At 61.2% G+C, this 57,671-nt stretch carries 43 protein-coding genes and 1 riboswitch (1 of these 44 running past the window's edge); of the genes, 13 read left to right on the top strand and 30 right to left on the bottom strand.

The genetic code is table 11. The features are described 5' to 3' along the window. The 12 genes from JFX23_RS05450 to JFX23_RS05395 form a co-directional block, all read right to left on the bottom strand. Nucleotides 1-323, bottom strand: the 5' portion of a protein-coding gene (locus JFX23_RS05450; RefSeq protein WP_198776066.1) for a L,D-transpeptidase family protein. Its footprint begins 1,129 nt before the window's first position; the window shows 323 of its 1,452 coding nt (coding positions 1-323); it begins with the start codon at nucleotides 321-323; the stop codon falls past the left edge of the window. Nucleotides 324-447: 124 nt separating this feature from the next. Continuing rightward, a complete protein-coding gene (locus JFX23_RS05445; RefSeq protein WP_198776065.1) occupies nucleotides 448-2,340 on the bottom strand; it encodes an ABC-F family ATP-binding cassette domain-containing protein in 1,893 nt (630 codons plus the stop codon). Nucleotides 2,341-2,512: 172 nt separating this feature from the next. Next, nucleotides 2,513-3,475: a 4-(cytidine 5'-diphospho)-2-C-methyl-D-erythritol kinase gene (locus JFX23_RS05440; RefSeq protein WP_198776064.1), complete on the bottom strand. Its 963-nt coding sequence runs from the start codon at nucleotides 3,473-3,475 to the stop codon at nucleotides 2,513-2,515. Beyond that, on the bottom strand, nucleotides 3,468-4,550 hold the full coding sequence (gene rsmA, locus JFX23_RS05435; protein WP_198776063.1) for a 16S rRNA (adenine(1518)-N(6)/adenine(1519)-N(6))-dimethyltransferase RsmA: 1,083 nt from the start codon (nucleotides 4,548-4,550) through the stop codon (nucleotides 3,468-3,470). Before rsmA ends, JFX23_RS05440 begins: the two co-directional genes overlap by 8 nt. A gap of 31 nt (nucleotides 4,551-4,581) precedes the next feature. Beyond that, entirely contained in the window at nucleotides 4,582-5,991 is a 1,410-nt protein-coding gene (locus JFX23_RS05430) for an aggregation-promoting factor C-terminal-like domain-containing protein (RefSeq protein WP_332874686.1), read from the bottom strand. Between the two features lie 54 nt (nucleotides 5,992-6,045). Further along, a complete protein-coding gene (locus tag JFX23_RS05425; RefSeq protein WP_332874685.1) occupies nucleotides 6,046-7,173 on the bottom strand; it encodes a transglycosylase family protein in 1,128 nt (375 codons plus the stop codon). A 199-nt stretch (nucleotides 7,174-7,372) separates the two neighbouring features. Then, entirely contained in the window at nucleotides 7,373-8,284 is a 912-nt protein-coding gene (locus JFX23_RS05420; protein WP_198776062.1) for a TatD family hydrolase, read from the bottom strand. A 12-nt stretch (nucleotides 8,285-8,296) separates the two neighbouring features. After that, nucleotides 8,297-9,751, bottom strand: coding sequence for an alpha-amylase (locus JFX23_RS05415; protein WP_198776061.1), 1,455 nt, complete (start codon nucleotides 9,749-9,751; stop codon nucleotides 8,297-8,299). Between the two features lie 54 nt (nucleotides 9,752-9,805). After that, nucleotides 9,806-10,384 (bottom strand): DJ-1 family glyoxalase III, encoded by a 579-nt coding sequence (locus JFX23_RS05410; RefSeq protein WP_198776060.1) that lies wholly within the window; start codon nucleotides 10,382-10,384, stop codon nucleotides 9,806-9,808. Nucleotides 10,385-10,438: 54 nt separating this feature from the next. Beyond that, nucleotides 10,439-13,852, bottom strand: a complete 3,414-nt coding sequence (locus tag JFX23_RS05405; RefSeq protein WP_198776059.1) for an ABC transporter ATP-binding protein/permease — start codon at nucleotides 13,850-13,852, stop codon at nucleotides 10,439-10,441. Nucleotides 13,853-14,033: 181 nt separating this feature from the next. Next, nucleotides 14,034-15,782, bottom strand: coding sequence for a cation:proton antiporter (locus tag JFX23_RS05400; protein WP_198776058.1), 1,749 nt, complete (start codon nucleotides 15,780-15,782; stop codon nucleotides 14,034-14,036). Between the two features lie 26 nt (nucleotides 15,783-15,808). Next, nucleotides 15,809-19,633, bottom strand: a complete 3,825-nt coding sequence (locus JFX23_RS05395; RefSeq protein WP_198776057.1) for an efflux RND transporter permease subunit — start codon at nucleotides 19,631-19,633, stop codon at nucleotides 15,809-15,811. 312 nt (nucleotides 19,634-19,945) lie between these two features. Between JFX23_RS05395 and JFX23_RS05390 the strand changes: the two genes are divergently transcribed. The 3 genes from JFX23_RS05390 (at nucleotide 19,946) to JFX23_RS05380 (ending at nucleotide 22,559) form a co-directional block, all read left to right on the top strand. Further along, nucleotides 19,946-20,605 carry a hypothetical protein gene (locus JFX23_RS05390; RefSeq protein ID WP_198776056.1) on the top strand — a complete coding sequence of 220 codons (660 nt, stop codon included), beginning with the start codon at nucleotides 19,946-19,948 and terminating at the stop codon, nucleotides 20,603-20,605. 222 nt (nucleotides 20,606-20,827) lie between these two features. Then, complete coding sequence (locus JFX23_RS05385) at nucleotides 20,828-21,745, top strand: magnesium transporter CorA family protein (protein WP_198776055.1); 918 nt, start codon at nucleotides 20,828-20,830, stop codon at nucleotides 21,743-21,745. Nucleotides 21,746-21,896: 151 nt separating this feature from the next. Beyond that, nucleotides 21,897-22,559, top strand: a complete 663-nt coding sequence (locus tag JFX23_RS05380; RefSeq protein WP_198776054.1) for an HAD family hydrolase — start codon at nucleotides 21,897-21,899, stop codon at nucleotides 22,557-22,559. Here the strand turns inward: JFX23_RS05380 and JFX23_RS05375 are convergent. Continuing rightward, entirely contained in the window at nucleotides 22,533-22,847 is a 315-nt protein-coding gene (locus JFX23_RS05375) for a TfoX/Sxy family protein (protein ID WP_198776053.1), read from the bottom strand. The genes JFX23_RS05380 and JFX23_RS05375 overlap by 27 nt on opposite strands. 244 nt (nucleotides 22,848-23,091) lie before the next feature. Here JFX23_RS05375 and JFX23_RS05370 point away from each other — a divergent pair, with 244 nt between their 5' ends. Beyond that, entirely contained in the window at nucleotides 23,092-23,877 is a 786-nt protein-coding gene (locus JFX23_RS05370) for a protein-ADP-ribose hydrolase (protein ID WP_198776052.1), read from the top strand. A gap of 257 nt (nucleotides 23,878-24,134) precedes the next feature. Continuing rightward, nucleotides 24,135-25,463, top strand: coding sequence for a replication-associated recombination protein A (locus JFX23_RS05365; protein WP_198776051.1), 1,329 nt, complete (start codon nucleotides 24,135-24,137; stop codon nucleotides 25,461-25,463). 135 nt (nucleotides 25,464-25,598) lie between these two features. Here JFX23_RS05365 and JFX23_RS05360 read toward each other — a convergent pair whose 3' ends face one another. Further along, nucleotides 25,599-26,537: a ketopantoate reductase family protein gene (locus tag JFX23_RS05360; protein ID WP_198776050.1), complete on the bottom strand. Its 939-nt coding sequence runs from the start codon at nucleotides 26,535-26,537 to the stop codon at nucleotides 25,599-25,601. A 34-nt stretch (nucleotides 26,538-26,571) separates the two neighbouring features. Here JFX23_RS05360 and JFX23_RS05355 point away from each other — a divergent pair, with 34 nt between their 5' ends. After that, entirely contained in the window at nucleotides 26,572-27,303 is a 732-nt protein-coding gene (locus JFX23_RS05355; protein WP_198776049.1) for a class I SAM-dependent methyltransferase, read from the top strand. A gap of 132 nt (nucleotides 27,304-27,435) precedes the next feature. Here the strand turns inward: JFX23_RS05355 and JFX23_RS05350 are convergent, their stop codons facing one another. The 3 genes from JFX23_RS05350 to JFX23_RS05340 form a co-directional block, all read right to left on the bottom strand. After that, the gene (locus tag JFX23_RS05350) at nucleotides 27,436-28,242 is read right to left on the bottom strand and encodes a class I SAM-dependent methyltransferase (protein WP_332874684.1); all 807 of its coding nucleotides are present in this window, start codon (nucleotides 28,240-28,242) and stop codon (nucleotides 27,436-27,438) included. Between the two features lie 229 nt (nucleotides 28,243-28,471). After that, nucleotides 28,472-28,915, bottom strand: coding sequence for a hypothetical protein (locus tag JFX23_RS05345; protein WP_198776047.1), 444 nt, complete (start codon nucleotides 28,913-28,915; stop codon nucleotides 28,472-28,474). A 14-nt stretch (nucleotides 28,916-28,929) separates the two neighbouring features. Continuing rightward, complete coding sequence (locus JFX23_RS05340; RefSeq protein WP_332874683.1) at nucleotides 28,930-29,562, bottom strand: TetR/AcrR family transcriptional regulator; 633 nt, start codon at nucleotides 29,560-29,562, stop codon at nucleotides 28,930-28,932. A gap of 452 nt (nucleotides 29,563-30,014) precedes the next feature. Between JFX23_RS05340 and JFX23_RS05335 the strand changes: the two genes are divergently transcribed. Continuing rightward, the gene (locus JFX23_RS05335) at nucleotides 30,015-30,530 is read left to right on the top strand and encodes a pyridoxamine 5'-phosphate oxidase family protein (protein ID WP_198776045.1); all 516 of its coding nucleotides are present in this window, start codon (nucleotides 30,015-30,017) and stop codon (nucleotides 30,528-30,530) included. Nucleotides 30,531-30,590: 60 nt separating this feature from the next. Here the strand turns inward: JFX23_RS05335 and JFX23_RS05330 are convergent, their stop codons facing one another. The 3 genes from JFX23_RS05330 to JFX23_RS05320 form a co-directional block, all read right to left on the bottom strand. Further along, the gene (locus JFX23_RS05330) at nucleotides 30,591-31,136 is read right to left on the bottom strand and encodes a ClbS/DfsB family four-helix bundle protein (RefSeq protein WP_198776044.1); all 546 of its coding nucleotides are present in this window, start codon (nucleotides 31,134-31,136) and stop codon (nucleotides 30,591-30,593) included. 156 nt (nucleotides 31,137-31,292) lie between these two features. Continuing rightward, nucleotides 31,293-32,060, bottom strand: coding sequence for a Fic family protein (locus JFX23_RS05325; protein WP_332874681.1), 768 nt, complete (start codon nucleotides 32,058-32,060; stop codon nucleotides 31,293-31,295). 1,479 nt (nucleotides 32,061-33,539) lie between these two features. Further along, on the bottom strand, nucleotides 33,540-34,358 hold the full coding sequence (locus JFX23_RS05320) for a hypothetical protein (RefSeq protein WP_198776042.1): 819 nt from the start codon (nucleotides 34,356-34,358) through the stop codon (nucleotides 33,540-33,542). Between the two features lie 855 nt (nucleotides 34,359-35,213). Here JFX23_RS05320 and JFX23_RS05315 point away from each other — a divergent pair. Beyond that, nucleotides 35,214-37,616: a hypothetical protein gene (locus tag JFX23_RS05315; protein WP_198776041.1), complete on the top strand. Its 2,403-nt coding sequence runs from the start codon at nucleotides 35,214-35,216 to the stop codon at nucleotides 37,614-37,616. Between the two features lie 574 nt (nucleotides 37,617-38,190). On the opposite strand, the gene JFX23_RS05310 is transcribed toward JFX23_RS05315, so the two are convergent. The 3 genes from JFX23_RS05310 to guaA form a co-directional block, all read right to left on the bottom strand. Further along, complete coding sequence (locus tag JFX23_RS05310) at nucleotides 38,191-39,012, bottom strand: alpha/beta fold hydrolase (protein ID WP_198776040.1); 822 nt, start codon at nucleotides 39,010-39,012, stop codon at nucleotides 38,191-38,193. Nucleotides 39,013-39,089: 77 nt separating this feature from the next. Further along, on the bottom strand, nucleotides 39,090-40,298 hold the full coding sequence (locus tag JFX23_RS05305) for an ATP-binding protein (RefSeq protein ID WP_198776039.1): 1,209 nt from the start codon (nucleotides 40,296-40,298) through the stop codon (nucleotides 39,090-39,092). An 82-nt stretch (nucleotides 40,299-40,380) separates the two neighbouring features. Further along, the gene (gene guaA, locus JFX23_RS05300) at nucleotides 40,381-41,949 is read right to left on the bottom strand and encodes a glutamine-hydrolyzing GMP synthase (RefSeq protein ID WP_198776038.1); all 1,569 of its coding nucleotides are present in this window, start codon (nucleotides 41,947-41,949) and stop codon (nucleotides 40,381-40,383) included. Nucleotides 41,950-42,203: 254 nt separating this feature from the next. Here guaA and JFX23_RS05295 point away from each other — a divergent pair, with 254 nt between their 5' ends. Continuing rightward, nucleotides 42,204-43,580 carry a hypothetical protein gene (locus JFX23_RS05295; protein WP_198776037.1) on the top strand — a complete coding sequence of 459 codons (1,377 nt, stop codon included), beginning with the start codon at nucleotides 42,204-42,206 and terminating at the stop codon, nucleotides 43,578-43,580. A gap of 18 nt (nucleotides 43,581-43,598) precedes the next feature. On the opposite strand, the gene JFX23_RS05290 is transcribed toward JFX23_RS05295, so the two are convergent. The 7 genes from JFX23_RS05290 to sucC all read right to left on the bottom strand — a co-directional run bounded on the left by JFX23_RS05290 (nucleotide 43,599) and on the right by sucC (nucleotide 54,258). Beyond that, the gene (locus tag JFX23_RS05290) at nucleotides 43,599-45,335 is read right to left on the bottom strand and encodes an ABC transporter ATP-binding protein (protein ID WP_198776036.1); all 1,737 of its coding nucleotides are present in this window, start codon (nucleotides 45,333-45,335) and stop codon (nucleotides 43,599-43,601) included. After that, the gene (locus tag JFX23_RS05285; RefSeq protein ID WP_198776035.1) at nucleotides 45,332-47,326 is read right to left on the bottom strand and encodes an ABC transporter transmembrane domain-containing protein; all 1,995 of its coding nucleotides are present in this window, start codon (nucleotides 47,324-47,326) and stop codon (nucleotides 45,332-45,334) included. The genes JFX23_RS05290 and JFX23_RS05285 overlap by 4 nt, the downstream gene beginning before the upstream one ends. Further along, a complete protein-coding gene (locus tag JFX23_RS05280; protein ID WP_198776034.1) occupies nucleotides 47,323-47,571 on the bottom strand; it encodes a hypothetical protein in 249 nt (82 codons plus the stop codon). Before JFX23_RS05280 ends, JFX23_RS05285 begins: the two co-directional genes overlap by 4 nt. Nucleotides 47,572-47,788: 217 nt before the next feature. Next, nucleotides 47,789-49,639, bottom strand: a complete 1,851-nt coding sequence (gene purH, locus JFX23_RS05275; protein WP_198776033.1) for a bifunctional phosphoribosylaminoimidazolecarboxamide formyltransferase/IMP cyclohydrolase — start codon at nucleotides 49,637-49,639, stop codon at nucleotides 47,789-47,791. A 28-nt stretch (nucleotides 49,640-49,667) separates the two neighbouring features. Further along, nucleotides 49,668-49,753: riboswitch (ZMP/ZTP riboswitch) on the bottom strand. Between the two features lie 174 nt (nucleotides 49,754-49,927). Next, entirely contained in the window at nucleotides 49,928-51,832 is a 1,905-nt protein-coding gene (locus JFX23_RS05270; RefSeq protein ID WP_198776032.1) for a cell division protein PerM, read from the bottom strand. 309 nt (nucleotides 51,833-52,141) lie between these two features. Beyond that, nucleotides 52,142-53,062, bottom strand: coding sequence for a succinate--CoA ligase subunit alpha (sucD, locus tag JFX23_RS05265; RefSeq protein WP_198776031.1), 921 nt, complete (start codon nucleotides 53,060-53,062; stop codon nucleotides 52,142-52,144). A gap of 20 nt (nucleotides 53,063-53,082) precedes the next feature. Beyond that, nucleotides 53,083-54,258, bottom strand: coding sequence for an ADP-forming succinate--CoA ligase subunit beta (sucC, locus tag JFX23_RS05260; protein WP_198776030.1), 1,176 nt, complete (start codon nucleotides 54,256-54,258; stop codon nucleotides 53,083-53,085). Nucleotides 54,259-54,577: 319 nt separating this feature from the next. Between sucC and JFX23_RS05255 the strand changes: the two genes are divergently transcribed. The 4 genes from JFX23_RS05255 to JFX23_RS05240 all read left to right on the top strand — a co-directional run. After that, nucleotides 54,578-54,871: a hypothetical protein gene (locus JFX23_RS05255; RefSeq protein WP_198776029.1), complete on the top strand. Its 294-nt coding sequence runs from the start codon at nucleotides 54,578-54,580 to the stop codon at nucleotides 54,869-54,871. A 228-nt stretch (nucleotides 54,872-55,099) separates the two neighbouring features. Then, the gene (locus JFX23_RS05250; protein ID WP_198776028.1) at nucleotides 55,100-56,083 is read left to right on the top strand and encodes a type 2 periplasmic-binding domain-containing protein; all 984 of its coding nucleotides are present in this window, start codon (nucleotides 55,100-55,102) and stop codon (nucleotides 56,081-56,083) included. After that, the gene (locus JFX23_RS05245; RefSeq protein WP_198776027.1) at nucleotides 56,080-56,877 is read left to right on the top strand and encodes a hypothetical protein; all 798 of its coding nucleotides are present in this window, start codon (nucleotides 56,080-56,082) and stop codon (nucleotides 56,875-56,877) included. The genes JFX23_RS05250 and JFX23_RS05245 overlap by 4 nt, the downstream gene beginning before the upstream one ends. A 9-nt stretch (nucleotides 56,878-56,886) precedes the next feature. Next, the coding region (locus tag JFX23_RS05240; protein ID WP_198776026.1) for a hypothetical protein at nucleotides 56,887-57,671 on the top strand (785 nt) is incomplete at its 3' end.

Here is a 57,671-nt window from a genome sequence, read left to right as displayed (position 1 = left end):
TTGAGGGCCGCGTCGGCGATGAGGCTTTCGTCAATATCTGCCCCTGATTCGGCCAGTGGAATCTCAAGGGTCTTCCCTGCGACCGTGAAGGTGACCGTCGAAGCGGCGAAACGATTCTCGATCAGATCGGAGATCTGAGAACGGGTCATTCCGGTGACGTCCTCACCTGCGACCTTCACTCCAGGCATGGCCGTGCCCTCATGGGAGTGGGCGTAGGCTCCATACGAGGTCGCAGAGGCCACGAGCACAATGAGCATGAGGCCGACTCCGATGAGGAGGCGAGGTGCTCTCCTCGCTCGGGATGCGGGGGCGATATGACTCATGGGTTCCACGCTACGGGAATCGTGCGGATCATTGCATTCTGAGTTGCGCACTCCACTCGCGCAGTGTCATGCAGCGCACATTTTCTCCTGTTCTGGGGCCGGGCGCGATCCCCGTCTTGTTCTCTCAGTCGAGGAGTTCAGCGGCCTCGAGCCATGCTTCTTCGAGTTCGTCGATCTGGGCGATCAGAGCCGAATGTTCGACAGACACCTTCTCAAGCTCCTCGATCGCTCCGCTATCCCTCGCGACCGCCGCCCCTAATTGCGCCAATTGCTCTTCCACTTGAGCGCATTGGGCACGCAGCTTCTCCACGCGCCGTTCGATTCGATTCGCTTCCTTCTGGGCAGCATGGCGGGCTGCGCCCTCGAGGCGAGACGAGGCTTTCACCTCGGAAGCTAAAGGAGATTGGGCCACGTCGGCCTGGGCGCGCGGAGAGGTGCTGGAGTCTTCACGCAGCATCTGCTCACGGATCGCCAGATACTGCTCCACGCCACCGGGAAGAGCATGGAGCTTCCCATCGCCCAGGAGCGCGACCTGGTGGTCCGTCACTCGTTCCAGCAGGTAGCGGTCGTGCGAGACGACGACAAGGGTTCCCGGGAAGGAATCGAGCAAGTCCTCCATCGCAGCGAGAGTGTCGGTGTCGAGGTCGTTCGTCGGCTCATCAAGGAGGAGGACGTTCGGCTCGGCCATGAGGAGGCGCATGAGCTGGAGGCGACGCCGTTCCCCGCCGGAGACTTCGCCAATCCTCGTGTAGGCGCGCTGGCGGGTGAAGCCCATGCGCTCGCTCATCTGCATCGCGCTGATCTCTCGGCCATCGACCCGACACGTTTGAGAGACCTGGGCGACCGCTTCAACGACCCGCATATCGGCGAGGGCGTCGAGCTCGTGAGTGTCTTGGGACAGGGTTGCGACCTTCACGGTCTTGCCGCGTTTGACCCGCCCGGAGTCTGGGTGCAGGTCCCCGCGTAACAGATTGAGCAGGGTCGTTTTTCCCGCTCCATTCACTCCGACGATGCCGACGCGTTCGGCGGGGGCCAGATGCCAGGTCGCCTCGTCGAAGATTGTGTTCTTCGTCCCATCCGCGCGGGTGAAAGCCAGGCTGAGCTCCTCGAAGTCGAGGACGTCTTTACCTAGGCGTGCACTCGCCATCTTCACTAGTTCGACCGTGTCGCGCGGTGGGGGGACATCTGCGATGAGTGCTTCGGCTGCTGCGATGTGGAACTTCGGCTTCGAGGTGCGCGCAGGCGCTCCCCTTCGCAGCCATGCGAGCTCTTTCGTTAAGAGGTTCGCACGTTTGTGTGCGGCGACATCGGCTTGTCTGGCCCTCTCTGCCCGGGCCAGGGTGTAGGCGGCGTAGGAGCCCTCGTAGACGTCGACGTGCCCGGGGATTTGCGGCCTGTCCCCGCCCGGGTCGATCCCCGGGACGACCTCCCAGATGTGCTCGCACACGGTGTCGAGGAACCAGCGATCATGGGTGACGACGAGGAGTGCGCCCGCGGCTCCAGCTTTCGCGAAACGCGCGTTGAGGTGCGCGGCGAGCCAGGCGACGCCTTCGATGTCGAGGTGGTTCGTTGGCTCGTCGAGGCACACGATATCCGAGGGCGCGGCGAGGACCTTCGCGAGCGCGACCCTGCGGCGCTGCCCGCCAGAAAGTGTCCCCACTTCAGCGTCGAGTCGGATATCGGCAAGCATTCCCGCGTGGATGTCGCGGATCGCAGGATCGGAGGCCCATTCGTATTCTTCAAGACCCGGGTGGACTGCGTCGACCACCCGCAGGCTCGGATCCAGGTGATCCGCCTGGTCGAGGACAAGGACTGTGGCGCCCTCACGCTTCGTGATCTGGCCGCCGTCGGGTTCTTGAAGTCCTGCGATAAGGCGCAGAAGCGTTGATTTTCCCGCGCCATTCGGTCCGAGGATACCGATCCTCGACGAGTCCTCGACGCCGAGGGTGACCTCCTTGAGGAGTTTGCGCGAACCTGCGAGCACGGACAGTGATTGGGTTCCCAGAAGATGAGCCATGCGTCAGTGGCGTCCTTACATTGAAGTTATGAAATCACGGGAGGGTCGGAGCGGGCAAGACCCTGCGGGCGGGGGCGCAGAATGTCACTCCTTGGATCCAGGGTTCAAGCCGGAACCTCGAGTTTCGCGCCGCGCCCCGCTCGGGGTGTACGCCCCAGTCGAGGCGCACGCCCTATTCGAGGCGCGCGCCGGGCACGGGCCCACGGGTCGTGAAGGCATGGGCGACGCTCGGTGCCCCTTCAAGAGCTTGTGCGAGTCTGTGTGCGCCATCCGCGTCCTGGGCGAGCGCCGCAATCGAAGGGCCCGAACCTGAAAGGATCACCGCGAGCGCCCCCGCTTTTTCAGCGGCCCTCATCGTATCGGCAAGTTCGGGGCGCATCCTCAGCGCAGTTTCTTGCAGATCGTTGACGAGGAAGGGAGCGAGTCCCAGGGAATCTCCTGTGAGTGCTCCGATCTCCTCTGAAGAGGGTTCTGTGAGTTCTTTCCATGTTCCGCCCGGGCCTTGGGCCTCGTCGAGTGCACGGAACACTCCTGGAGTTTCCAAGCCCTCATGTGCGAGCGCGATCGCCCAATGGTGGCGGGGCTGTGCGCCCTCGTCGAGAGCTTCCATGTGGTCGCCGCGCCCTGTGCCCAGCGCAATGCCGCCGACAAGGCAGGCGGGCACGTCGGCCCCGAGGGAGCGTGCCAGGAGTTCAAGCTGTTGCCCGGACAAGCCGAGTTCCCAGAGTTCATTGCAGGCGACGAGGGCGGCGGCTGCGTCCGCTGAGCCTCCCGCCATTCCACCGGCCATGGGGATGTGCTTGTCGACGTGAATGTCGATTCCTGCGGCGCTATTTCCCCAAGGTCCGCTCATGGCGAGGCGTTGAAGGAGTTTCGCGGCTCGATGGGCCAAATGGGAGTCGGCGGGAAGCTCGCGCATCCGAGCAGTCGTCGCCTCGTCGAAAGAGCCATCGGGCAGGTAGGCGTCGGTTGTGACGCGGATGCCGGGGGTGCGTGCGGTCCTCACCGTGAGGTATTCACGCAGGTCGAGCGCTTCAAAAACGGTGACGAGCGGATGATAACCGTCCAGACTCGGTGAGCCCACTCGTAAAGTGAGATTCACCTTCGCGGGGGCACTGGCTCTGATCTCACGCATTGTCAACGGCCTCGGAGTCGGATGCGGGAGAGTCGAGGAGCGTGGAGGAGGTGCTCTGCGTCGTCTTCGCCTCGTGGCTTGGCCTCGCAGATTCGCCGCTGCGAGGGTCGACCCTTTCGATGAGCACCCCGGCTTCTCGTAGTTCGATGAGCGCACGCCCCAGGGCCACGAAGTGTTCAATGCTGAGGGTCTCTCCCCGGGCGCTCGGATCAATGTCCGCGCGTTCAAGGAGCGCCTCAGCCCCTTGGGCTGAGCCCGCCCATGTTTTGAGTGCCGCACGCAGGGTCTTGCGCCGCTGCCCGAAGGCGACGTCGCAGACTTCGAAGGTTGCTCGGCGCAGGCGTTCATCCCCGCGGGGCTCTCCCGCCCGCCTCAGACGCACCAGCGCAGAGTCAACATTCGGTACGGGCCAGAAAACAGAGCGTCCGATCGTTCCGGCGCGTTCGGCGGTCCCATACCAGGCGGCCTTCACTGAGGGCACACCGTAGACGCGTGAACCCGGTGAGGCTGCGAGACGGTCAGCGACCTCGGATTGGACCATCACGAGGACATCACTCAAGCTCGGGAAGGACTCAAGCATTGCGAGGAGAACGGGAACCGCCACATTGTAGGGAAGGTTCGCGACGAGCTTCGTCGGAGCCGGCCAGTCCACGCCGAAATCGTCGAGGCCTTTGACCTTCGTCGCATCATTGAGGACGACGTGGAAACGCTCGGCGGCTTCAGGCATGCGACTGCGGATCGTTTCGGGCAGGGCACGGGCGAGGACGGGGTCGATTTCAACCGCGCGGACCCTCGCGCCCCTTTCAAGGATCGCCAGGGTCAAGGAGCCCAAGCCGGGTCCGACTTCGACGACCTCATCTCCGGCTTGTACTCCTCCGGCGCGCACAATGCGTCGAACGGTTCCAGCGTCGTGGACGAAGTTCTGGCCGAGGACCTTTGTCGGGCGAATGCCGAGGGCGTTCGCGATCGCTTTCACTTCGAGAGGACCGAGGAGACCGGAATCTGAAGGGAGAGCCCCCTCGGGAAGGCTCGGGTCGAGGCGGTGTCCGCGAGTGCGGGTATGGGATCGTGTCACGCGTTGACTCTAGCCGAATGGGAGCGCGGGATCAGTACCACCCGACCGCGTTCGAGTGAGCCCACGCGGAGCAGGGGGTGCCGTAGCGGTCTGCAATGTACCCGAGGCCCCAGGTGATCTGAGTTTCCGGGTTCGTCCGCCAATCCGCACCCGCAGAAGCCATCTTCGAGCCCGGGAGCGACTGGGGAATGCCATAGGCGCCCGAAGAAGCGTTCTCAGCGTAGGGGTTCCACTGGGATTCGCGGTTCCACAGGTTCACGAGGCACTGGAACTCGGAGGGGGCCCAGCCGCGCGCAGCGACCTGGATCTGGGCGATCTCCTTGGGGTCTTGCCCGATGTAGGAGACTCTCACTCCTGACCTCTGAGCTGCAGCAACGGCCTCGACCTTGCTCGCCTGATCGGGCAGGGTGTTGATGATCTCTTCGATTTCCGCCACCGATGAGCGGGTGCCGAGGGCGCCCGTGTACTTCGCGTAAGGGCGTCCAAGGGAATCCTTGCCCTCTTCAAGGTTCGCTTTCGGGTCAAGACCGGCCATGACGAGGGCCTGCGGTGTCACAGGTTTCGTTCCGATGGAACGGACCGCCACCGTCGGCTGGGTCTTCAAGGTCTCAGCTGTCGTCGCAGCTGAAGAGGTTTTCCCGTCGCGAGTCTCAACCCATTCGGTCCGTTGGGCCTGCCCTTCACTTCCCTCTTGGGTGATGAGGGATTCACCGACGAAAAGATCAGCGGACTCAACCTGATGTTCCTCGAAAGGCAGGGGAACATCTGAGGTGACGAGTGAGCGGCGGACCCGTGCGACGGAAAGGGTCAGGGCCCCGCCACGAGTATTGCCCAGGGAGACTCGATCATTCGCGCCGATACCGACACCGGCTTTATCGAGGATGCTCTTCACGTCATCCTTGGGTTGTGCCTCAATCGTCTTCGTCTCTCCATCAGCGACGACCCTCACCGAGCGTTCGCGTGCGACGAGGGGAACATTCTCTTTGTTCTCGCTGGAACGTTCGGTAGCGAGGCTGACGCTGCGCCCCATTGTGGCCGAGTCGGCCAAGACTGCGTCTGCTGTGGAAGAGGTCGACCAAATCTGTTGTTCTTCACCATCAACCGATACGGTGTAGGGCCTTGCTGTCCGGACAACGACAGCACCCCCATCGGGAATCGGAGAAGATGGGGAGGGCTGGACGAGGTCGTGTTCGCCGACTTCAATATCCGCCTTCTCAAGAACGGATTGAACGGTGCCACCCCAGACCGTGATCGGCTGGGAGACCCCATCGACTTCAAGGGTGGTCTGAACACGCGAAGAGGCGATGGAAACACCGGAGAGAACGAACATGAAAGCGGAGGCTGATGCCGTGCACGCGAGGACTGTGCGCCTCTGCGGCGCCCAGGAGATCCCCTGAGATTTGCGTGCTCCGCGGTGGCGTGCGCGCGTTTTCCTGCTCACGTGGTGTTGTCCTTGTCTCGCTGGTGTTGCCTGCGTGGTCTTCGGAGCTTCGGATCAGAGGATGCCGATAGTGTATGAGCAGCTCCACTGCCCCCAACCGGAGCGGGCCTGCAGCATCTGAGCCCTCATGGTCTGTTCCTCGACACTCGCATCCGAGGGAAGACCACTACCCCCGACGGAGCGCCAGGTCGGGATGGAGAATTGGTAGAGGCCGTAGTAGCCGGCGGGGTTCACCGCCCGGGGATTGCCACTCGATTCGCATTGCGCAAGCCTCGCCCACACATCCCCGGAAGCTGCGACCGTGCTTTGTTGTCCTGCTGCAGAGGCCGCAGGAGCTAGAGCTTCCTGAGGCTTCTCCTTCGTGCCGACCGACACGATCTCATTAACCGGGGCAGTCTGCGTCTTGGACAGGAGCAGGTTGATCGTGGTTTCGCCGTTGATCGTCTCGCGGTAGTAGGTGGAAGAAGTGGAGCCGTTCACCCCTTCTTGGGTGACCTTCTTCTCCCCCACGTACATGGAGTCGTCTTCTTGTTCCTCAGAGGAGAAGGGAATATCGGAGGTCTCGGTGACACTCCCGCGCACGATCCGCTGAACCTTCAAAGAGGTCTGCCCGCCCTGGGCGTAGAAGTCAAGGGTGTCGAGCTGGCCGAGGCTGACATTGGCTTTCGCGAGAAGAGCGTCAGCGGTGTCATTCGCTTCGGCATCAACCTTCAGGGTCTGACCATCAACGAGGATCTCGACGGGGCCGCGCGTAGAAGCGAAGGGCATCTGCGTGCGCACATTTGAACGATCCGCAGCCGCGAGGACGACCTCGCCGGGCTCGGCAAGAGAGTCGAGGACCGCGTCAACAGAGTCGGCAGTTGACCAGGCGGTCGTCGGCTTGCCGTCGATCTTCACTTCGTATTCGGTCGCGGTGCGCACGACGATGGTTTCGCCGTCTTTCACGCGGCTCTGGCCGCTGGGGGCGAGCAGGTCATGGGCTCCGAGCTTCACTCCTGCGGAGGCGAGAACATCATCAACGGTGGTGAAGAAGCCGGATACAGGCGCTGAGACGCCGTCGACCTCGATGGTGACATCGTGGTGGGAGGCTGCAACTGAGGCTCCTGCGGTCGCAGTCATTGCGAATGCGAGCACGGAGGCTGTGGAGATGATGGTTCGGCGCGAAGGGTGCGTGAGATTCACGTGGCTCCAGAGTTCGTAGCTTCCGCCCGAGGAGGGGCCTTCATTCTCAAGGAAGGCTGCTCCGTAGCGGACTTATGCCCAACCGTAACCAATCCGCAACTCGTTTCGCGCCCTTTCGTGCTCTGTCTCACGCTAGGACGCGAGGGTTGTCACAGTGTCCTCCACGCCCACTGCGCCTGAGGAAAGCTCTGAGAAGAGCTCACCAGGTTCCGTAGACGCGCCTCGTATTCTCCATGAGCTGCGCACACGCCTCCTCCTCGCCCACGCCCCACCGTTCGGCAATGAATCGAACAGTGTGAGCCATCACATAGGAGGCATTCGGGGAGCCCCGGTGCGGTGCGGGAGTCAAATACGGCGCATCCGTCTCAACGAGGACGAGCTCACGGGGCATGGTGACAAGAGCCGCACGAAGATCCTCATTCGCCGGATAGGTGAGGGGGCCAGCGAAGGACGCATACCAGCCTTTTTCAGCCAGAGCCCTCGCCAAATGAGCATCGCCGGAAAAACAGTGGAACACGATCAGCTGATCGGCACGGGCAACATCAGCCAAAACCTCCAGGGTGTCCGCATGCGCATCCCGATCGTGGATCTGCACAGGCAAATCCGCTTCGGCGCCGAGTTCCAGGTGAGCGGCGAAGGATCGTTTCTGCGCTTCGCGCCCCTGGGCTGCGGTGCGGAAGTAGTCGAGGCCGCTCTCCCCGACTGCGACGACCAGAGGATCTTTCAGGAGGCGCTCCACCTTCGCGATCGCCTCATCGAGAGGCACATGATGGGCCGCTTGACGTGGAACGAGGCCGTCAGGTGAAGGCTCAGTGACGCCCGCATGAAGGGCGGCCTCATTCGGGTGGATCGCCACAGCGACGCGCACCCCCTCGTAGGCGCGCGCGATCTGCATAGTCGGATCGAAACTCGGGATCTCACAGGCACTCGAAATGACTCCGACAATGTTCGTGGCCTTCGCGCGGGACAGCTGCTCATCCAAGGAGAGCTTGAGCCCATCGGCCCTGGGGATCTCGCCCTCGTGGACGGGAAGGTGCGTGTGATTGTCAATGATCGGACCAGCCAGGGGCTCGGGGAGCTCCGGCCAGCTGCGCTTCTTGCGTTTGCCCATGTCTCCTTCTCCTCAGGCTTTCGGGATGAACACGGCGAGGCCTTCGTCTCCGACCGTGAAAGCTGCCATCCCGTCCTCGTTGATGATGACGCTCTCCTGCCCGCCGAGGGCGCACTCCCACACCTGCCCGGCGTGACATGCCCCGACCTCGAGTGTTTTCACCGCGGCCCCCGACTGGGAGATGAGGACGGCCACACCGGTGGAGGGCGCGCCTTCTTCTCCTTCTTCACTTGACAAGCCTTCGCGGCTCCACCCGATGAGCTCAGAATCGTCGAAGGCGTCGCGCTGGATGCCGTGGGCGTGCGAGGCGCGCAGGCGCATGAGCGTTTCAAGGCCCGGCACGGGCGCAATGGGGTGTTCTCCCCCGACGCCGTCAAGGTCGGCTTGGAACACGCAGGGGTAACCGGCCTCTCGTAGGAGGATCAGTGCGTACGCCGCGGGCTTGAACCACTCGGCCACGGGTGATTGGAGGGACTGGCCCTCTTGAGTGTCGTGGTTCTCCACGAAGGTGACGGCCATCGTCGGATCGGCGTCAACGAGAGTATCGGCGAAGATCGCGCGAAGATCGTATTCCCCCCGGCTCCAAGAGGCCCGCTGCAGCGCGAAATGGAGGGGCACATCAAAAAGGGCGAGGGTACGGTCCTCACCAATGAACTTGCGCAGCTCTGCAAGGTCGTGAGTCCAGAACTCGCCGACTGTGAACAATTCACGCCCCGTCTCTTCCCTCATCTTTTCGAGCCAGGCCATCGTGAAGTCGCGGCCCATGTGCTTCAGGGCGTCCATCCTCAAGCCGTCCGCGCCGCTCGTGTTGAGATACCAGGTGCCCCAGTGGACGAGTTCATCCATGACCTTGGGTTCGGTCAAATGCACATCCACACCCATGAGATAGTCGAAGTTGCCGTATTCGGAATCGACCTGGCTATTCCACTGCTTGCCTTCGAAGAGCCAGAGTCCCTGCCTTTGGGTTGCCTCATCCCAGTCGGTGCCGTGAAAACACGTCCAATCCCAGTGGAAGTCGGAGTATGCGTCGGCCCTGCCGGGAAAATCGAAGCGCGTCCACACTTCGATCCTTTCCTCCGGCCCGATGGCCTGATTACGATCTGCCGGATCGATCGGCGTCGCTGTGACCCACTCAGTGGCGTCGGCCCCCATCTTATGGTTGAGGACAGTGTCAACGAGAACATGGATTCCCGCCTCGTGCAGGGCCTTAATCGCCTGGAGGTACTGCTCTTTCGTGCCGTACTTCGTGGCAACGCTTCCCTGCTGGTCGAACTCTCCCAAGTCGTACAGGTCGTACACGCCGTAGCCGACGTCGTTCACGCCGCCTTGTCCTTTGTAGGCGGGCGGCAGCCACACGGCCGTCACGCCAAGGGAGGCGAGGCGCTTGGCGTCAGCGGCGATCCTCTCCCAGTGGCCCGAGTCGGCGGGCACATGCCAGGAGAAGCCCTGCAAGAGCATGCCGTTCATGAAGGTCCTTTCACGCGCGGATCAGTGCAGAGTCGTCCGACCCGCACACGCGCTTCAGTAGACGAGGGCTTCGCGCACGGTCTCGGCGGCCTTCTCGCCCAAGAATCGTTCGACAATGGCGAAGCCCAATTCGAAGGCGGTTCCCGCACCGCGACTCGTGAGAATGGGGCCGTCGATGACGACCCGTTCCTCGAGGGCGTGTGCCCCGCCCTCGGCGATTGCTTCCATGAAGCCTGGATTCGCGGTGGCGCGTCGGCCCTTGAGGTGACCGCGAGAGGCGAGGACGGAAGGCGCGGCGCAGATCGCAGCGAGGTCGAGGCCGACCTTCGCGCGCCGGTCGATCTCACGGCAGACCTGCTCGTTCGCTGCGAGATTCATAGTGCCGGGCATCCCGCCGGGCAAGAAGAGGAGCTCATAGGAGGAGAGTTCTGCCTCGGCGAGGAGAAGATCGCAGGTGATGGACACGCCGTGGGAGGAGACGACCCTTAGGTCCTCGAAGACCGCGATGAGGTCGGCGCGGATCCCGGCGCGGAAAAGGGTGTCCACGACCGCGAGTGCTTCAACTTCTTCACACCCGGGGGCGAGAAGGACCCCGACGGTTTTGTCAGTGCTGAGGGTTGTGGGTGTGGGCATTCTTCCTCCTGGACGTGTCGAAGGGGAACTGCGTTGGGTTTCCTCCTGAAGAGCCTACTCGCTGCGCAGCGCCTCAACAGGGTCTGACTTCGCAGCTTTTCTCGCGGGAAGTAGCCCTGCGATGAGGGTGAGGAGTACGGAGATCGCAATGAGAGTGAGGGCCGCGCTCACCGGCAGCTGCGCAATATTGTCCACTCCGAGGCTGGTGGACACGATCGCATTCGCGAAAGCGGCGATGAGCAGGGTCGTGGCAATCCCGATGATGCCGGCGAGTAGGCCCTCGATGACAGTCTCCGCGTTGAACACATGCGACACGTCCTTCCTGGAGGCGCCGATGGAACGCAAGACCCCGATTTCCTTCTTGCGTTCGAGGACGGAGATGAACGTGATGATCGCAATCATGATGGAGGAGACGATCAGCGAGATCGACACGAAGGCGATGAGCATCCACTTGATGATGTTAATGATCCTCGTCACCGAACTCATGAGCAGGCCCACGAGGTCCGTGTAGGTGATGGCCTTCGTCTCATCCCCAGCGTTGCGCGCAGCCTCGTTGTAAGCGTCAAGGATCGCTTTGACAGCGTCCTTGTCCTCGAAGGTCGTGGGATAAATGTTGATCTGTTCAGGGGTGGATTCTTCCGCCCAGCCGAGTTTCGCAAGATTCGACTCGTAGCTCGTCGGAACGCGCGACATCATCGTCTGGAGGATCTTCTGCAAGTCCTCAGGAGAGGTCGAAGGGGCGAAGGCCTTGGCCAATGCGGACTCATCGAAGGAGAAGGCGTTCATCATGGACTCAGCGAAACCACCCATGGCCTGCTCCATCTGGGTGGAAATCGCAGTGGAGATGGCGGTCATCATCTGTGTCATGGCGCTGGTCATTGCGCTGTGCACGTATGTGGACAAAACGGTGGCGAGTTGCTGACTCAAAGCCTCGCTGAGTTGTCCGGCGATCGTCTGCACGATGGCCGTGCCCACCTGTGCGGAGAGGTCTTTCGTGATCTCCCCCAGCGCGGGGTCTTCACCCAGGGCGGCGGCTAGCTGCGAGCTGAGCGTCTGAAGGTCGATGATCTGCCCGGAGTTGAGCGCCTCTTCGAGCGCGGCCTTCACTTCGGGGGTCGCCATGTATTGGGCGGCGAGAGTCGCCGGGTCCACATCGGGGATCCCATCTAAGTCGCTGTCGGCATGCTCCTGGTAGTAGTCGAGGAACCCCTGTGCGATCGGTCCGAGTTTTTCGGCGATCTTGCGTCCCGCATCGGGTTTGACGACCCCGCCCTCGAGGCCTTTGGCGAGAATCGTGGGCCAGTCGATCTCGGCGAGTTTGGGGTGTTTCGCAATGAGTTCGCCGAGGTTCAGCTTGTCGAGTGAGAGAGCGGAGGGGTCGATCGAATTGGCGAGGGCCTCAGCATCCAGGTCCGAGGGCGTGAATTCGAGGGAGGACATGTCAAGGGTGGACAGGTCGAAGGTAGACATGTTGATCGAGGAAAAGTCCAGTCCCGACAGGTCCATTTGCAGCGCATTCGGGTCGATCCTAAAGGCGGCTTGGATCGCCTCTGCGTCAATGCTGAACAGGGAGGACATGTCGAAACCTTCGGCGCCCTGTCCTTTCGAAAGCTCCTCGAAGCTCTTGCCGGTGAAGACGTCGATGTTCGGATTTGCGAGCTGGTCCTTGACGATCTGCGAGGATGCGGCCTCGGCCATTGTTTCCCGAGTCAGGCCCGCGGTGTAGGCGATCCCTTGACGGATGATCGTCGTATTGTCGTCGCGGGGCTTGACGATCCCCGCGATTTCAAGAGTCGGGGCCTTCGCAATGAGCTCCTTCATGAAGGCGGTGTCTTCGGATTGGTCGGTCCACACTCCGTAGGTTTCGTCGTAGCGGTACAGGGAGGCACTGGGGACCAGTGAGAAGCTCCTTCCCAGGATCTGCTCGTAGTCGTAGATCGTGGCCTCAGATGCCGCTGCGCTGGTTTCGGCGGAAGCGGGGGCGGTCTGCGGGCCTGCGCCCAGGCCGTTGCCGGAGTAGTAGTTCTTCATCGCCTCATCGAGTTCGGAGTGGGGCTTGAGGCCGAGGGTGTATTCGAAGAAGTCGGACATCATGCCTTTGTCGTCGAGGACGAGGACGAGTTCGTGGTCGTTACTCGGCCAGTGTCCGGCGAGGACCTCGTAGGAGTCTTCATACAGTCCCGTGTTGGCGGGGAGCTGGTTGAAAGCCTCGGTTTGAACGAAGCTCGAGAAGGCGCCCGAACCGTAGGCGCTCGACAGAGTTGACATGGACTGTTCGGGGTTGAGTTGGACGATCCCATTGGAGGTGTCGCGCTGGTAGATCCGGGGTTTCGCGCCGTAATGGTATTCGATTGCGGCGACATGCTCGGAGATTCTGCCGCCGTCTTGCTCGAAGTAGCTTTTCAGGCTCTTAAGGTCGTTCCTCGTTGTTGATTCGCGCGTCGAAGCGAAAGCGGGAATGGTTTTTACCTTTCCTTCGACGCCCGATTGGCTGTGGGCGCCTTCAGCGTTCGCGCCGAGCATCGCACTCATGTCCATGCCGGTCTTCTGGATGGACAGCGGATAGGAGGTGAGGGCGTTCTCCTCGGTGCGTGCAATGTAGTCGTTGACGCCGTTCGCGAGGGCGAGGATCGAAGCGATGCCGATGATCCCGATTGAGCCCGCGAAGGAGGTCATGAGGGTTCGCCACTTTTTCGTCGCGAGGTTCTTCGCCGAAAGGCCGAGCGCCGTCAGGGGTGACATGGAGGTGCGCCGAGCGGCTTTCGCTTCGCGGATTTCCTCGCCTGCGGGCTCGTAGGGGCGGGTGTCGGAGATGACACGCCCGTCGGAGAGCTCAACGATCCTCGTCGCGTACTGCTCAGCGAGCTCGGGATTATGGGTAACCATAATGACGAGGCGGTCGGAGGCGACCTCGTGCAAGAGGTCCATGACCTGCGTGGATGTCTGGGAGTCGAGGGCGCCGGTCGGCTCATCTGCCAGGACGATCTCTGGGTCGTTGACGAGGGCGCGGGCGATCGCGACCCTTTGCATTTGCCCGCCCGAGAGCTGTGAAGGCTTCTTGCGGACGTGATCGGCCAAGCCCACGCCTTCAAGAGCTTCGAGGGCGCGGGCGCGACGCTCCTGGCGCGACACTCCCGACAGGGTCAGGGCGAGTTCGACGTTCTCAAGGACGGATTGGTGCGGGATCAGATTGTATGCCTGGAAGACGAAGCCGATGCGGTTGTTCCTGTAGGCGTCCCAGTCGCGGTCGCGGTAGTTCTTCGTTGAGATCGAGTCGATGAGCAGGTCGCCCGAGTCGAAATGGTCGAGGCCGCCGATGATGTTGAGCATCGTCGTCTTACCGGAGCCGGATTGGCCGAGGATCGCGACGAACTCGTTGTCGCGGAAGGCGAGTGACACGGAGTCGAGGGCCCTTTGGGTCAGGGACGCCGTTCGATAGGCCTTCGTGATCCCGCGCAGTTCAAGCATGTTCCCACACTACGGCAGCGCGCGCAGAGCAGCTGAGTGGGGCGGCGGGCTTGAGCCTTGGGCGAAATCCCGCGTGATCCGGCGCTCTTCCGGCCTCGGGTTCCTCGCTCCCCCTCTTCGGCGGGGCATCACTTGTGCCCGGGTATTGCCTCCAGAGTGAAGCCTCGGCTCGGCTCAGCCTTCAATGCCGCTGCGCCAGCAGGATCTCCTCATAGTCGATGCGTTCCAAGCAGCGTTCAAGCACCGCTGAGGAGAAGACCCCGTCGTCGCGCGCTTCGATCAGCGCCTCGCGCTGCTGATGGATCGACTCGAGGGCGAGGGCGCGGGTGCGCTCTTCAGTGAAGGCCGGCCAGGCGCGCCCCGACAGGGGCACATTCACAAGCGAAGTTGGCGCACCCGGGACGGACTGAGTCTGCGTGATCGAATGGGACAGGGCAGAGTCCTTCACCCGTGAACGCAGGAGCGCGAAGAGGCGTTCTCGTTCTTCCTCGTCGTGGGATTCTTCAGCGAGTTGGGGTTTGACGAGGCGGATGAGCAGGGGAAGGCTCAGGCCCTGGATGACGAGGGAACCGGCGGCGACGAGGAGTGCGACGAGGAGCATGAAGGAGCGGGCCGGAGCTGTGAGTGGCAGGGTTTGAGCTGCGGCGAGGGTGACGGCGCCACGCATTCCGGCCCACACGATCACGGAGCCTTCTCTGGGTCCGAGGGGCTCACGCAGCCAATACTTGAGGTCATTGCCCTTACGGGCCAGGCGCCTCTTGCCGACTTCGACTCGCGAATGCCATTTCGCGATGGCCGCATCTAATTGTTCCTGCGTGAGATCACTCGCCTCCATGAGTTCATCGGCTCTATCGCAGGCGTGGGCGATGCGTTCCTCGTGGTAGCGGATGTGCTCGTCAATGCGTTCAAGGCGCCACCTGTGGTGTTTTCGACTGTAGGCGAGGAAAGCGAGGAAGGTGGCAACGAAGAGGGCCCTGACGAGGACCGTGAGGAGTCCAGCGATTATGGCGACGAGGGCGGCGTGCCCCAGGCCCATGTTTCCGCCGTACACGTCCGTGACGATCCCGAAGGCTTGCAGGCCCATGGTGAGGAACACGAGTCCTTCGAGGACGAATTCGAGGGTCCGCCAGTTCTGCTGGGCGAATCTCCTGTTCTGGGCGGGGATCAGTCCGACTCGGCGGTAGGAGACGATGAGTCCGGCGACGACGGCTGCGACCAGTCCGGATCCGCCCAGGTGTTCGGCGGGAATCGAGGCGAGGAAGGGCATGGTGAATGAGAAGACGGTGTCTGCGGCTGGTTCGGTGATTTTCGCGCGGACCCGCACTCCCAGTTCTCCGACGAGGAGGCCGACGAGGATCGCGATGACGAGGGCGATGAGGAAGTTGAGGCCGAGGTTGAGGGGCGCGAGAGCGTGTTCCTTGGTGCGCAGGGCCGAGGAGGTCGCCGCTGAGAGGAGAACGAGGGCGGTCGCATCGTTGAAGAGGCCTTCGCCTTCGAGGACTGTGATGATCCTGTGGGAGACGCCGCGCCCTCGGGCGATTGAGATCGCAACCGCGTCCGTCGGCGAGAGGACCGCGCCGAGTGCGACCGCCCAGGGAAGGGTGATCGCCGGGATGAGCGCATGAATGGTGAATCCGAGGACCAGTGCGCTCAGGGCGACGAGGCCGATCGCCAGGCCCGATACTGCGGTCAGGTCTCTGCGGAAATCCATCACCGGCATGCTCGCTGCAGCACCGAAGAGGAGGGGCGGGAGGATCACTTCGAGGACGATCGCCGGCGCAAGCTCGATGGCGTCCACCCAGGGGAGGAAACTGATGGTGATCGACAGGGCGAGGAGGATCAGGGGTGAGGCGACGCCGATCCTCGGCCCGAGTTGAGCCGTAACGGCGATCGCGAGCATACCGGCGACTGCGACGAGGAGGAGATTCACTCATTCAGGGTAAGGGGTGACGAGCGTCAGTTCCTCGCGGGTTCACGAAGGCGTGTACGACCGCCGATCAGAGGATCCAGGGCGGCTAGGAGTCCCGGGAGCATGAAGAGGATGAGGGTCGTGGCCGCGAGCGCGCCTATGGAGATCGTGCGGCAGATCTGAGCGACCGTCGGATTGTCGAAGAGGAAACTGAGGATCCCGGTGACGAGGATCATGATCGAAGCGGAGGTCATGATCGTGTGGATTGAACGACTCAGGGCCCGCTCTAGGGCTTCACGAATCCCCAGGCTTCGGCGCGCCTCGCGATACTGGCTGCTGAGCAGAATGCCGTAATCGATGGTTGCGCCCATGAGGATGCATTGGACCATGAGTTGTGCGAGGTAGTAGTTCGAGTACCCCTGCACCCCGATCGTGGTGATCGTGATGAACACTCCCGCTTGGACGAGGAGGACTAAGAGGGCTGGCAGGGACGGGGAGAGGAAGGTCAGGGCGATGACGGTGAAGATCGCGGCGGCGGTGAGCCAGGAGATGAGGGACATTTCCGAGGGGAAGGTCTTCCTCATTTCGTGGATGAGCACGGAGTTGCCGATGAGGTGGCATCCTTGCGTGAACTCCGCTTGGCATGTGGCGAGGAGTGCGGAGACGAAGGCTTCGGTGTGTTCGGATTCTTCAGGCAGACTCGTTGTGATGATCATGCGCGAATGCGCGTGCCCGATGAGCTGGACTGTTGCTTGTGCGATCTGCTCCTCGGCTTGGGCGATGGCGGCCCGGTTCTCTTGGGTGAGGAGGCCATCGAAGCGGGGGTCATTGAGGATCTTCTTCGACAGTGTGGACACGAATTGGGCGATTGAGAGGCTTCGCCCCTGAGGGCTCCATTCCGAGGCCCCGTGCATGAGGTATGCGAGGCTGATCTGATCGGGGTCGATTCTTTCTGGCGCGCCCGAGTCCGCGGCGCTTGCGGGGGCTCTGGTGAGGAATGCTGCGAGTTCTTCGGGCGTGTACCTCTTGGGTTCGACGACGGAATCGATGAGCGTACGAAGGAAGCGGAGTTGTTCGCACTCTTGGGATGTGAATCGCCGGGAGTTGTGCGTGCTGGGGATCATCGTGTCGACGAGGAAGGTGATGGCGTCGCGTGCGCTCATGTTCCAGGCGGAAGAATCCGAGTACAGGGAGCTTCTCAGGAGTGCGATACTGCGAGCATCCCGGTCGCTCATCCCGGTCAGGGCCGCCAGGCGCGCTGGAGTGTAAGCCCGTCCGGCGACTGAATCGTTGATGATCGTGGCGAGCTTTCTCAGCTCTGCCGCCCGGTCTTCGGCCCCCGGCTCCGTGGCGAGGGCGTTGACGATTTCTTGCGGGCTGAAGGCCCATTGCCCGCCGAGGGCGGGGATATCCGCGAGGGCGTGCGCGAAGGCGATGGTGCGGGCATCAATGCCGGTGAGTGAGGCGAAGTCTGCGGCGCTGATGGCCTGACCTGAAATGGAGAGGGTGATGAGGCCGTGCAGTGCGGCGAGCCCTTTCTTCTCCTCCGCTCCGATCATTGTGGCCAGGGGCGATGCTGGATCATTCGATGCGGCGAGAAGGAAGTCGAGGTAGTCTTTCGGTGAGGCCATGAGAGAACTCGTGTCGGGCGGTGGCGTACTTGCCCCGCTGTGGGAGCCCGAGCTTTGGGGGCTCTGAGGCACAGGCGTGCCCGATTGTGCGCCTGATTGCGCGCCCGATTGTGCTGAACCCGATTGTGGCCCCCCGGGTGGTGTTCCCCCTTGGCTCGTTGCCGCTTTCAGCTGGAGGATCATGCTGACTTCTTCGATGTTCTGGCCGGTGATCCTCGCCAGGGACGCGGCATCCATCGGCGTCGTCATCGCTGCCGCATCCGCGATCTTTGCGAGCTTATCCAGGCCTGCGCCCTGGTTCTGAGCGAGCCCGGCTGCTGCTTGAGGCAGAGCCGCCAGAGTGGAAAGGGCGTTGAGGTGTTGAGGAAGGGTCCACTTCGCCGAGTCGTAGGCCCCGCCGGAGACTACTCGCGTGGCGTACACCTGGGCGAGGAGTTCTTCATCCATCCCCAATAGTCTCGCCATCTGTGAGTACCCGATCGGCCTTGTCATCGCCTCCGCATCAGTGAAGCGCTCAACGCTCCTGAGCCTCGCGATCTGGGCGCCTGTCACCATGGACGAGTATTGGGGGTCTTGAGCCAGATCCTCGGCGACGAAGTGAATGAACTGGGCAAGACTCATCGGGTCCGCGCTAATCGAAGGATCGGAGATCGCGTGGGCGAGGAGGATGGCACGCGCATCCTCCTCACTCATCTTCAACAGCGATGCGAGACCCGCAGCCCCCTGGGGTGCGAGGAGAGCCTCTCGATCAAGGAAAGGCGTCAAAGCGTCGAGACGATCACGCATCGACTGGTCCATATGGGAGGACGCATCCGGGTCGCTGCGCACAAAACTCACGAACTCGGCGAGCGTCATCGTCTCACTCGCCTTCCCCTCGTGGGCGAGGAAGTAGACGAGTGTGAGGGTGCGATCGTCGAGGACGAAGCCCTGTGTCCCCGATTCTTCACTCATCTGATTGAGTGCGCTCTTCATGTCCTGAAGTGATCGTTGTTTGCCGATCGTGGATGAGTGCGAGCTCACGGAGCTGACATGGGGATCACTTTCAAGACGCTGAGCGAGGGCACGAGCCGCGTCCTCGTCCTCGTTGTTGTAGACGAGGACGATGGGGTTGTCCTTATCGAAGACCTCGGCGATCGGATCGTCTTTGCTCAGTGTGTAAGCGACGGGGGTGCCGGCCGCGCTGAGAGCTGATAGGGCGAACAGCGCGATGAACACGAGGAGGATCGGCCAGCGGAAACGGAATTGAACGTGGGCCAGGCCACGCAGCCTCGGCTCCCAGTAGGGCTTCTGGCTCGCGAGGAGCCACCGGTCGAACATGAGGATAAGGCTCGGCAGAATCAAGAAGACCGAGAGCATGGACAAGAACACGCCCTTCGCGAGGGCGATTCCCAGGTCCATTCCGATTCCAAGGCTCATGAAGCAAAGCATGAGCAGGCCAACGACCGTCGTCATTGACGAAGACAGGATCGAAGAAGAGGCTCCCCGCAGGGCCCGGCTCATCGCTTCAGTCGTGCTGCGGGCGCCTTCGCGCTCGTGACGGTAACGGTTCATGAGGATGATCGAGTAGTCCATCGACAAGACGAGCTGCAAGATCGCGCCAATGGTGAAGGTGATGTCCGCGATCGACCCGCGAATGATATTCGTCCCGAGATTGAGGACAATGGCCATGCCGATCGTGACGAGGAAAAGGAGCGGTTCAAGCCAGGAGGGGCACATGATGACAAGGATCAGCGCCACAAGACAAACAGCAATAATAATGATCCACAGGGGGAGCTCGTCGGCTTGTGAAGGAGTGTCCGAGCGGAGCACATGTTCGCTTCCGGCAAGCTGCTCTTCAATCGCATGGTGAATCGCCGTATCCTGCGCAGAGCCGTAGGGGTGGGGCGATTCCACAATGAAAAGGCTCGCCTCCCCCTTGTGGAAACGCGGGTCCCCCGCCTCGTGCTGGACCTTGGCGACACCGGGAATGCGCGCGAGGGCCTCAGCGGTCGCGAGTTCTTCTTCCTCACAAAGCCCTCGGGTCATGACACGCGTCGTCGAAATCTCCGCATCTTCGGGGAATTCTTCTTCCATGAGGGCAATCCCGGCGCGCATCGAAGAATCGGCGGGTAAGAACTCCGCCATATCCGTGATAACACCGACTTTCGGAATGAGGAATGCGGCACCGATCGTCAGCGCAATCATCACGGCAAGAATCATGTGACGGGTGGTCACGAGGAATCTTGCGAGATTCATCGGCATGGAGGACTCCATTCATGCGGTGATTCACCACGACAAGGACCCACCATTGGGAGCATCGTCTTTCAAGAGTACTGAGAAAGCACTCACCCCGGGTCGGACTCGAAGGATTGAGACCGGATCGCGATCTATCTGCGCCAATGTTGTGCTCATCCCTTGTGACGAGTGGCACCGGATAAGGAGTAGCACCCGATTCATTGCTGTACTTCAATTCCCTGTGGGAGGAGTCGTGTAGCGTTAAGTGATCTCTTCCGCATCGTTCCCTAGCGCACGAGAATCGTGCGCGACGCCGTGTGGAGGAAGCGAGGAAGTGCCATGTCCCGTTCGTCTGTGCCGGTTCTTGCTGTTCTCGCGCTTGCCGTGGGCGCTTTGGCGGGCTGTTCCTCGGCGCCTGATTCGAAGGCCGCAGACTCTCCCGCCTCTTCGGCGATGTCAAGCCAATCCGCCCAAGCGAAAACGAGCGCCCCCTCGGGCTCAGTTGAGAATCAACAGTTTTCGAAAGAGCTCAAAGAATTCGGGGTCTCTCCTTCGCCTGAGCAGGTCGCGGCTCTGCTTCGGGCGGATACCGAGCTCGCTCAGCTGGAGAATCTCGGCTTGGATCTTCAGCTTCTCGCGAAGACTTTCGTAGACAAGACGAGCTGTGAAGTTTCGGATGTTCAAGTGGAAGGCAATACCGCCCTCGTCACGATTCGCGTCTCGATCCCGGATTTCAATGAGGAAGCCTCAAGGGGGCTTGAGGAAGCACTCACTCAGAAGGTCGCCGAGTCCGGCATCGACCCCATGGCCCCCGATGAGGCGACGCTTATCAAGCTCTTCTCTGACACGGTCAACGAGTACCTGGCAAGTTCGAGTTTCCCAATGAAGTCCGATGATTTCACCATCGAATATGTACGGAAAAACGGCAAGTGGGAGATGAAGGATCCCACGGACTTCGATCGGGCTCTTGCGGAGTTCATGGGCGCTCCGCAGATCTGAAGGCGCGATTCACCAAGACCTGGGGGCGCGCACCGCGAGAAGTGCTGTGGCGATGAGCGCTGCGATCCCGAAAGACACGGTGGGGCGTTGACGAGGCCTTAGTTGAACAACGTTCAGTGAGTGGCCGCCACTATGCTCTTCTGCCCCGCTTCCGCATCGGAGTTTCAAAGACCCTGCGAGGACGTGGCAAACTCGAGTACGCAGGGACGACCAGGAGGGACCATGCACTACCTCATCGACGAGCGCCTGAGGGCCTGCGAAGAGGCGGAGATCCGCTCTGCGAACACCCCTTTCGTCGCCGTCCTCACGCCCGAGGAATGGGCCGAGGGACGCGATGCCTACGACATGGGCATCGAGTTCGACCCGGACCTCTCAACATCCCTCGACACTCAAGCGGAGACGAACTACGACGCCGTCACAGGAACGATCTTCATCCCGGACCGCGCGAACCCGGATCTCCCCGAAGCGCGCTTTACCTTCGCTTTGGACGAAAAGGGCGTCGTATTCGTCGACGCCCAGGACAATGCCTTAACCCTGGTGGAACAGATCGCCGAGAACCGGAGGTGGCGCAGACCAGGTCTCGAGCGCTTCCTCGCGGACTTCTTCGTGCAGATCATCAAGAACGATCCGCAGCTGCTTCGCGACTACGAGGACGAGCTCGACGGCATGGAGCACGCGATCATGGCGGGCAGGCCCGGCAGCGCGGCTCATAGGATCAACGAGATGCGTTCCGAGCTTCGTGACCTCGACGATCACTACGACCACCTCATGGACCTCGTCCGCCTCCTCGAGGAGAACGAGAACGGCTTCTTCGCGGAGGAGAATCTGCGTTACTTCCGCACGGTTTACGGCCGCCTCGACAAGCTGCGCGATCAAGCCTCCTCTCTTCGTGACCAGGCGCTGCAGATGAGGGATCTTTCCAAGATGCGTCTCGACATCCAGCAGAACCACATCATGACGGTCCTGACTGTCGTGACCGTGATCTTCGCTCCACTCACCCTCATCGTCGGCTGGTACGGAATGAACTTCACGCACATGCCCGAGTTGGCGTGGCGCTGGGGCTACCCGCTGGTGTTCCTCGTGTCGCTCGCAGTGACGCTCGGCCTGATCTTTTTCTTCAAGCGCCGCAAATGGCTCTGAGCCACTGTCCCCTCCAGTGAAGTCATCACTTCCCTATGAAGTCATCACTTCGCGTTCAAGGGGACAACCGCCTCGCTCTTCATTCTCCTCCCCCTTCGAGGAGCCGCTTCGCTAAGCTCGAAACCGGAGGAAAACCGCGAAGGAGCACCCCATGATCCAGTCAGTGATATTCGACCTCGATGGTCTGCTCATCGACTCTGAAATGGTGTTCTATCGGATCTACCGCGAGATGCTGGCCGCAATCGGCCACGAGTTCACCCTTGCCGACTATCTCTCTGGATTCTCCGGCCGCCCGATTCGCCCGATCATGGCGGACTTCATCTCCCGTTTCGGCCTGCCAGCAACCCTTGAGGAGGCGTGCGCCCATGTCGAATCCGAAGAGGCTGAGGCGCGCCGCACAGGCATCCCCCTCAAGCCGGGAGCGCGTCAGCTCCTTGAAGATCTGCGCGAGAGCGGACGCTCCATCGCCCTGGGGACATCCTCGACCCGCGAGCGCGCCCGCTCGATCCTCGAAGCGCATGGCATTCTCGATCGTTTCGACGCCCTGATCTGCGCTGAGGACATCACGCGCGGCAAACCCGACCCGCAGGTCTTCCTCAGCGCGGCTGCGGCTCTTGGCACAGCCCCCGCACACTGCCTCGTCCTCGAAGACTCGGAGATGGGCATCGAGGCCGCCCACGCCGCAGGCATCCCCGTCGTCTGCGTGCCCGACCTCAAGCAGCCCGATGAGGCCCACCGGGCAATGACTACGAGAGTTCTCGACTCTCTTGCAGAGCTTGTGCCGGAGCTATTTTCGACGCCTCCTTGTCGCTGATGCGCACAGTTGGGGGATCATCGCCGCAATTGTGTCGCCGATCAGCACCGGATCCTCGCTGTCGACGAGCAGCATTGGACGCGCACCCTCGTAGGGCTCTTGCTCCAGCGGGAAGGCTTTACGGGCCGCGGGCACGTCTTTGAGGAGGAATCTGTCGTCGTAGACGCCGCCGAAGAGGACGCCCTCGGAGTAGAGCAGGTATTCGCCCATCATTGTGCGATGAGTCACGCCCGGAACCTTGGAGAGCAGATCGAGGACGTGCTCCAGGTACTCCTTGCTGCTCGCCATAACGGATTATTCTCCCCTCGAGGCAGGCCTCGTCGATGCCGATGATCGAGTCGATACTAATCCGCAAGCCTCCGCTTCTCCCGGATACTGAGGATTTTTTGGATACTGAAGGGGCATCGGCCTCAATGGGGCCCGAAGCTCCGCTCTCGGCGAGTGTGCGCGGGACGGAGTAAGACCGGAGGGCTCAGAGCGGAATGGACAAGGACGCAAGGAGCCACGACACGAGGGGATGAGGAGGACTGATATGGAAGAGTCTCGCAAGCGCGAGCTGCTCACATCCTTGACGGAGGAACTCTTAGCGGAGCGGGGAATGGAAGCGCAGAGCACCGGGGACAGCGCTGCGCTGTGGAAGCTTTTCCGGGCCCTGGTGAACACTCGCCCGCCCGCCCCGATCGGAAAGTCCTGGCTCGAGGCGCAAGACGAGTTGCTCTCCGGCCTCATCGCCGAAGCGGGCATTTCCACCCTAGAAGAGGCGAACTTCAGCCTTGAGGATCCTCGTATGCGCCTGTGGAGGGGCGATATCACCACTCTGGCCGTTGATGCGATTGTCAACGCCGCGAATAGTGGGCTTCTGGGTTGTTGGAGTCCGGGGCATCACTGCATCGACAATGCGATTCACACTTTCGCGGGAGTGCAACTGCGGGCCGAATGCGCCCGGCTCATGGATGAGCAGGGACACGCGGAGCCCACGGGATCGGCGAAGATCACCGGGGCCTACAACCTGCCTTCGACGCATGCCATTCACACGGTGGGGCCCATCGCGAATGGGAGGCCGAGCGATGAGCACCGCGCCCAGCTTGCCTCGTGCTACAGGAGCTGCCTCGACCTCGCGGCGAAGAACGGCCTTCATTCGATCGCCTTTTGCGCAATCTCCACGGGAGTGTTCGCCTTCCCGAAGGAGGAAGCCGCGAGGATCGCTCTTCGCACGACCCGCGAGTGGCTCGACTCGCACGAGAAGAACATGACGGTGGTCTTCAACGTCTTTTCCGAAGAGGACTGCTCGATCTACTCGAGGCTTCTCGGCATCTAGATCTTCTCGAAGCATCAACGAGGAGGAGGAAAAGCCCGTCAGGGAGCATCTCCTCCCCCTCAGGGCACGACATCACGGCATCCTCTCCTTGCGTCAGACGCGCGACGATTTCGGGAAGATTCGCATCCCCGCGTTGTACTTGAGGGGAAGCACCCTACACACGCAACGCTGAGATGACCTGTCACGACACACCCAACAATCGAACACATGTTCTACACTGGTCGAGGACCTGTTGTCACAAGCGGAAGAAGCCAGCGATGAGCCACCAGGAGTCCCTCTTCGACAAAGCCGCCGATGCAACGCGCCCCCTGGCCGCCCGCATGCGCCCTGAGACTCTGGATGAGGTCGTGGGCCAAGAGCACCTCATCAGTGAGGGCAAGATCTTGCGCCGCATGATCGAGTCCGACCAGGTGCCCTCGATGATCTTCTGGGGACCTCCCGGCGTCGGCAAGACGACGCTGGCCCGGGTGATCGCCCATCAGACCCGCGCCTCCTTCATCGATTTCTCCGCAGTGACCAGCGGCATTAAGGAGATCCGCGACATCATGAAGCGCGCGGACGCGGCCAGCGGCATTGGGGCTCGCACGATCGTTTTCATCGACGAGATCCACCGTTTCAACAAGGCCCAGCAAGACGCCTTTCTCCCCTTCGTCGAAAAGGGCGCGATCACATTGATCGGCGCGACAACGGAGAACCCGTCTTTCGAGGTCAACGGCGCTTTGTTGTCCCGCTGTAAGGTGTTCGTCCTCAAAGGCCTGCTTGAGGATGAGATCATGGGCCTGCTCCGCCGAGCTCTGGAGGAGCCTCGCGGCTTCGGTGATCAGGACGTCAGGATCGAAGACGATCTGCTGCGGGCGATCGCCGTCTTCTCGAACGGGGACGCCCGCTCGGCCCTGTCGATACTGGAAATGGTGGTCCTCAACGGGGATGAGGACGATGGGGTCGTCACCGTCACGGAGGAGACCGTCGCCCAGTGCACCTCGCAGAGGTCATTGCTGTATGACAAGGCGGGCGAGGAGCACTACAACATCATCTCCGCGCTGCATAAGTCGATGAGGAACTCGGATCCCGATGCCTCGGTCTATTGGCTGGCGCGCATGCTCGAGTCCGGGGAAGACCCTGTGTACCTTGCGCGGCGCATCACGCGCTTCGCCGCGGAGGACATTGGGCTGGCGGACACGAACGCCCTCGCTGTGGCGATTAACGCCTTCCATGCCTGTCATTTCATCGGGATGCCGGAGTGCACGGTCCACCTGGCCGAGGCCGTCATCTACCTGTCAATGGCCCCGAAGTCGAACAGTTCGTACATCGCCTACGAGCATGCGAAGAAGGATGCCCTGCACTCGATGGCGGAGCCGGTTCCCTTGGTCATCCGGAATGCGCCCACCCGTCTGATGAAGGATCTCGGCTACGGCGAGGGCTACCGATTGGCCCATGACGAGGAGGGCAAGGTTGCCGCCGATATGCAATGCCTTCCCGATTCCCTGGTCGGTACGGAGTACTACACCCCTACGAAGGAGGGGCACGAGAACCGTCTCAGGGAGCGCCTCATCCGGCTCAGGGCGCTACGACAGCGCCGACAATGATGAGAAGCGAGCCAAGCCCATGAGGATCCTGTGCTGAAGATCAGCGCGAGCAGCTCACAGTCATCAGGTGATCGAAAGACACGGATTGCTCGCGTTCAAGCTTCCATAGTCGGAACGGACATGTGGGAACTCTTTTCAAGGGGTGATTCGAGAGGATCGGCGCAGCGAATCCCATGTCGGCATCACAAGAGAGGAGCCTGCGCGCATTTTCTCGAAGGCCTGATCGAGGGCGTCCATCTCATCAGGGGCGTTGCGACAGTGGTCGGATGCTGCGAGGCGCCCTACCGGGGTCTTCGCCATGAGCCACAGCGTCGCGTGCGCCAAGAGCCGCCCCGCCCCCGGCTCGAAGCCCGCGTCTTCCTTGTCGTTCACACTCATGCCGAGGTCGCGCAGAAGGGCTCTGGCTTCCTTCACCGCGTCGAGCATGCGCCCCGCATCGCCCCAGTTCGCTCTCTTCAGATTGAATCCGGTGGAGCGGCACAGGTAGACAGCTGGGAGGACGAGGGCGAGGTGGGCGGCGAGCCACTCGGCCATGTTCTTCTCCCAGGTGAGACGGCACTTCGATCCGGCGAATGTGCTCTCGACGAGGCTGCGCTCTGGCGTGGAGGCCTCCCCGTGAGCGGCGCCGATGGTGATCGGCACTCCCATGTGGAAGGAGACGACCCGGCGTTCATCGCGGTGTCCGGCGCTCATCTGGAACCCGAAGAGGACGGTCTTGCCGACATCGTGTGCTCGCAGGCGCTCAATGGTGGCCGAGGGGTCCGGGTTGTTGCCGATGAGAAGGACGGCAGGGGATGTGTTCTTCGCGATGCTCGGGATGACGGCGGGCAATTGAGTCCACTGCATGACGACGACGATGAGGTCGTAACGGTCCTCGGCGTCGAGAGTGTCGATGATTCGGGGCCGGTCACGGGTGGTGCGCATTGAAGGACGGTGACCGATGACGAGCCCCTCCTGTTCGAGGACCTCCTTCCATCGCCCTCGCGCGAGCACGGTGACGTCGTTTCCTGCACGGATGAGTTCATGGGCGGTGAGCGAGCCAATGACTCCACACCCGTAGACGAGAATCCTCATGTGTCGATTGTGCCCCCCGTGTCCCCGACTTCAAGTGACTGAGGTCCACGCTTATCGGGTGCTTCGCCATCTCGCCTGTTCTAGCCTGGAGTCACATGAGGTGATCGTGTGGGCAGATCCGCGAGGGGAAGAGAGGGCGAAGATGCTCAAGCGGAGCTTTTGGGATCGCTACGCCGGGGTCTACGACCTCGTGACGCGCCCCGGGAATAAGGAACTCGCCGAAGCGTCCGCGTGGATCGCGGATTTCCTCCGCCCTCGTGATCGTCTCCTTGACGCAGCCTGTGGGACCGGGACATTCGCTTGCCTTCTGGCCCCCGTAGTCGAGTTCGTCCTGGCCTGCGACTATTCGGAGAAGATGCTCGAACAGGCGCGCCGCAAGGCGGCTCGGCGAGGTCTTCGCAATATCGCCTTCAGAGTTCGCGACCTCAGATCTTTGACACTGCCGAGGCAGGTGTTCGACGCCGCCGTGTGCGCCAATGTCCTTCATCTCCTCGACTCGCCCGAAGATGCGGTAGCACAACTGAAAAGGGTTGTGCGCCCCGGTGGCCTGATCATCGTGGCGAACTACGTCCACGAGACGGGGGCGGATTCTGGGCGCATGGAGCTCATCAGCAGGTTCGGTTTCGAATTCGCCCAAGACTGGGATGCGGCGGCCTTGGAGGAGTTCCTCTCCGAGCAGGGCTTGAGAATCATCGACAAGAGTCTTTTCGACGCGTGGCAGCCCCTTGAGGTCGTGGTGTGCCGTGCGGATGACGATGTCGTATAAGGACCAGGAAGTCTCGTGGGGACGGGGACCTGCGAAGGGGTGAGCGGAGCGTTCGGCCCGGGGCGAGGGTTCCCTTCGTTCGATTTGAGGAGACCTCCGGACACTCGAGCCACCGGACGCGCACTGGCGTTGTCACTGCCGAAGCTGGATCGTATTCATGGCGACCATGTGGAACGCATCGGAAATACGCATGGCCACCCGAGCGCTGAGGCCGACTCCGCGAGTGTCGATATCACGGTAGTAGGGGGTGTGTTCAATGAGTCGCGCCCCCTCGACGAGGGCGTCGACGAATGACTTCGGATCGTCGATCGAGAAGTGCATGAGAGAGGAGTTCTTCATCCGTTTCACGTAGTACTGCGACATCTTGACCCCGATTGAGGAGGTCGAATCGAAGACGAGGCGCACATTGTCGAAGGCAGCGAGGTGATTGATGAAGTCGACGACCTCGTCCTCGTGGAAGTAGTAGAAGACGCCGGACACGATGACGATGGTCGGCCGTTCGCCGTACTCTTTGACCCGGTCGATCCACGAATAGTCGAACATATCACCGGGAAGATTGATGTGACGCTGCGAGGAGGCGAGCAGCCCTTCTCGCACCTCGATGACCTCGGGAAGGTCGAGCTCGAACCACAGTGCGCTTCCATTGTCGCAGCGCCAGAAGGTGGTTTCGAGTCCACATCCGACGTTGACGACGGCCCCATGGGGGTTGTCCGCAAGGAATGCACGGATGCGCCGGTCCATATTCACCGAGCGGGCAACGCTTGCGAGCATTGTGTACTCGCTTTGTCCGCGCCGCATCCTCTCGGCCTCGGCGGGCAAAGAAGACTCGAGGGCAAGGACTTTCGAATCGGCGATCATCGCGGGATAGTGCGTCGAAGCGTAGATGCGGCCCACGAGGGGGACGTACAGGGTCTTCGACAATTCACTCAGTTCGGTCACGCTCAACTCCCCCTCGGCTCGTTGTTTCCCTGTGCATCAGCGAACACCAAGCGCGGCGAAGGTTCAAGGGCTGCGATCTGCCCGGCTCGCGGCGCGCCGCCATGCCGTGGGCCTAGAGTCGATCTCCTTGTCGAAAAGGGCCCCTCTCCGAAAGACAAGCTCAAAAACGGTCACTGACGCAGGCGAAGCCTTCCCCCTTCGGTGTTGGGGAGTTGAGACGAGGCAGGCATCACCCGCGGCGTGCGTGGAAGAGCCAGCCCTCGCCTCGGGCCCTGTGCATAAGGAAACTGACCCCGGCCAGAGCGAGGGCGAGGCCTAGGCCCGTGTAAAAGAAGGCGACGAACCAATCGGGGAAAACACCGGCCACCCTCATCCCGATGCCCATGGACATCATGAGCGCCATCATCACATAGCCCCGCACGTCGAAGAAGCGGAGAGGATTATGCTTATCGCCCTCAAGCGACCTGATCCTGTGGGAGTTCTTGATCACGAGCTTGCTGAACATCATGTGGAATGTGAGGAAGGTTACAGCTACTCCCACGATCAAAGCAAAGGCGACGAGGGCTGCGGTGTCATTCATGTCGGTGGCCGCCCGCAGGCCGAGGACTGCGACGTTGACGCCGGCTAGCATCCACACCACACCGGCCACGGCAATGAGGTTGCTCTTCTTCATTTTCATCATTTCCTTCACAGGGGTGTTTCAGCGTCGATATAGAGGGTGACGCCGACACTGGGGGCAGGGTCGGCGTACAGAGTGGCGTCGGCGTAGAGGGCGGCGTCGAGAAGCGCGAAAAACGCCTCACAATCGCTCCCTTCCATGAGCGATGCGAAGATGCTCCGAAGCGTGAAGCGGCACAGACTCTCAGGGCGAAGAGCACCGACAAGGCGCGCCCGGACCACCGCATCATCAGCATCGAGGACGTGGCGCAACCCCTGTTCCATATGGGCCATCATCGGGGCGCGCGCGGCTTCCAAGGCACAACGTTCACTATCGGGGAGCCTTCGCATCTGCGCGAACCAGTCGACATTCATCGCCGCAATCGCCTCACTCAGGGCATCGTGGAAGCGCCTGAGGTAGGAGGTGAAGCCTTCGCCCTCGCGGACTGCGCAGTACTCCTCGAAGAATGTCTCTGCGAAGAAGCGTTTGAGGACTGCGGCAGTGAGCTCGGCCTTCGTCGGGAAATAGACGTAGACCGAACCGACCGCAATGCCGCACGCCGCAGCGACTTTTCGCACGGAGAGGGCGGAGACTCCCTCACGCGAGGCGATCGCATAAGCCTCGTCAACCAGCTTCTCCCTATCGATCACCTGTTTCGGCACGAGAATCCACCCCCTCCCCGCTAACAAGATTCCTTAATGAACACTGTTCATTGTAGAGGCGTATCGCGAGAGGTGAAGAGTGAGGACAGGCTCGCGCTGAGTTCGATCGCTCACAGGGAGGTGAAGAAGGGCCCAGATCCGGCGGTCCCTTTCCATGGAGCGCGCGACGCTCGCGACCACGAGGGGACGCACAGGGTCTTCAACAGCTCACTCAACTCGGTCATGACCACTCTCGCCCTCGTTTCACACGACAGGTTCTGCCCACGGGGAACACCATCGAGGGAGGTGCCTCAAGGCGCACAGGTCCCTAGCCCTACGCTGGGAAGAAGGAACCGTGCCCGGAGGCAGCGGAATAACCGCAGTGAACGGCCCGCAGCGTCTTTCCCGGACCTATGCTGGTGAGGGGCCCTCCGGAGAGGCACGGACCCCCACCACCCGAAGGGAGACCACCCATGAATGGAAGCGGAATCGACTGGGAGGCTGCGGCGAACCACTGGATCAACCGGGAGGCCAGCGAGGCGCGCATGCCCGAGGGCGAGCTGATCGCGGAGATCGAAGAGTTCCTTGGCCGCCACAAGATCTGCGCATTGGCCACGGCGGGGGCCGGGATCGTGCGCAACACGACGGTTGAGTACGTCCACGCCGAGGGCGCCTTTTGGATCATCAGCGAGGGCGGCCTCAAGTTCCGGGCGCTGCAGGCCAACAGCAACGTGTGCCTAGTCATCCACGACGAGGACACCTCTTTCGACACGCTCGCCGGATTGCAGGTGACGGGCACTGCCGAGGTGCTTGAGCCATTCGGTGCGGAGTACGAACACGCCTGCCTGCTGCGCGGCATCCCGGTGGAAAGACTGCGGAAGCTGCCCTTCGTCATGAACATCATCAAGGTGGTGCCCACGCGTTACGACTACGTGAACGGCAGGCTCAAGGAACGCGGTTTTAGCGCGCGCCAGCACGTCGATCTTTGAAAAGGCGGCGCCTGTGAACCCGAACTCTGAAGGGGTGCTCATAAGCGCACACGGACTGAGCTACTCGTGCCGCTTGCAGTTCCTCCTGTGGGCGCGGAGTTTCTTGAGCGCCCAGTCGTAGTGGGAGCTCGTGGCGCTCACGAAGTAGGAACCCAGCGTCGTCGTCCCCGTCCAGTCGAATCGTCCCTTGCGGAACAGGTCCTCGTCGGAGAAGCCCTCCGCCAGGGCCATGACCGCGTTGTGAGACTCGGCCAGCAGGTCGCGGGCCTCTTCCAGAGGCGTCTCCTGGTGTTTGCGCCACAGGGCGACGTTCATGTCGCCGTAGGTCCGCCACGTGTAGGGTTCGGGCACAAAAGGCCGCCTCTCCCCCGAGATGTTCGCGCCCACCCAGTCCAGTAGAAGGCGATGCCACTCGTGGAGGTGGGTCAGGACATCGCGCAAGTTCTTGTCCCGGCTCCAATGTGCTTCCTTCTTGCCCTTGTCGGCGGAAAAATCGAAGGGAGCCGCCAGCTCGCCCTCGCTCATGGAGGCGGCGAATTCCCTGAGCTTCCCGTAAGCGCGTGCGGATGCGGCGATCAGCTCGTCTTTACTCGTCGGGCGCGCCATGGAACAGCCTCCTTCGTCTATCGGGCCAGGAGTTCTAGGCTCTTCGCATTCTAGGGTGCGGACCGTGCGTGAAGCATTCTCGATGCCATTGGTCTGATACCCGAATCCTCAAACGTGAAGAACTAGTAGTGCCCCGCGTATTCAGAGCGTCACGGACTACTCGTGAACGATCCAGATGCCGGACCGAGTGCTTCCTTGCCTTGAAAGAATGCCCTTCTCTTTCAGCTCCGCGACCATGCGCTCAGCGCTCCTCTTCGAGCAGCCGAGAGCTTCCGCGAGCTGGGAGACTTTGCCATCGCTGTGCTCCCTGAAGAAGTCAAGCGCCCTGGACCGAGCCAGCTCCCTTTCACCTTCGGGCTTGGAGAAGGGAAGGAGCGACTCCCTGATCGTGTCCAGCATGAACTCGACGAACTCTTCGCCAGACCCGGCGGCATCGGATTTCGCCAAAGCCTCGTAATAGCCCACTTGACGCCGTCTGATTGTGCTCTCGATTGGAAGCCATGCGAGCACGGGCCGCCACCTCGATAAGAGAAGCGTGTGCCACAACCTGCCCGTTCTTCCGTTGCCGTCTAAGAAGGGGTGGCAGAACTCGAATTCGAAGTGGAAGACGCAGGAGGCGAGCAAAGGGTGCATGCTCGTTTCCTTCAGCCAGCCGAAGATACCCGCCATCACCTCGGGGACGTGGGCCGCTGGAGTGCCTGCATGAATGAGGATGTCGCCGTCAAACACGCCGACGTTGCCGTTGCGGAAGCGGCTCGCCTCGGGGACCAAGCCCTCCATCATCACTCGGTGCGCTCTGAGGAGATCGTCGATGGAGTACGGATCCAGTTCGGGGATGAGGTCGTAGGCGCGCTTGGCGTTTTCGACCTCGAGGATGTCACGGCTGTCGCCGAGGACCGGCTTCCCATCGAGGATGGCGCTCACGGTTCTCTCATCGAGTGTGCTCCCCTCAATCATGAGGGAGGAGCGAATCGTTTGTATCCGGAGCTCCCGATGCAGGGTGGGGCTTTTCGCCAGCGGTGCCTGCGGGGAGAGCATGCCTACGAGCTCTGCGATTTCCATGCAGAGCGAGTCAATCGCATCGTTTCGCTGCAATGGCGGTTCGTATGCCATACTCCATCCTCTCAATGCCGCCAAAATTATGCCGCCACGATTATACCGCCAATGGCGGTAATGTGCCTCTTCACAAGAGGAGGGTCGGTGTGTGTCGGCGTATCGGCATATCGGCCCGGGGCAGGTGTTATGAAGCTTGCAGTGGCGAGAGTTGCTGGGCGTACTTCATCGAGAGCTTGTGAGCGGCGTAGGTGGGTGAAGGCCACACGTTCGAAAGACCCCGACGCAGATGACACCACTGCATGCGCAGCCTGCGCTTTGTCCTCGCCTATCTCTTGCGACGCCTTGATGGACTCGGTCGCCCCCTCATCCGAGCACCTCCAGATTCATCCTGAACTTTTCCTCGACACCAAGCGCACAACACATTCGCGCAAGGCCCTCGAGGTCAGCGTTTCTTCCTCTTGAAGTAGCCCGCTACCGCGTCGCGCACGAGCTGTGGATCGGCTCCGACAGAAGACCTCTGTGAGATGAGCTCGGCCACCGCACGCTCTGCCCAGTACGCCCTTACCAAGGCGCCGCCGGGTGACTTCACCTAAATAATGCCCAGCTCATAGATGTTGGGGCTGCCCCAGTGGACTTTCACGTCGGGATACTCACGAAAGAGGGCACGTGGGTGGTATCCGTGTGGAACGGTAACGTCGAGCGCGCAGGGCGTCCTCTCAGAGAGCCCGACGAGGTAGAGCACGCTGCCATGCGGGAGCACGCACTTCCTTCACCTGTGGGAGATGGCGGTAAACCCATCGTCACACGCCTCCGGTGAGCAGTTGACACCCCTCGTGAGCTTATCTATGGCACCTGTTTTCAGGGCGTAGGAGATCGAACCGAGCAGAAAGCCTGTTTCCGTAATCTGCGCTGCGTTGACGACGCCCGCAGCACACTCAACGAACCTAGCTCTCGCTTCGCTTTTCCCATTGCCTTACTTTGATTCTTTGACACACATCGCAGCTATCATGTGTCTAGTAATCAAATTGACGAGCATCGGGACGCACATGAAGGAGGCCGCCTCCACGCCCTCTCCCTTTTATTCGGCACATCGAAACAGGGGCTGATAAGCCCTCCGAAGAATACAACCACGATCAGCCACAACGACCCCCTTCACAAAGACTCCGTTGCAACCAGCACTAAAATCTAGCCCCCAGGTAACACCACCGCTACGCCCTTAATTGGGAAGAGCCACTTATTCTTGCAATTTATCATAGAAAAATCCTTACATAACGTCAACATGCCCTATTTATCCAATGAAAAACGTTATTTTGAGAAAAGATGGCTGCTCAATCAAAGAGCAAGTATTCATCCATCTATAAGCCGCTCCAATTCATTCGCCACCCACTCTCTTACTTCCTCCTCTGGAGCTGGACCAATTACAGGACCACTTTTTAAGCTTGTAGCGGGCCGATAGTTCCCTTCTATTGTCGTAGATGCTACCATGCTCTCACCATCATATATCCCGACATCAATACACCAGGCATACGGTATCGCCCCACTGGCATATTCGACTGAATTGCTCCTCTCCGCGCGATTTCTTACAATAACAAGATAGCCCACATCCGAATAGCTGCTAGCCTGGTATTGCGATGGAATATACTGATCAGAGTACCTGAACAGTTTTTTGCGAGGAAAATCAGTAACAAGAGCGACCGTTTTCATCATTCCATCCGCATAGGCACCAAAATTGGCATGTATAGTCACTGCCTTATTGCCTTCCAGAGGAGGCAATTCCTCAGAAAGATCATCAAGCTTCAGAGAGCCGTAATCACCAAAACGATAACTGACCGAGCTGCTATATGCGCTTGGCATATCCAGCGTCATACGGAGACTATAGAACTGTCCAGTGGCGAACAGAATCCCCAAAGATGCGATAAAAACGCCTAGTAAGATTCCAACCTCCTTCGCACATTCAACAGAGTCGCCTTTCATTTTGACACGATTGAAAGCAACCCCAACGCCAACAATCATCAGCAAAATAAGGGAGACAAAAGCTGTCGCCAGAAAAACAACCAAAAACCCCCTCAGACTATCCAGAAACGCAAGAACAACTGCGACCGCTACCAGAATCGCAACTGTCAAAGAAAAATAATGCGGTCCATCTTTCATCAGATAATCTCTCATCAGACACTCCTCCACTCCGAAGACGAAACGATATTGAAGCCCCCTCGACCTGCACCACCCTTTAATCGTTCCAGAAAAATAGGAAATCAGAATTTACTCGACGGTAGAATTGCGAATAAGAATGCGAAGCATGAAAAAGCGGAAGACAACCAGAGCACATACACTTGTTCTTTTGTGGCTCTTCCCAATTAAAGGTGTAACGGCGGTGTCACCTGGAAGGCGCATTGTGCCCAGTTGATGGTCGAGGTGTTTTGATGATGGGATTTGTCAGGGGGCCCATCTCGAAGACCTCGACATGTCCAACACTACCTTCAGGGGTCTTGATATGATCACCCTCATTGGCTTGGGCGACCTTGGTCTGGATGTCACCGGCCAGCTCATCGAGCCTGAGCATGCGGTATGGAAATTTCGGTTGGTCGAGCCCCGACGGTTGGTGCCGCCGGTGTGGGAGTCAGGGGCAGCTCGTGACACTGTGACTCGACAGCTGGCTCATGAACCCCTCGAGTGACGCCCCATCACGCTACTGATCGAGCTGTGTCGTTTCCCCTGTAGTGGTTGTAGGCGCGTGTGGCGTCAAGATGAAGCGTCCTGGGTTTTGTTCCGCTTCTATGCTCCAACGAGGGTTGGGGCGTGGTGGTGAGTATAGTACGGATCTTTTGTTTCTTGTGGGGTGTGGTAGTTGAGGGCTTGGTGGAGGCGCTTCGTGTTCCACTAGTTGTATCACTAGAATCAACATCGGTCCCGCACTGATCTCGAAGGCTTAACCCCTCATCAAACCCGTTCACAGTTTTATGAGGAACAACAGCTAGTGCAACCACTTTGTAATCAACACCCCAGGACGGTAACACGGTAACGATGACTGACGGGGAGTCCTTCGACAAGGACACGCCATTCGTTCGATACGAGATGGTGTTTCCGAAAAAGCAACTGCTACCCGGATTTTTCGGCTCTAATCCCCTGAAGGGAAACGAGCCGACCGTCGATAGCGGAGCTTACTCGAATGTTGCCGATCACTTATCTGACCAGATTGACTGGGAACCCCATGTAGACAAGGCCGACAGGACCGATTACATCGTCGCAGTCAGCAGCGGCATCATCGCCGGCATCATCGATATCCTCCTCACCGGAGAATTCTCACTTGATAGAGCAAACGAGTGGGGCAGTGACAAAGTCGAGAAGATTGTGCTCAAGGTCGCCAAGGCAGAGGGCTACAATGGCGACGACCTTAACAAGGCCATCAAGACGCTTGAAGATAATCACCCACTGGCCAGTGATGGCAACACCAACGATTGGGGCGGCGGCAGACAGCATCATTTCCGAGACTTCGCCCATCACCTAAGTATTGGCGGGTTGGCGATGTCCATCTTCACCCAGTTCTCTGGCCTTTCGGTCGGCACTGATACTAACGGCGCGTTGGCAATCGTTCCAATCCCCGAATCGCATAGGCAATATCTGGGCAAGAACACTCAGGAAAAGATCGTTTTCGGAACCATCGAATGGTTCTTCCATATGGTCAGCGACGCGGCCGGATCAAGCAGCAACGGTGGACAGGGCACCGGCATCCCGGGCCCGCTGTTGTCTCTCTTGAAGGAGTTCTCGTCACTCCCTTTCTTCAAAGACTCGAAGAATGACGATATGAGCTTCAGACTCTGGCTCTCGAAGCTGTTCAACGGAACCCTTCTTGCAGACCATGACGCGAACGGCAAGATCATCAAGGGCACGGAGCGGCGATTCGACCTTCGAACAGAGATCGGCATCCTCGAAGAGATTGGCAGGATGTCGGCACCTGTGCTCATCAATCAATGCATTGTCCGAGGGGCCTACTTCTGCCGAAGGCTTTTCCGCGAGATCGAGAGTCTCGACATCCGCAGCTTCGGCGACCTGGGGCGAATTGCACCCGAAGACATTCTTCCATGGGGCACTCCCGCCATGCATAGGATGGTGACTGTGTCGAGCGGAGTGTTCAGTGGCATCGACTTCGCAGATGCTCTCGTAAGGGCGATTCCCGCTAAAGACCCTGTAAAGTTTTTTCTCCGCATCAATTACGTTGGTGTTGCGTCCTTTGTGGTCGCATGCGTCGTAGACGCGAAGGCGACATTTTCCGACAGGAAGCTTGAAGAGGGCGAGAGACCCGAGGACTCGTACGAGCGCAAACTCGCAAGCCTCGGGTGTTTGAAGCTCGATTTCGAGAAGGCGCGAGTCCTTCACTCAATCATGTACCAGCTCGTTGCGTACGACATCGAGCTCGAAAAGCGCGATAAGCGCAAGGCCCGCAAGCAGAAATGGCTCGAGGAGTGGAGCAACAAAATCATCGAGACGACGAACACCGTCTGGGCCGCAGGTGCCGAATATTTCCTGAACGACGCTCCCCTGTACGACGAAATCGAAAGACTGCGAAAAGAAGACGAGGACGATACGTGGCTGTGGCTCGTGGCAATGGAAGCAGCGAGGTTCGAGCCGTACAGATTCTTTCATCGTAAAAACGACAGAATGTACAAGGGCCTCAAGCCATGCTCAAATTACGCGAAAGACGTCTTTTGCGTACGCCAGGGGTCGGTGAGCTTCGGTAGTCTGAAAAAACTTGACAAGGCCGTGGGCACAGCGCGCAGCCGCTTGGACGGATCCGTAACGAAGGGCATCGCAGGCGCAGCGGGAACCGTCGTCGTCGTTGCCGTGACCGGTGGATTCGCATTCTATTTCGCGCCCGTTATCGCGCCCGTTTTGGCAGCTGCGCTCGGCGCGGAAATCGCCACGCTCTCAGGAGCAGCGCTTACGAGCGCCAGCCTCGCGTTCTTGGGAGGAGGAGCCCTTGCTACTGGCGGGGCGGGCATGGCAGGTGGAACGATGCTGATCGCAGGCGGGGGCGCACTTCTCGGCGCGATCGGCGGCTCAAGTGCATCCGCAGCGCTGTCGATAGCTTTGGCGACGGATGAAAGCTATACGCTCGAAGAGTGCGCGAAGCTAATTGCATTCAGCGAAGAGGTTCTCATCAAGCGGAAGGGAGACCTTTCATCAGCCAACGAAATCGGGGAGACACTAAGCATGCGAACTGTCGAGCTGGAGACCGAAATAGAGGCCATCAAACGTGTGTTGGCCTTCGACAAGGATTTCGAGACCGACGAAGATGAGCGCGACAACGACGCTGAAATCAGCCCGAAGAAGATGCTCAAGATTCTCGAGCGCAGCCAGAAATACTTGAAGCGAAGCAATGCGGAACTCACGAACGCGCTTGAGAAGGCGCTCAAAGAAAAGAGTTAGCGAGTTCAACACACACGCTGACGCTGTCGACCCCTCGGGCTCGACAGCGTTTCCTTATGCACCAATAACAGGCTCATCCCAATTGAGAGTGTGGGTGGCGTCGAAGACTCCTGTTTCAAGCAGGTTGCGGGTGACGTACTTAGCGGGGTTGTGAAAACCTAGAGCGCTGCCTCGTGGGTGTTCGAGGCGACCGTTGAGTGTTGCGCCCCGGATTTGATAAAGACGGCGATGATTGGAAAGGAGCCACAGCCTCTATCACACCCAGAGTCTGACAGCCATACTCCCACTCGATCGTTGCACGCTTCGTTTTCATGTAATCAGCGGGTCAGGTGGACTGGGGTTTTCTTTACTCTCCTATCGCGAAAACCGTTTGGTCACCCTGTAGTCAGCGGTGGCTACATGCTCTGTAGTCATCTGAGGGGAGTATTCTCGTCCGACCGAAGAGTGACAGCTCTGAGCTGGGGAAATGCTGCTTTGAGATCCGCCGGTGACGACACATGACCTAGTAGCAATCACCGTATGCCGCTTATTGCGTTGTTAGTGAATGCGTAAGAGGCAAGTGTGGTGCCTGGCGTTATAGCGTGGTCATGAGTTGCTCAATCTGGCTGTTCACAAAGCTGGGATTATCGGCATTCGAGTTATGCCCCGCGTCAGGCACCCACACGAGAGGGATGCTTTCACCGGCAGACCATTTGCGGTTGAACACCTTCACATCACCAGCGCGGTCCTTCTCCCCGCAGAGCAATAGTGCCGGACAGTCGATGTCGTAAGCGCGTCCGGACTCGACAGCATCAGCAAGCATCGTGTAACCGTGCGCGGCGAGCTCCACATACTTCTTCTTGGTGTAGCTTTCCATGAAGGAGCGCATGCTAGCTTTTCCCTGGGCGGTTGTCGCTACTCCCCATGAGCCCAGCGACTTCAGCCAAGACCAAGGCATAGAACGGTACATGCTCTTAGTATGTCGCAGCGCTTTGACTTCCCACGTCGGGTAATACTTTCTTTTGAGCGGTGCTGAATCGATGGAGACGAAGCCAAAGGCTTCTCCTGGATAGAGGTCGATGAACGCTTGCGCAACGTAACCGCCGAGCGACTGTCCCACAAGCACTGGGCCCTTGACGTTCTCTGCCTCCAAAACTCCGTGCAGAATGCGGGCACAATCATCCATGGAGAAGTCAAGCGGATACGGTCGTGATTTCCCGTGCGCAGGGGCATCCCACACCAGGCATTTTGCCTTGCCTGAGAAATGCGCCATCTGCGCGTCGAACAAGGTGTGATCAGCAGTAAGGCCGGGAAGAAATACGAGCCATGGCATATCCGTATTGGCAGAGGCGTCCACCCAATAGGCGACGTCACCGCTATTGGTGCGATAAGCGCGCTCCTGCAAGGTTTGGGGCATGGGTGAATCTTTCTCGTTGAGGTTCAAGCAGGATAAGCAGTCGCAGCGTCCTTGGCTTGCACTTGCCTGAGGACGAGCTAGAGTTCCCAGACCGGTACGGCCTGTACGTCGCGCGTCACAAGATAGGGCTCATCGGTCTGGCAGACCACATGCCCGAACCCAACCTCGTAATCCGAGAGCCTGTCCAAGCAGCCGAAGTTTTTGACAGCATCGCTTCCAACGGTGGCCGCCATCTTAACCTCCACGGGATGCAACACATGGCCATCCTGTATGACGAGGTCAATCTCGCGCTTCTTCGCATCTCGGTAGAACCACACGTCGTGGAGGTTCACTCCTGCGTTCATGTAACTCTTGAGCACCTCCGAGACAACGAACGTCTCGAAGACGTGCCCGGCAACCGCACCGTTGCGAAGCTGTTCGGGGGTTGTCCACCGCGTGAGGTGGCATACGAGCCCCGTGTCCATAAAGAAGATCTTCGAAGTTTTGGAAAGACGTTTGTCCACATTCGGCCAGAACGGCTGGATAACCCTCACGATGTTCGAGGCCTGGAGTACCGAGAGCCATGCCTTGACTGTTTTGTGGTCGACGTCGATTGCGTTTCCGATATCAGTAGCGTTCAGCAACTGTCCTGACCTTGCAGCACAGGCAACCATAAAACTGTAGAACTTGGCCTCATCTCGAACGTTGATGAGGTCGCGTACATCGCGTTCAAGATATGCAGATACGTAATCCGAGTAGAAGGAGTCCCAGTCCACGGAACTGTCTTGAAGCTCGGGCATGGAGCCCCTGTGGATGACGCTCCAAATATCCAGGCCTTTCACATGCTTGGGCTCGGTAATCCGCGCCGGCACGTAAGGATGCGGGCTGCTTGCAGAGCCGATAAGCTCCCTCAAGCTGAGAGGGGGCATTTCGATAATCCTAATCCTGCCAGCCAGAGACTCGCTCACGCCCTTCATCAGATGGTACGTCTGCGACCCAGTGAGCACAATGCGGCCCTTCTGGTCGGATTGGTCGACAATCCATTTCACGGGGGAGAACAGCTCGGGCACCCGCTGGACTTCGTCGACGATCAGAGGGAGTTCATGAGAGTCGAAGAACAGCACGGCATCCTGTTTGGCCAGCAGATAGTCGCGCGGGTTTTCCATCGAGACGTAGCTGAAGGAGCCTCCAAGGTGTTCTTTGAGCACCGTGGTCTTACCTACTTGGCGCGCACCGGTGATAAGAACCACCTTGCCCTGTGTAAGCATGGCGTCGATGGTCGACTCAATTTCGCGCCTGATATACATGAACTGCCTCCTTCTACATGAAGGCAATTATCTTATTGTGTATCCATGCGGTCAAATTTGGGAACAACATTCCCAAATTTCACTACTCCCACTCGATCGTGGCCGGGGGCTTGCTCGTCACATCGAGGACCACGCGGTTGACCTCGGGCACCGTGTTCGTGATGCGCGTCGAGATCTTCGCAAGAACCTCATAAGGCAGGCGCGTCCAATCAGCAGTCATCGCGTCCTCGGAAGACACGGGGCGCAGCACGATCGGATGACCGTAGGTGCGGCCATCACCCTGGACGCCCACACTCCTCACATCAGCCAAGAGCACCACCGGGCACTGCCAGATCTGAGAATCAAGGCCCGCTGCGCTCAACTCTTCACGGGCAATCAGATCAGCGGCGCGCAAAATATCGAGACGCTCCTTCGTGACCTCACCAATGATGCGGATACCAAGACCCGGACCGGGGAAGGGCTGACGATTCACCAGGTAGTCGGGCAGACCGAGCTCACGCCCCACGGCGCGGACCTCGTCTTTGAAGAGGGCACGCAGAGGCTCGACCAGTTCGAAGGTCATGTCATCGGGCAGGCCGCCAACATTGTGGTGGCTCTTAATATTCGCCGCGCCCTCGCCGCCGCCGGACTCGACGACATCCGGGTACAGGGTGCCCTGGACGAGGAACTTCATCTCGCCCTTAGCACCGACCTCTTCAATGACCTGCTTTTGAGCGGCCTCGAAGGAGCGGATGAACTCGCGGCCAATGATCTTGCGCTTCGTCTCAGGGTCGGACACTCCCGCGAGCGCAGAAAGGAAACGCTCAGACTCGTCGCAAGTGATGACGCGAATACCCATTCCGCGCGCGTAGTCGTTCTCAACCTGCTCGCGCTCGCCCGCACGCAACAGCCCATGATCGATGAAGAAGCAGGTCAGCTGATCGCCGACCGCCTTATGGACGAGAGCCGCCGCAACGGAAGAGTCAACACCTCCGGACAGCGCGCAAATCACCTGAGCGTCTCCGATTTGCTCACGGATCCGCTCGACTTGCTCGTCAACGATGGAATCGGGAGTCCAGGAGGGGTCAATGCCCGCGCCCTCGTACAAGAAGTTCTTCAAAGCGTCCTGACCAAAAGCAGAATGGGCGACCTCGGGATGCCATTGGAGGCCGAAGAGGCGACGCTCGCGGTTCTCGAAAGCTGCGACAGGTGTCTGGGCAGTGGAGGCAGTGACCTCGAAACCCGAGGGCGCGGCCTGGACTGCGTCGCCGTGACTCATCCACACGACCTGGTCGCCGGGAGTATTGGCGAAAAGGCACGAGCTCCCGGCGATATTCGCATCGGTGTGCCCATATTCGCGCGTTCCCGTGCGCCCGACTGTGCCGCCCAGCGCCTGGGCCATCGTCTGGAAGCCGTAGCAAATGCCGAGGACGGGGACTCCCGCGTCGAAGATCGCAGGATCAATCGAGGGGGCACCGTCCTCGTACACCGAGGAAGGACCGCCCGAGAGGATGATCGCGGCCGGCTCCTTGGCGAGCATGTCCGCAATGGGCATGGTGTGGGCAACGATCTCGGAGTACACCGAAGCCTCGCGCACGCGACGAGCGATGAGCTGCGCGTACTGGGCACCGAAATCAACGACGAGGACAGGGCGGGGAGCAGTCGTGTTCACACGGGGATTCTACCCGGCAAGATCGACGATTCGGGCTCCGTGGACTGTGCAGGGGGTCTCGGGCGCTACGCTCGCGCTTCGCCCTGCGCTCACGCTTCGCGCGGTGATTGTGCGCTCTTACTTACGGGGCTCACCCGCCCCGACCTCTCTCATCCTGCCCAGGCAGCGCCTTCGCCCCTGGCCTCGTCCCTCTTCCCACCGAAGCTGCGCCTTCGCCCCTGGCCTCGTCCCTCATCCTGCGCGACAATGCCACTATGGCCCCGAAGGATCGCAAACGCCCCGCTCTGCCCGTGTTCGTCGTCGAACTCGGCATGCACGGCGCGAAGAAACGCTACCCGGACGGGCGCAAACTCACGCGCGAAGAACGCGCCTGCCTCCCCCTCGTCAACTCCATCAACGAGGGCGTGCGCGCCGCAAGCGAGCTGGTCGCCACAACTGCGAAATCACCGGACGCCGCATGGCTGATCAAACAATTCCTCAACCCCGTGCCCCTCGCTGGCAGGAAAAAGGTGAAACTGCCATCCCGCCCGCTCCTGCTCAAGGCGATCGCGCACCTCGAAGCGATCTACGAAGCCGGGGACCTGACTCTGAGCGCCACCCGCACTCCCTCCGAGCCGAAGAAGCATCTGCTGCGGGCGATCGACTCGTGGTTCTTGGCCTTCGATGAGCGGGCCGAGAAGAAACAGTGGAAGAACGTCGAGGGCACTCCCGTCACTCTTGAAGGCCTGCGCCGCTGGCAGGCCGATCTCGCCACGATGGACCTCAAAGTCATCCCCTACCTCACTCTGCCTCCCGAGTTCGAACGCGCCCTGACGATGGTGGAAGCCTGGGATGACGTCCTCGACCGACGTGGCCACATCGGCGAGCGCTTCTCCTTGCGCGAGGAGGTCGTCCGCCTCCACAACTGGCCCGGCGACCAGTGGAGGAACGGCGACGACTACGCCTCGGCGCAGAAGAGATTCCATCGACGCCTGAAGAAGGCCCGCGCCCTTGCCGAAGATCCGATTCGTGATGCCATCATGCAACGCGCCCTCTACCTACGAGAGGGCCTGCTGCTCGGTCCTGTTGATCCACTCGACTGGTTCCTCGCGGTGTGCCAATTCCGCTGGGCCGTGCCCGAGATGCTCGACATGAGGCCCGAGCTCATGACCTGGAAGCTCGTTGACTGGCTCGCGCGCCTGGCCACCCCGATCGAGCATGTCGAAGCGAAAACTCCGAAGTGGGCGCGTTCAGCCTCCTCCCCCGTGGATGTTCCCGAGGGCATGCTCGAAGTCGTCTCCGGCCCCGACCTCATGATCGACCTGGACGAGGACGTCGTCACCGCCCTGCCACCGGGGTGTCGGGTCCGGCGTCTCATTGCGAGCGCACGCACCGCCCTCGGCCCCGATTGGACCGTGTACTGGGTGGACTCCGAGTGGGAGAATTCGAGGCCGATCCTCGACCTCGTCGAATCCGCGAAGCTGCACCCGCAGGTCGTGTTCATCTCCGATGAACAGCCTGCCGAACTCGCCGAGAAGATCCGCCCTTTCCTGGATCGTGCATACGAGATCCCCACGAATCCCCTCACTGCGCACAGCCACATTCCCGGGGTCATGCCGATCTTCCCCGAACACCCAGACGCGGGGCTGTGAGAGCCCTTCCGCCAGCACTCACTCCCCCTGCCAGGCCCTCCACAGCGCCGCGTATTCGCCGCCGCATGCCAGCAGCTCCTCGTGCGTACCGAGTTCCACGATGGAGCCCTCGACCATAACCGCCACCCGATCAGCGTCCTGCGCCGTATGAAGCCGATGGGCGATCGCGACAACGGTCCTCCCAGCAAGGACCCCACCCAGGGAATCCTCCACCGACCTCGCCGATTCGGGGTCCAAGAGTGACGTCGCCTCATCGAGGACGAGGGTCGCCGGATCCATCAGGGCGATCCTGGCGAGTGCGATCTGCTGGGCGCGCGCAGGCGTCAACTGGGTACCGCCCGCACCAACTCGCATCCCGAGCCCACCCTCGTCTTGAACCCACGAGTCCGCGCCGACAAGCTTGAGAGCCGCCCACAGCTCCTCATCGGAAGCATCACCGCGGGCGAGCCGGACGTTATCGGCGATGGTGCCGACGAAGACGTGGTGCTCCTGAGTGACGAGGACGACCCGCCGATGCAGTTCTTCTTCGGGCAGCTCGACGAGCTCGGCTTGCCCAGAACGAACATGCCCCGAAGTCGGCGGATGGATGCCTGCGATCATGCGTCCGAGTGTCGATTTGCCCGCACCCGAAGGGCCCACGATCGCGAGAGTCTCGCCCTCGTGAAGTTCCAGGTCGATGCCGTGCAGGACGGGACGTCCTTCGTGATAGGCGTAGGAGACCCCCTCGACGCGGATCGGGCCATCGCCTCGAGCCTGAGGATCCATCCTCCGGTCGGGCTCAACGAGTTCGACGCCGAAGATCCGCTGAAGCGAGATCCACGCGAATTGGAGCTCGTCAATCCAAAAGGTTGCCTGCCACAGGGGCGTGCGAATCTGGTAGCAGTACATGACGAGTGTCGTCACCGAGCCCGCGGTGAGGACACCCGCCGGCACCAGGACAGCCCCCAGAAGGATCATCGCGGCAATCGGAACGAGGGTCACGGCGACCATCCCCAAGAAGAGGAAGCCCCGCATCCACGCCCCGTAACGTTCAAGGCGCCACATCTGGGCGAGCATCGAGTCGAAGGCCCGGTGTCTTTTCGCTCCGAGCCTCAGGGCGTCAACGGCCTCGGCCTGGGTGACCGTCTCGGACAGGTGGCCGGAAAATACCGCGATCATCGCCGCAGAGGCGCGGTAGGCGGGGATCGTCCTGGGCATGTACCACAGGCTCACGCCAACGACGCCGATGATCTCGATAGGAAGGATCCATGCGAGGCTCGGTGCGGCGGCGAAGGCGGCGACGAGGGTCACTCCGATGGTCATCAGGAGGATGAGGATCGTCGATAGGCCCTGGCGGATCATCATCTGGACGCGGTCGATGTCCGTCGTGGTGCGACTGATGAGGTCTCCGCTTCCCGCAGTCTCAACAGTCGACAGGGGAAGGTGGACGACAGAGTCGACGAGACCGTCGCGCAGCCGAGCGAAGACCGTCTCACCGAGGATTCTCGCCCGGGTCTCGGCCCACCAGGCGAGGATGAAGTTCGCGACGACGAACACGACGGCGAGAAGGATGCGCTGACGCACCCACGCGCCACCCATTCCCGCGCGGATGCCGTCGATGATGTCGCCGACGATCCAGGGCAGGGCCACGGAGGCCAGTGCGGCGGCGAGTTGGAGGAAGAGGACGAGGGCTACTCCCCCGGCGTGAGCGTGTAGGAGTCCGATGAGGCGTCGCCGTGTGAGGGCTGCCGGGGCGATGGGGAGTCTGCGGCTCATGCGTCTTCTCCTCGTCGGGTGAGGATCTTACGGGCGGCGACCGTCGTCTCTGGCGCATCAGAGGGGGCGGAGTCGATTGCGTCGGGTGTGGTTTCACCAATCGCATGGCCTTCGGCGTCGAGGACGATGATGCGCTCTGCGGCTCGCGCAAGAATCGGCGACTCCGTGACGAGGACCGTGGTGCGACCGGCGCGCTCGAGGGGCAGTCGTTCGGCGATGATCGCCTCGGTGTGGGAGTCGAGGGCGGAGGTCGGCTCGACGAGGAGGAGGATTGGGGCGTCTTGAGCGTAGGCTCGGGCCAGTGCGAGGCGCTGGCGCTGGCCTCCTGAAAGGTTGCGGCCCAGTTCGCTGAGTCTGCCGTCAAGGCCCGCATCGAGCGAGTCGATAACGTCGGCGGCGGCCGCTGCTTCCAGGGCTGAGAACAGGCGGGCGTCGTATTCCTCGATCCCCTTGTTCTCGCTGCTTAGGCTCATCTCATCACCGAGTTCGGCGTTTTCCAAGACGTTGCGGTAGATCGCTTCGGTGGTCCCGGGGACTCGTTCTTCGGGGGCGCGACTGCCGAGCAGGGCGTCGCGCAGGGTTCCGGCGAAGATCTGCGGGATCTCCTCGGCGAGGAGGATGTTCTCGCGGACCTCATCAATGGGTAGCTCGGCGAGTGCGATGGTGCCCTTCGGGTCGACTAGGAGCCCGTTGTCTTCCGAGTCGTCAACGCGTGCCAGCCGTCGGCAGACACGGAGCGCCATATCTGGGGCGGGTGCGAGGATCACGCTGATCGCTGCGGGCGTGATGCAAACTTCGCTCACTGGGTCGATGAGCTGGGCGTGGGCCCACTGCGGGCTGGGCTCGTCCTCGCCAGTCGGCGGTGTGTCCCCGCGGGTCGGCGGCGTGTCCCCGCCCTTCACGGGAGTGTCCCGCACCATCGGCTCGATGCCGAGCAGGTCGGCGGCTCGTTTCGCTCCGACCCAGGCTCGCGTCATGTGCTCAACAGATTCGCCGAGGAGCCACACGGGGTGGCGCAGGTAGACCGTGTACCCGTAGAAGGCGAGAAGTTGTCCGACGCTCATCCGCGCCTCGGAAACGAGGACGGCTCCCTGTGCGACGACGAGAACGGAGAAGAACATCGGCGCGGCTGAGCGGATCGCCGCAAGGAGGGAGACCGTGGGGGCGACGCGGATCCCTGCGGCGCGTACCCGCGCGGACTGGGCGCGGTAGGCGCGGGTGTAGGTCGTTTCGCCTCCGATGCCTCGGAGGATCCGCAGGCCCTGGACCGCATCTGTTGAGATGGACGTGAGTTCTCCTTGTTCAGCGCGAAAGGCGGATTGACGCTGTTCCAAGGGTTTGGCGATGAGGAGGAGAAGCACGAAGAGGATCGGCATGCCGATGATGACGATGAGACCGAGACTGACCGAGACTCGCAGCATGAGGACAGCGACGAGGAGCACGGCGGCTGCGGAGGCAAGGAGTTCGGGGATCAGCGCGGTCGCCCGTCCGAGGGCGAGCGCGTCGGAGTTGACGGCAGCGAGGACGTCTCCGGCTGATGAGGCGCGTTTGAAGGAGCGGGCCCGGTCCGAGGTTCTTTCACTCAGTGTTCGGGGGGCGCCGACTGCGGATCCCATCCAGGCGCTGATTTCGGTGAGCTGCGCCAAGCTGTCTCCGATGGCGACCAGAAGGATGATGAGGAGGAAGAGGCCCGTCCATTCGGCGAGTTGGAGTGAAATCCCGAAGGCGAGGGCAACGTCGAGTGCGTGCCCCATTGCCCAGGAAATGAGGGCCGAGGCGAGGGCTCCCAATCCGGACGTGAGGGTGGCGAGGACGAGGGCACCGCGTCTGCGGGCGAGCAGCATCTTGAGGAAGGGGCCGGGCTTGGCGGGAAGCGGCCATGCCGGTCCTTTGAGGGTGCGAAGGGGGCGGGGCCAGCGGCCGGGCAGGGGCCCTAGAGGGGGTAGGTTCACGCCTGCTCGCGCCGCGATCTCCTCGTAGGTCCTCTTCACTGTCCCCTCGTTCCGATCAGCTTCGATTCATGGTGTGCGCCCGATGCCGAGGGGCCTGCGAGGAAGGGCTCCGGGTGCGCGCGTCTTCCACGCACTCCTGAGAACACTCCTTTGACGGCCCCGTGTCCGCCCTGGGCGTGCGCGTCTTCCACGCAGGCGCGGGGCTGACCTTCCCCTCCCATCGTGGTTCGCCCGGCTGCGAGTGTCTTCCACGATACGGTGACTCGCTCAGGGCGTCGCGTCATTGCTCCGGTCTCGGAGGCGTCGCCCCCGCATGTGAGTGGAGGCAATCCCCTCTCGCGTTGTCTGGTGATCGAGCCTGAATTCGAGTCCGCGTGCTGAGTGGAGGGGATAACGACGTCTGGAGGGTTTATATCCCCTCCACTTGTCGCCAACCCCTCCACTGAGCGCAAAGCCCTCCACTGAGAGGGAACCCCTCCACTCGCAGTCGCTGACGAAAGCTCAGTGCGCGAAGTGGCGAGTACCCGTGAGGTACATCGTGATGCCCGCCGCCTTCGCTGCCTCGATGGATTCAGCGTCGCGGACGGAGCCGCCGGGCTGGACGACGGCCTTCACACCCGCGTCAATGAGGACCTGCAGACCATCAGCGAAGGGGAAGAACGCGTCAGAGGCCGCAACCGCACCGATGGAACGCTGCTCGGGTGCGTCCGACACGAGATCCTCACTCCTCGCGCCGCCTGCCGAGTCAATCTGCGCCCCCGCGTCCTTCGCCGCGTCGCCTGTCGAGCGGCCGCCAAGTGTGTTGGCTCGCTCGACCGCGAGCTTGCACGAATCAACCCGGTTGACCTGGCCCATGCCAACGCCGATCGAAGCCCCATCCTTGACGAGGAGGATCGCATTGGAGCGCACAGCTCGGACCGTCCGCCACGCGAACTCCAGGTCGGCGAGGGTCTTCGCGTCGGCGGGCTCTCCCGCGGCGAGCGTCCAATTCTCCGGGGAATCACCGGGAGCATCGACTTCGTCGCGGTCCTGGATGAGCAGGCCGCCGGAGATTTGTTTGAATTCGCGGCCACCGCGCTCGGGCGGGAGGACCTCGAGGACGCGGAGGTTCTTCTTCGTGGACAAGATTTCAAGGGCCCCGTCCTCGTAGGCGGGGGCGAGGACGACCTCGGTGAAGATCGGGACGATCTGTTCGGCAAGCTCCAGCGTCACGGGCCGGTTGACTGCGATGACGCCCCCGAAGGCGGAGATGGGATCGCAGGCGTGCGCCTTGCGATGTGCTTGAGCGACGTCCTCGGCCACCGCGATGCCGCAGGGGTTGGCGTGTTTGATGATCGCGACGCAGGGGCGCTCGTGGTCGTAGGCGGCGCGCAGGGCCGCGTCACCGTCGGTGTAGTTGTTGTAGCTCATCGCCTTGCCGTGAAGCTGGCGGGCGTTCGCGATTCCGGGGAGGAGTTCGACGTCCTCGTTGCCGTCTTCAAACTCTTCCTCAATGTTGATCTCACGGTAGACGGCAGCCCCCTGATGGGGGTTTTCGCCGTAGCGCAGGGCCTCGACGCGTTCAAATGCGTCGGCGGCGTAAACGGGGAATGCCCCCTCTTCGGCGCCCGATTCGAGGACAGCCTCCTCGTCCTCGGAGAGCTCGAAGCCCAAGGAGGAGAGGAAGGCGGCGTCCGAGGCGTCAAGATGCTGTTCGCAGGCCTCGTCGATCTCTTCGCGCAGGTCGTCACGGTCGAGTTGCTCGGCGAACCAGCCGGAGATTGCAAGGTCGTAGGTCGCGGTGTGCACGAAGGCTTCGCCGGCCAGTCCGCGGCGCTCCTCAAGGGTGAATCCCCCACCTTGAGCTGCGGCGATGACTTCCGCGTAGCGTGTGGGCGAAGTGACGACCGCGATGGAAGGGTGGTTCTTCGCGGCGGCGCGGACCATGGAGGGGCCGCCGATGTCGATCTGCTCAACGCACTCGTCGAAGGGCGCGCCAGAGGCGACAGTCTCGCTGAAGGGGTAGAGGTTGCAGATCACAAGGTCGAAGGCTCCGACGTGAAGTTCGGCGATCTGCTGGCGATGCTCGGGTTTGCGCTGGTCAGCGAGGATGCCCGCGTGGATCATCGGGTGGAGGGTCTTGACGCGTCCTTCGAGGACCTCCGGGAAGCCGGTGACATCCTCGACGGGGGTGACTCGGATCCCGGCCTCGGCAATGGTTTTGGCGGTTGAGCCGGTCGAGACGATCTCCACTCCCGCCTGTGACAGGGCGCTCGCGAGTTCCACGAGTCCGGTCTTGTCGTAGACGGAGATGAGGGCCCTGTTGAGGGGGCGAAGGTCGATGGGTTCAAGGTTGTCCAAGCGAACGGACATGCTTCCTCCGGTAAAGGTCGATCATCATGCCCGGCGCCCAGGCGGGCGGCGCCTCACGGGAACTGCCGGCCGCTCCCCGGTGGTGCCCCACCCTCGCCAGTTGCGACCGCCTCAAGCCTATCCCCCACTCACCCGGGTTCGGCAAGCCCGAGGGGGCGCGGGGTCTCTACGGAGAACGGGGCGGGTAGTGCGGGGCAAGTGAAATATTCACGAGGTACGGAAAGGCACGGTATTCCCGAGGCCAGATGCCACAGGTGCGAGCCCAGGCGCTTGAGCAAAGCTGAAGGATCACGTTCCTTCTTCTTCGTCCTGCGGCGCTTCAGCCTGTGCTGCGTTTCTTGAAATTTCGGCTATTTCAACCGTTTCCGCGAGCTGTTCGGCTGGTGATTTCACGCTCGGAACGACATGCTGAGTCGTCCCGAGGAGTTCTTCAACGCTCACCGGGACCGGGGCTTTGGGAATCGGATGCTCGGCATGAGAGGAGTCCCCGGACTCAGTTTGGCCTTGTTCGGAGGCTGTCACTTGAGCCTGTGCTCGGGATGAGGCCGTGTCATGGCCATTCCCCGTAGCGCCTTCTGTGCTCTCTGCGCCCGTGTCAAGGAGGTTCTCGCCGTCCTCGCTGCGGTACTCAGTGGCTTCCCCTTCACCGTAGTCCATGCGGTACTCGCCGCCCCTGTTAGCGAGGAAGTCACCGTCCTCGTCAGCGCAGTACTCACCGTCCTCGTCAGCGCGCTCCTCGGCGTGCTCCGCAAAGCTGTGCTGCTCGCCAGAGTCGCCGTTTTCCTCACCCGGGCTGTCAGGGCCCGCACTATTCTCGTGCACTTCCAGAGCACCCGCTTCGCGCTCCTCGCGCCCCTTCGAGTACTCCTCGCCCTCCCCCAGGCACCTTTCGGCAAGAGATCTAGCCTCAGAGTCATCCCCACCTTCGGACGAGTCCTCCACAGGCCAGTCCTCCACAGCCGTCCTCGAAGAAGACGTGGGGGCCCCTTCCTCGTCCATGGGAATCGGGAAAATCGGGGGCTCGGGCACGGGCTGGTTGCGCGAAATCGCCCATTGAGAACGCGCCCACCAAACGCTGCGCGGATGAACGCCGACCATTCCCGCAAAGAAACCACCCCCGAATTCGAAGATCAGAGTCAGGAGGACCGGGAAAAGCGGAGGGCCGACATGGGTTAAACGGGTATCACCCAGAACGAAGATCGAGCTCGCGAACCACACGAAACCCACGAGTGCGAGCACCCCGATTCCCGAAGCGGCGACGTAGCACTGCTCGTGAAGACTTGCGCGAGTGTGCTTCTTCCCCCACCAGGCGCCCACTGCAATGCCAATGCCGATCGGCGCGAGGATCGTCCAATAGTCCGGTGTCGAAGTCGGCAGAGCCCCCAGAAGGGGGATGGCGGGAATCGGCAGTGTCGGCGCAGAAGCGGGAGAATGCAGGGCGTCCACGCCGACGTAGACGCCGGGCCCGAGGATCCACGCGAGACTCCACGCGAGCACGCTCGGCAGATAGCAGACCTGCGCGAGCACCACGAGGATGTTCGCGAAGGTCGAGTCGGCGAGAAGGAGCGCGTGAATTTGGCGGATCTGGTCCCAATGCGTCGCGACGGCGAGCACCGAAAGCAGAACGGACAAGGCAAGAACACAGATGAGGAGCCGCGCTCCCGCTTTCACGCCTTCGCGGATAACGCTGGGGACGCGCAAGGCCTCCCAAGGGTTGTCGCTCGCATCGAAAGCGGCCCAAGCTGCGGCGATCCCGGGAATCAGGAGGGCCCCGGGGGCTGTTTCCCACCAGCGCGCATGCTCAGCGCTCGTCCCCACGATCACGAATGCGGGCAGAGCGAAGGCGGGCACCGCGCACCATTGGGATGCCGCAGAAAATTCGGCGCTCTGACGTAAAAGCAGACGCAGGACGAGGACGAGGAGCACTCCGACAAGGGTCGGTGTCGCCCGGTAGGAGATCCCGCCCAGATGGAGTGGCGCCCCCAGGACGAGGGCGAGGAGGTCTGAGCCCGCATGGAGGGCCTGATCCCAGGTGGCCTCGCCCATCCACGGGTTCGAGGCGACCGTCGCGAAGGCGGCGACGGAGGCGGCGGTCGTCACTGCCCATGTCATGAGGATCGTCTCGATCGCACTGAGGCCGACCCGGGCCCACCCGTCGGGCAGTTCCAGGCGGGTCCGTTGTCGCGGGGCCACGTATGTGGTCGTGAGTGTGCGCGGCTGTGGCCTGGGGGAAGGGGTCTCGTTCATATCACCCCCATGGTCGCGTACGCCGGGGGCTGGGCGGAGCGCGCAGCGCCGGGCGTCTTCAGATTGGGGTGAGAAGGGAGGAGAAGAAGGGCTGGGGTGACCCGGCGGGGTGGCTGGTTGGGCCCGAGCGGGCCACAAGTCGGACCTTAGAACGCGTCAAAGCCTCCACAAGGGGCGAACTCCACGTTTCACCCCGCCCATCGTCCGACTTGTGCCCGACCTACACTCTCCCAAGCCCCGGCTCCCCAGCCCCTCTCAGCCCTGCAGGATTTGGCGCGACAGAGCCGCGGTTTGCGAGGGCGTACGCCCGACCTTCACACCGACAGCCTCAAGAGCTTCTGCTTTCGCCGCAGCTGTTCCTGAAGAACCGGACACGATCGCGCCCGCGTGCCCCATGGTTTTGCCTTCGGGGGCGGTGAATCCGGCGACGTAGCCGACGACGGGCTTCGTCATATGCTCGGCGATCCACGCGGCCGCGCGTTCTTCCGCGTCGCCGCCGATCTCGCCGATCATGACGACGAGTTCGGTGTCAGGATCAGCTTCGAAGGCTTCGAGGGCGTCGATGTGGGTGGTGCCCACGACGGGGTCCCCGCCTATCCCGAGGCAGGTGGTGAAACCGATATCGCGGAGCTCGTACATGAGCTGGTAGGTCAGCGTCCCCGACTTCGACACGAGGCCGATGCGGCCCGGACCTGTGATGTCTGCGGGCGTAATGCCGACATTGGATTGTCCGGGGCTGATGATTCCGGGGCAATTCGGGCCGATCAGGCGTACGCCCGCTTCAAGAGCACGGTTGACGAAGACGGTCGCATCGGCGACGGGGATTCCCTCGGTGATGACGACGATCGTCTGGATGCCCGCGTCGATCGCTTCAAGGGCGGCGTCCTTCGCGAAAGCCGGTGGCACGAAGATCACGGTGGTGTTCGCGCCGGTTGCGGCCATGCCTTCGGCGACGGTGCCGAATACGGGGACCTCCACGTCCCCGTTTCTCACGCGTTGGGCGGCGGGCCCGTAGCCTTCGACCTCGAAGGTGAGGGTGGTGCCGGCCTTGCGGGGGTTGACTCCGCCGACGATTCGTGTTCCCGCGCTGAGCATGCGGCGGGTGTGTTTGCGTCCTTCAGCACCGGTCATTCCCTGTACGAGGACCAGGGAGTCCGAGTCGAGGAAGATCGTCATTGTTCTTCAGTCCTTCCCAGTCACTTCGCTGCTGCGAGTTCGGCGGCGGTGCGGGCCGCCTCGTCCATCGTCTCGACCATGTGGATGAGCGGGTGATTCGCCGCAGAGATGATCGCGCGCCCCTCTTCGACCTTGTTGCCGTCGAGTCTGACGACGATCGGCTTGGTGGCCTGCTCGCCGAGGACTTCGAGGGCTTCGAGGATCCCGTTCGCGACGGCGTCGCAGGCGGTGATTCCTCCGAAGACGTTGACGAAGACGGAGCGGACCTGCTCGTCTCCGAGGATCACTTCGAGTCCTTTCGCCATGACTTGCGCTGATGCGCCGCCGCCGATGTCGAGGAAGTTCGCGGGTCTGACGCCTAGGTCTTCACCGGCTATCGCGACGACGTCGAGGGTTGACATGACGAGGCCCGCCCCATTGCCGATGATGCCGACTTGTCCTTCGAGGCGAACGTAATTCAGGCCAGCGGCCTTCGCCGCCGCTTCGCGCGGGTCCTGGGTTTTCACGTCGACGAGGGCCTCGTGCTCGGGGTGGCGGAATCGCGCGTTGTCGTCGAGAGTGACTTTCCCGTCGACGGCCCAGATGCGCCCGTCAGTCGTCAGGACGAGGGGGTTTACTTCGACGAGGGTCGCGTCCTCTCGTGTGAAGACCTCCCAGAGTTTGACGAGGACGGGGGCGATTCTGTCTGCACGTTCGGGCGCGAAACCGGCCTCGTGGAGGATTTCGAGGGCGATCGTGTCGTCAATGCCCTTGAGAGGGTCGAGGGAGACTTTCGCGAGCGCTTCGGGGCGTTCCTTCGCGAGGGTTTCGATGTCCATCCCTCCTTCTTTGGAGCACAGCGCGAGATGGCGGCGCTTCGAACGGTCGAGGAGGATTGAGAAGTAGTATTCCTCGGCGATGTCGGCGCCGGAGGCGATGAGGAGGGTTTCGACGATGTGGCCCTTGATGTCTAAGCCGAGGATGGCCTGCGCCTTTTCTGCTGCTTCTTCGGGGGTTCGGGCGAGCTTGACGCCGCCGGCTTTGCCTCGTCCACCGGTTTTGACTTGGGCTTTGACGACGAGGAGTTCGGCTCCTTCGGCGAGGAGTGCCTGTGCAGCGTCGCGGGCTTCTTCGGGGCTGGTGGCGACGCGGTCGGGTAAGACGGGTACCCCGTGTCGACGGAACAAGTCTCGGGCTTGGTATTCGTACAGATCCACCTCGAGTTTCCTTCCTGATGGTCGGCGCGCGAAGGCCGATTGGGATTTCTCGACGTCGAAAAATCCAGGTTCAGCCTACAAGTATCTAGGCATTACGTCCTATCTTTCATCTTGGGGGATCAAGATCTCCACGAGGACGAGGACGGGGCACCCTTTGGGAACAGTTGCGTTGACTCCCATCACCGGGGTGTCTGAACAACCCGGGATCGCGTGAAAGAGGACAGCCTGAGGCATCCATCCACACCTCGCGGATCGCAAGAGAACCCTTGTGATTCCCTGAGGTAGCATCGAGGCGATCTTCGATGAGTTAGGGGCTGAAATGAGCGCAGAGTTGCTCAGTATGTGGACCGATCTTCTTCGGGAGCGCACTCGACTGGTGGATGACGCGTATTCCTCCCTCAAGAGTGTGCGACTCGAGGCCGTCCCGGACTTAGGTCCTTCTTCCTCTCCGGCTCGTGCCGTTCTTCAGAGTCTTGAAAGCGATATTCCTGACTGCGCGCTCGTCGTTGACACGATTGCGAGTTCGATGATCGCGGCAGCGAATTCCTTCGAGGATCTTGAGGAGCAGATCCGGTCGGGAATGGTGTCCGAGTTGACGGCCTTCGATGCGTGAGGGTGTGCGATGAGTGGAATCGTGGATTGTCGTGTGAGGGTAGCGCCGAACTCGCCTACCGCTTGTGCGACTTCACTGAAATCCGAACTGGTGAAGCTTCTTGATGCTCAGGAGTGCCTGAATGCGGTCCTTTCCTCACTTGTTGAGACCTTGAGCGGGGCTACTGTTGCTGCGATTCGCTATTCTGTGCAAGCCCAAACGCAAGTTGTTGAATCGCTTTCTCAACGGATGACGTTGTTCATCATTGGACTTGAGATTTTGGCTGAGGATTTGGCGTTCGTCGAGTTGGGCTTGTATGACGTTCTTGAGGAGGCAGAAGCATGGGAACTACGCGTAATCAATGGGATTGTCCAGTCTCCTTCTTCCTCCGACCTTGATCATGATGTGAAGCGTCGCAAGTTCGATGATTTGTCTGCGCTGGTTACGGAACTGCGCCGTGCAGAGCAAACAGCACACGCCGAGTTCGCCGAGGCCTGTAAGGACGCGCAGATGCTCCCCACTGAGGCTGGGGAAGCCGCCGAGGAGGTGCAGCGCACCCTCATCGCGGCACGTAGCATAGGGATTGAGGCTGCGTGGGCGACGGCTGCTCTTCCTGGGGTGACGTTCCTGTCGCCTGATACTGTCGCCCGACGGGCCCGTATGCGCGAGATCATCAATCGTTCAGAGCCACCGGAGGACCTGTCCCGTCTCATTGATGAGTTCAAGGCGGCGCGCGCCGCGAATAATTCAACGGCTGTGGGACGCTGGTCATCACGTGTGCGGGAATTGGGCCAAAGGATCGATTTCGCGAACAGAGTCGCGGTTGCTGGGGAGGCTTCTGCTACTGGACGAGCCCTTCGGGCGGGGCGGACCGTCCTCAGGGATGCCAGCATCATTGGGGGGATCCTTACTGCCGCCTCCGTTGTCGACAACACTTATGCCCAAGCCCGTGAGGATTCGATCGATCCTGATCTGACCCGTGAGGAGAAGTTCGCACGCGCCGCCACTCATGGAGCCGCTGAGAGCACCGGACAGATCGGGGGAGAATTCGTAGGAGGAGCTCTTGGCTCCGTTGCGGGGTTCTCCTGCGGCCCCATTGGGGTTGGTGTAGGCCTCGTTCATGGGGCTGAGAAGGGCGGGGAAAAGGGAAAGCAGTTCGGCGAATGGGGCGCCAATGAAGTTGACCAATCCATTACTCGTTTTCTCTTCGGCCAAAGAAGGGAGGACTCATGACAGGAACAGAACTGCTCGAAGGAGCGATCTTCACAGCAGCAATATGGCTCATGTGGGCCTTGGCGATGTTCACCGACACCACCCTCGGCCGCACAACTAACATGTTCGGGAATCTTTTCGGCCGCGGGATGATCGCCGCGCTTTTCCCCCTGACAGCATTTGCGTTTACAACGACCATCATTGGAATCTTGATCGAGCCGACAGGGTTTTATGAAACAACTCCAGGCACAGTGCTGGGTGCCATTTTTGCCCTTCTCTTTCTAGTCTCATGCAGTGTCGGACTGGCGATATTTTTCTTCGATATCCCTTTGCCTAAGTGGGCTTACCCCGAATACCACGCAAAACGCCGCAAAGCCCGACACCCACAACCCGACAACACCACACAACTGCCCCACGACCTCCACATCGCCACCCACCCCACCACAACCACACACACAAACACCCCCACCCCCACACTCCTACGCATCACCCGCCCCTGGTGCTGGTACAACTCCGCCCTACGCTCCATCCTCATCACCGCAAACACCACCCCCATCGGACGCATCTGGAACGGCCAAACCCGCACCTTCCCCCTCCCCAGCGGCCCCACCACCATCCGCGCCACCCTCGACTGGACAAGCTCCAACCTCGCCCACACCACCCTCACCCCCGGACACACCATCGACCTCACCCTCACCTTCAACACCCCCGACACACTCCTCACCAACCCCCACACCTACCTCCAACTCCACCCCACCAACCCACACGACCTCCTCCCACCCCCACACAACAACACGATCTCTGGCATCGACTAATGGGATGAGATGAGCATGCAAACTGATGGCTTGACAGGAGGCGTTCTGCTCGCCGCACTTGGTTGGACAATGTGGGCCTTGGCGATGTTCACCGACACCACCCTCGGCCGCACAGTGCTCATGTTCGGAAATCTTTTCGGCCGCGAGGTGATCGCCGCAATCTTCCCCCTCTGGAGCCTTGGATTCACCGTGGGCGCGCTCATGATCTTGATCGAACCGACAGGGTTTTATGAAACAACTCCAGGTTTTATCTTTCTCCTCGCGCTTGCTTCGATAACTATGGTCTCGATGGTCTCCGTCCTGGTCATATATTTTTTCGGGATCCCTTTACCTAAGTGGGCTTACCCCGAATACCACGCAAAACGCCGCAAAGCCCGACACCCACAACCCGACAACACCACACAACTGCCCCACGACCTCCACATCGCCACCCACCCCACCACAACCACACACACAAACACCCCCACCCCCACACTCCTACGCATCACCCGCCCCTGGTGCTGGTACAACTCCGCCCTACGCTCCATCCTCATCACCGCAAACACCACCCCCATCGGACGCATCTGGAACGGCCAAACCCGCACCTTCCCCCTCCCCAGCGGCCCCACCACCATCCGCGCCACCCTCGACTGGACAAGCTCCAACCTCGCCCACACCACCCTCACCCCCGGACACACCATCGACCTCACCCTCACCTTCAACACCCCCGACACACTCCTCACCAACCCCCACACCTACCTCCAACTCCACCCCACCAACCCACACGACCTCCTCCCACCCCCACACAACAACAC

The sequence above is a fragment of the Schaalia cardiffensis genome, from assembly GCF_016405145.1.
Classification (GTDB): Bacteria; Actinomycetota; Actinomycetes; order Actinomycetales; family Actinomycetaceae; genus Pauljensenia; species Pauljensenia cardiffensis.
Note: the sequence above shows the minus strand (reverse complement) of the source record. Positions and strands in the feature narration are given on the sequence as shown.

Excerpts from the sequence above, each read along its gene's own strand:
- JFX23_RS05280 (WP_198776034.1), bottom strand. The coding sequence starts at position 47,571 with ATGACGCGACGCCCTGAGCGAGTCACCGTATCGTGGAAGACACTCGCA.
- JFX23_RS05360 (WP_198776050.1), bottom strand. The coding sequence starts at position 26,537 with ATGAGGATTCTCGTCTACGGGTGTGGAGTCATTGGCTCGCTCACCGCC.
- JFX23_RS05445 (WP_198776065.1), bottom strand. The coding sequence starts at position 2,340 with ATGGCTCATCTTCTGGGAACCCAATCACTGTCCGTGCTCGCAGGTTCG.
- JFX23_RS05405 (WP_198776059.1), bottom strand. The coding sequence starts at position 13,852 with ATGCTTGAACTGCGCGGGATCACGAAGGCCTATCGAACGGCGTCCCTG.
- JFX23_RS05250 (WP_198776028.1), top strand. The coding sequence starts at position 55,100 with ATGACGTTGTTCATCATTGGACTTGAGATTTTGGCTGAGGATTTGGCG.
- JFX23_RS05385 (WP_198776055.1), top strand. The coding sequence starts at position 20,828 with ATGCACTACCTCATCGACGAGCGCCTGAGGGCCTGCGAAGAGGCGGAG.
- JFX23_RS05290 (WP_198776036.1), bottom strand. The coding sequence starts at position 45,335 with ATGAGCCGCAGACTCCCCATCGCCCCGGCAGCCCTCACACGGCGACGC.
- JFX23_RS05315 (WP_198776041.1), top strand. The coding sequence starts at position 35,214 with ATGACTGACGGGGAGTCCTTCGACAAGGACACGCCATTCGTTCGATAC.
- JFX23_RS05330 (WP_198776044.1), bottom strand. The coding sequence starts at position 31,136 with ATGGCGCGCCCGACGAGTAAAGACGAGCTGATCGCCGCATCCGCACGC.
- JFX23_RS05365 (WP_198776051.1), top strand. The coding sequence starts at position 24,135 with ATGAGCCACCAGGAGTCCCTCTTCGACAAAGCCGCCGATGCAACGCGC.
- JFX23_RS05420 (WP_198776062.1), bottom strand. The coding sequence starts at position 8,284 with ATGGGCAAACGCAAGAAGCGCAGCTGGCCGGAGCTCCCCGAGCCCCTG.
- JFX23_RS05310 (WP_198776040.1), bottom strand. The coding sequence starts at position 39,012 with ATGCCCCAAACCTTGCAGGAGCGCGCTTATCGCACCAATAGCGGTGAC.
- sucD (WP_198776031.1), bottom strand. The coding sequence starts at position 53,062 with ATGACGATCTTCCTCGACTCGGACTCCCTGGTCCTCGTACAGGGAATG.
- JFX23_RS05320 (WP_198776042.1), bottom strand. The coding sequence starts at position 34,358 with ATGAGAGATTATCTGATGAAAGATGGACCGCATTATTTTTCTTTGACA.
- JFX23_RS05295 (WP_198776037.1), top strand. The coding sequence starts at position 42,204 with ATGGCCCCGAAGGATCGCAAACGCCCCGCTCTGCCCGTGTTCGTCGTC.
- JFX23_RS05380 (WP_198776054.1), top strand. The coding sequence starts at position 21,897 with ATGATCCAGTCAGTGATATTCGACCTCGATGGTCTGCTCATCGACTCT.
- JFX23_RS05440 (WP_198776064.1), bottom strand. The coding sequence starts at position 3,475 with ATGCGTGAGATCAGAGCCAGTGCCCCCGCGAAGGTGAATCTCACTTTA.
- JFX23_RS05370 (WP_198776052.1), top strand. The coding sequence starts at position 23,092 with ATGGAAGAGTCTCGCAAGCGCGAGCTGCTCACATCCTTGACGGAGGAA.
- purH (WP_198776033.1), bottom strand. The coding sequence starts at position 49,639 with ATGTCCGTTCGCTTGGACAACCTTGAACCCATCGACCTTCGCCCCCTC.
- JFX23_RS05245 (WP_198776027.1), top strand. The coding sequence starts at position 56,080 with ATGACAGGAACAGAACTGCTCGAAGGAGCGATCTTCACAGCAGCAATA.
- JFX23_RS05255 (WP_198776029.1), top strand. The coding sequence starts at position 54,578 with ATGAGCGCAGAGTTGCTCAGTATGTGGACCGATCTTCTTCGGGAGCGC.
- JFX23_RS05410 (WP_198776060.1), bottom strand. The coding sequence starts at position 10,384 with ATGCCCACACCCACAACCCTCAGCACTGACAAAACCGTCGGGGTCCTT.
- JFX23_RS05375 (WP_198776053.1), bottom strand. The coding sequence starts at position 22,847 with ATGGCGAGCAGCAAGGAGTACCTGGAGCACGTCCTCGATCTGCTCTCC.
- JFX23_RS05305 (WP_198776039.1), bottom strand. The coding sequence starts at position 40,298 with ATGTATATCAGGCGCGAAATTGAGTCGACCATCGACGCCATGCTTACA.
- JFX23_RS05395 (WP_198776057.1), bottom strand. The coding sequence starts at position 19,633 with ATGCCGATGAATCTCGCAAGATTCCTCGTGACCACCCGTCACATGATT.
- JFX23_RS05345 (WP_198776047.1), bottom strand. The coding sequence starts at position 28,915 with ATGAAGAAGAGCAACCTCATTGCCGTGGCCGGTGTGGTGTGGATGCTA.
- JFX23_RS05390 (WP_198776056.1), top strand. The coding sequence starts at position 19,946 with ATGTCCCGTTCGTCTGTGCCGGTTCTTGCTGTTCTCGCGCTTGCCGTG.
- JFX23_RS05415 (WP_198776061.1), bottom strand. The coding sequence starts at position 9,751 with ATGAACGGCATGCTCTTGCAGGGCTTCTCCTGGCATGTGCCCGCCGAC.
- JFX23_RS05335 (WP_198776045.1), top strand. The coding sequence starts at position 30,015 with ATGAATGGAAGCGGAATCGACTGGGAGGCTGCGGCGAACCACTGGATC.